Source organism: Thiothrix lacustris DSM 21227, from assembly GCF_000621325.1.
GTDB classification, from domain to species: domain Bacteria; phylum Pseudomonadota; class Gammaproteobacteria; order Thiotrichales; family Thiotrichaceae; genus Thiothrix; species Thiothrix lacustris.
Map to the genome: position 1 here is coordinate 1 of NZ_JHYQ01000019.1, position 55311 is coordinate 55311.

The 55311-nt window shown below is 48.7% G+C and carries 66 protein-coding genes and 4 tRNA genes (1 of these 70 only partly in view); 67 read left to right on the forward strand and 3 right to left on the reverse strand.

The window, feature by feature from the left end:
- Positions 1-26 precede the first annotated feature (26 nt).
- On the reverse strand, positions 27-602 hold the full coding sequence (locus Q394_RS0109995; protein ID WP_028489171.1) for a hypothetical protein: 576 nt from the start codon (positions 600-602) through the stop codon (positions 27-29).
- Between the two features lie 276 nt (positions 603-878).
- Here Q394_RS0109995 and Q394_RS0110000 point away from each other — a divergent pair, with 276 nt between their 5' ends.
- The 11 genes from Q394_RS0110000 (at position 879) to Q394_RS0110050 (ending at position 13591) form a co-directional block, all read left to right on the forward strand.
- Positions 879-1568: a cystatin domain-containing protein gene (locus Q394_RS0110000; RefSeq protein ID WP_028489172.1), complete on the forward strand. Its 690-nt coding sequence runs from the start codon at positions 879-881 to the stop codon at positions 1566-1568.
- A gap of 37 nt (positions 1569-1605) precedes the next feature.
- Complete coding sequence (locus Q394_RS19800; protein WP_038141134.1) at positions 1606-1965, forward strand: lysozyme inhibitor LprI family protein; 360 nt, start codon at positions 1606-1608, stop codon at positions 1963-1965.
- Positions 1966-2067: 102 nt separating this feature from the next.
- Entirely contained in the window at positions 2068-2523 is a 456-nt protein-coding gene (locus tag Q394_RS0110010; RefSeq protein WP_028489173.1) for a LysM peptidoglycan-binding domain-containing protein, read from the forward strand.
- Positions 2524-2609: 86 nt separating this feature from the next.
- Positions 2610-2861 (forward strand): cystatin domain-containing protein, encoded by a 252-nt coding sequence (locus tag Q394_RS0110015; protein WP_028489174.1) that lies wholly within the window; start codon positions 2610-2612, stop codon positions 2859-2861.
- 64 nt (positions 2862-2925) lie between these two features.
- A complete protein-coding gene (locus Q394_RS19805) occupies positions 2926-3285 on the forward strand; it encodes a lysozyme inhibitor LprI family protein (RefSeq protein WP_038141137.1) in 360 nt (119 codons plus the stop codon).
- Between the two features lie 302 nt (positions 3286-3587).
- Positions 3588-4025 (forward strand): DUF302 domain-containing protein, encoded by a 438-nt coding sequence (locus Q394_RS0110025; protein WP_038141139.1) that lies wholly within the window; start codon positions 3588-3590, stop codon positions 4023-4025.
- A 271-nt stretch (positions 4026-4296) separates the two neighbouring features.
- A complete protein-coding gene (locus Q394_RS0110030; RefSeq protein WP_028489176.1) occupies positions 4297-6228 on the forward strand; it encodes a hypothetical protein in 1932 nt (643 codons plus the stop codon).
- A 97-nt stretch (positions 6229-6325) separates the two neighbouring features.
- Positions 6326-7456, forward strand: coding sequence for a ComEC/Rec2 family competence protein (locus tag Q394_RS19810; protein ID WP_038141140.1), 1131 nt, complete (start codon positions 6326-6328; stop codon positions 7454-7456).
- A gap of 39 nt (positions 7457-7495) precedes the next feature.
- Positions 7496-8032 (forward strand): DUF2799 domain-containing protein, encoded by a 537-nt coding sequence (locus tag Q394_RS21440; protein WP_028489177.1) that lies wholly within the window; start codon positions 7496-7498, stop codon positions 8030-8032.
- Positions 8033-8210: 178 nt separating this feature from the next.
- Positions 8211-9983 carry an autotransporter assembly complex protein TamA gene (locus tag Q394_RS0110045; protein WP_028489178.1) on the forward strand — a complete coding sequence of 591 codons (1773 nt, stop codon included), beginning with the start codon at positions 8211-8213 and terminating at the stop codon, positions 9981-9983.
- Positions 9980-13591 carry a translocation/assembly module TamB domain-containing protein gene (locus Q394_RS0110050; protein WP_028489179.1) on the forward strand — a complete coding sequence of 1204 codons (3612 nt, stop codon included), beginning with the start codon at positions 9980-9982 and terminating at the stop codon, positions 13589-13591. Before Q394_RS0110045 ends, Q394_RS0110050 begins: the two co-directional genes overlap by 4 nt.
- Positions 13592-13595: 4 nt before the next feature.
- Here the strand turns inward: Q394_RS0110050 and Q394_RS0110055 are convergent, their stop codons facing one another.
- A complete protein-coding gene (locus Q394_RS0110055; RefSeq protein WP_028489180.1) occupies positions 13596-14921 on the reverse strand; it encodes a UDP-glucose dehydrogenase family protein in 1326 nt (441 codons plus the stop codon).
- A 184-nt stretch (positions 14922-15105) separates the two neighbouring features.
- On the opposite strand from Q394_RS0110055, the gene Q394_RS0110060 reads away from it, so the two are divergent.
- The 54 genes from Q394_RS0110060 to zapD all read left to right on the forward strand — a co-directional run bounded on the left by Q394_RS0110060 (position 15106) and on the right by zapD (position 54053).
- Positions 15106-15190, forward strand: a tRNA-Tyr gene (locus tag Q394_RS0110060).
- Between the two features lie 63 nt (positions 15191-15253).
- A tRNA-Gly gene (locus tag Q394_RS0110065) sits at positions 15254-15327 on the forward strand.
- Positions 15328-15357: 30 nt separating this feature from the next.
- Positions 15358-15433 (forward strand) — tRNA-Thr (locus Q394_RS0110070).
- Between the two features lie 33 nt (positions 15434-15466).
- Positions 15467-16657 (forward strand): elongation factor Tu, encoded by a 1191-nt coding sequence (gene tuf, locus Q394_RS0110075; RefSeq protein ID WP_028489181.1) that lies wholly within the window; start codon positions 15467-15469, stop codon positions 16655-16657.
- Positions 16658-16716: 59 nt separating this feature from the next.
- Positions 16717-16792, forward strand: a tRNA-Trp gene (locus tag Q394_RS0110080).
- 109 nt (positions 16793-16901) lie between these two features.
- Complete coding sequence (secE, locus tag Q394_RS0110085) at positions 16902-17297, forward strand: preprotein translocase subunit SecE (protein ID WP_028489182.1); 396 nt, start codon at positions 16902-16904, stop codon at positions 17295-17297.
- Complete coding sequence (nusG, locus tag Q394_RS0110090; RefSeq protein ID WP_028489183.1) at positions 17297-17830, forward strand: transcription termination/antitermination protein NusG; 534 nt, start codon at positions 17297-17299, stop codon at positions 17828-17830. Before secE ends, nusG begins: the two co-directional genes overlap by 1 nt.
- Before the next feature lie 53 nt (positions 17831-17883).
- Positions 17884-18315 carry a 50S ribosomal protein L11 gene (gene rplK, locus Q394_RS0110095; protein ID WP_028489184.1) on the forward strand — a complete coding sequence of 144 codons (432 nt, stop codon included), beginning with the start codon at positions 17884-17886 and terminating at the stop codon, positions 18313-18315.
- A gap of 1 nt (position 18316) precedes the next feature.
- On the forward strand, positions 18317-19012 hold the full coding sequence (gene rplA, locus Q394_RS0110100) for a 50S ribosomal protein L1 (RefSeq protein ID WP_028489185.1): 696 nt from the start codon (positions 18317-18319) through the stop codon (positions 19010-19012).
- A 266-nt stretch (positions 19013-19278) separates the two neighbouring features.
- A complete protein-coding gene (gene rplJ / locus Q394_RS0110105) occupies positions 19279-19797 on the forward strand; it encodes a 50S ribosomal protein L10 (protein WP_028489186.1) in 519 nt (172 codons plus the stop codon).
- 28 nt (positions 19798-19825) lie between these two features.
- Positions 19826-20200, forward strand: coding sequence for a 50S ribosomal protein L7/L12 (rplL, locus tag Q394_RS0110110; protein WP_028489187.1), 375 nt, complete (start codon positions 19826-19828; stop codon positions 20198-20200).
- 156 nt (positions 20201-20356) lie between these two features.
- Complete coding sequence (gene rpoB / locus Q394_RS0110115) at positions 20357-24442, forward strand: DNA-directed RNA polymerase subunit beta (protein WP_028489188.1); 4086 nt, start codon at positions 20357-20359, stop codon at positions 24440-24442.
- Between the two features lie 17 nt (positions 24443-24459).
- Positions 24460-28647, forward strand: coding sequence for a DNA-directed RNA polymerase subunit beta' (rpoC, locus tag Q394_RS0110120; RefSeq protein WP_028489189.1), 4188 nt, complete (start codon positions 24460-24462; stop codon positions 28645-28647).
- Between the two features lie 175 nt (positions 28648-28822).
- Positions 28823-29197 carry a 30S ribosomal protein S12 gene (rpsL, locus tag Q394_RS0110125; protein WP_028489190.1) on the forward strand — a complete coding sequence of 125 codons (375 nt, stop codon included), beginning with the start codon at positions 28823-28825 and terminating at the stop codon, positions 29195-29197.
- Between the two features lie 20 nt (positions 29198-29217).
- Positions 29218-29688 (forward strand): 30S ribosomal protein S7, encoded by a 471-nt coding sequence (gene rpsG / locus Q394_RS0110130; protein ID WP_028489191.1) that lies wholly within the window; start codon positions 29218-29220, stop codon positions 29686-29688.
- A gap of 18 nt (positions 29689-29706) precedes the next feature.
- On the forward strand, positions 29707-31812 hold the full coding sequence (gene fusA, locus Q394_RS0110135) for an elongation factor G (RefSeq protein WP_028489192.1): 2106 nt from the start codon (positions 29707-29709) through the stop codon (positions 31810-31812).
- A 2-nt stretch (positions 31813-31814) separates the two neighbouring features.
- Positions 31815-33005 (forward strand): elongation factor Tu, encoded by a 1191-nt coding sequence (tuf, locus tag Q394_RS0110140; RefSeq protein ID WP_028489193.1) that lies wholly within the window; start codon positions 31815-31817, stop codon positions 33003-33005.
- A gap of 5 nt (positions 33006-33010) precedes the next feature.
- On the forward strand, positions 33011-33322 hold the full coding sequence (rpsJ, locus tag Q394_RS0110145; protein WP_028489194.1) for a 30S ribosomal protein S10: 312 nt from the start codon (positions 33011-33013) through the stop codon (positions 33320-33322).
- A gap of 140 nt (positions 33323-33462) precedes the next feature.
- Entirely contained in the window at positions 33463-34095 is a 633-nt protein-coding gene (gene rplC / locus Q394_RS0110150) for a 50S ribosomal protein L3 (RefSeq protein WP_028489195.1), read from the forward strand.
- An 11-nt stretch (positions 34096-34106) separates the two neighbouring features.
- Positions 34107-34709 carry a 50S ribosomal protein L4 gene (rplD, locus tag Q394_RS0110155; protein WP_028489196.1) on the forward strand — a complete coding sequence of 201 codons (603 nt, stop codon included), beginning with the start codon at positions 34107-34109 and terminating at the stop codon, positions 34707-34709.
- Entirely contained in the window at positions 34706-34999 is a 294-nt protein-coding gene (gene rplW, locus Q394_RS0110160; RefSeq protein ID WP_028489197.1) for a 50S ribosomal protein L23, read from the forward strand. Before rplD ends, rplW begins: the two co-directional genes overlap by 4 nt.
- Positions 35000-35013: 14 nt before the next feature.
- Complete coding sequence (rplB, locus tag Q394_RS0110165) at positions 35014-35841, forward strand: 50S ribosomal protein L2 (RefSeq protein WP_028489198.1); 828 nt, start codon at positions 35014-35016, stop codon at positions 35839-35841.
- A 12-nt stretch (positions 35842-35853) separates the two neighbouring features.
- Entirely contained in the window at positions 35854-36126 is a 273-nt protein-coding gene (gene rpsS, locus Q394_RS0110170) for a 30S ribosomal protein S19 (protein ID WP_028489199.1), read from the forward strand.
- Positions 36127-36135: 9 nt separating this feature from the next.
- Complete coding sequence (rplV, locus tag Q394_RS0110175; protein ID WP_028489200.1) at positions 36136-36468, forward strand: 50S ribosomal protein L22; 333 nt, start codon at positions 36136-36138, stop codon at positions 36466-36468.
- An 8-nt stretch (positions 36469-36476) separates the two neighbouring features.
- On the forward strand, positions 36477-37175 hold the full coding sequence (gene rpsC / locus Q394_RS0110180; RefSeq protein WP_028489201.1) for a 30S ribosomal protein S3: 699 nt from the start codon (positions 36477-36479) through the stop codon (positions 37173-37175).
- 12 nt (positions 37176-37187) lie between these two features.
- Complete coding sequence (gene rplP, locus Q394_RS0110185; protein WP_028489202.1) at positions 37188-37601, forward strand: 50S ribosomal protein L16; 414 nt, start codon at positions 37188-37190, stop codon at positions 37599-37601.
- Entirely contained in the window at positions 37601-37798 is a 198-nt protein-coding gene (gene rpmC, locus Q394_RS0110190) for a 50S ribosomal protein L29 (protein WP_028489203.1), read from the forward strand. The genes rplP and rpmC overlap by 1 nt, the downstream gene beginning before the upstream one ends.
- Positions 37799-37806: 8 nt before the next feature.
- A complete protein-coding gene (rpsQ, locus tag Q394_RS0110195) occupies positions 37807-38076 on the forward strand; it encodes a 30S ribosomal protein S17 (protein ID WP_028489204.1) in 270 nt (89 codons plus the stop codon).
- 16 nt (positions 38077-38092) lie between these two features.
- Positions 38093-38461, forward strand: coding sequence for a 50S ribosomal protein L14 (gene rplN, locus Q394_RS0110200; protein WP_028489205.1), 369 nt, complete (start codon positions 38093-38095; stop codon positions 38459-38461).
- 28 nt (positions 38462-38489) lie between these two features.
- Positions 38490-38810 (forward strand): 50S ribosomal protein L24, encoded by a 321-nt coding sequence (rplX, locus tag Q394_RS0110205; protein ID WP_028489206.1) that lies wholly within the window; start codon positions 38490-38492, stop codon positions 38808-38810.
- 8 nt (positions 38811-38818) lie between these two features.
- Positions 38819-39361, forward strand: coding sequence for a 50S ribosomal protein L5 (rplE, locus tag Q394_RS0110210; RefSeq protein WP_028489207.1), 543 nt, complete (start codon positions 38819-38821; stop codon positions 39359-39361).
- Positions 39362-39375: 14 nt separating this feature from the next.
- Positions 39376-39681: a 30S ribosomal protein S14 gene (gene rpsN, locus Q394_RS0110215; protein ID WP_028489208.1), complete on the forward strand. Its 306-nt coding sequence runs from the start codon at positions 39376-39378 to the stop codon at positions 39679-39681.
- 12 nt (positions 39682-39693) lie between these two features.
- On the forward strand, positions 39694-40089 hold the full coding sequence (gene rpsH, locus Q394_RS0110220; protein ID WP_028489209.1) for a 30S ribosomal protein S8: 396 nt from the start codon (positions 39694-39696) through the stop codon (positions 40087-40089).
- A gap of 14 nt (positions 40090-40103) precedes the next feature.
- Entirely contained in the window at positions 40104-40643 is a 540-nt protein-coding gene (rplF, locus tag Q394_RS0110225; RefSeq protein ID WP_028489210.1) for a 50S ribosomal protein L6, read from the forward strand.
- A gap of 12 nt (positions 40644-40655) precedes the next feature.
- Positions 40656-41009 (forward strand): 50S ribosomal protein L18, encoded by a 354-nt coding sequence (gene rplR, locus Q394_RS0110230; protein ID WP_028489211.1) that lies wholly within the window; start codon positions 40656-40658, stop codon positions 41007-41009.
- Between the two features lie 9 nt (positions 41010-41018).
- The gene (gene rpsE / locus Q394_RS0110235; RefSeq protein WP_028489212.1) at positions 41019-41528 is read left to right on the forward strand and encodes a 30S ribosomal protein S5; all 510 of its coding nucleotides are present in this window, start codon (positions 41019-41021) and stop codon (positions 41526-41528) included.
- A gap of 4 nt (positions 41529-41532) precedes the next feature.
- Positions 41533-41721: a 50S ribosomal protein L30 gene (gene rpmD, locus Q394_RS0110240; protein WP_028489213.1), complete on the forward strand. Its 189-nt coding sequence runs from the start codon at positions 41533-41535 to the stop codon at positions 41719-41721.
- Between the two features lie 2 nt (positions 41722-41723).
- Positions 41724-42161 (forward strand): 50S ribosomal protein L15, encoded by a 438-nt coding sequence (rplO, locus tag Q394_RS0110245; RefSeq protein WP_028489214.1) that lies wholly within the window; start codon positions 41724-41726, stop codon positions 42159-42161.
- A gap of 12 nt (positions 42162-42173) precedes the next feature.
- Complete coding sequence (gene secY, locus Q394_RS0110250; RefSeq protein WP_028489215.1) at positions 42174-43523, forward strand: preprotein translocase subunit SecY; 1350 nt, start codon at positions 42174-42176, stop codon at positions 43521-43523.
- A 27-nt stretch (positions 43524-43550) separates the two neighbouring features.
- The gene (gene rpmJ, locus Q394_RS21925) at positions 43551-43667 is read left to right on the forward strand and encodes a 50S ribosomal protein L36 (RefSeq protein WP_084260420.1); all 117 of its coding nucleotides are present in this window, start codon (positions 43551-43553) and stop codon (positions 43665-43667) included.
- 75 nt (positions 43668-43742) lie between these two features.
- A complete protein-coding gene (gene rpsM, locus Q394_RS0110255) occupies positions 43743-44099 on the forward strand; it encodes a 30S ribosomal protein S13 (protein WP_028489216.1) in 357 nt (118 codons plus the stop codon).
- Positions 44100-44125: 26 nt separating this feature from the next.
- Positions 44126-44530, forward strand: a complete 405-nt coding sequence (gene rpsK, locus Q394_RS0110260; RefSeq protein ID WP_028489217.1) for a 30S ribosomal protein S11 — start codon at positions 44126-44128, stop codon at positions 44528-44530.
- A 9-nt stretch (positions 44531-44539) separates the two neighbouring features.
- Entirely contained in the window at positions 44540-45160 is a 621-nt protein-coding gene (gene rpsD, locus Q394_RS0110265) for a 30S ribosomal protein S4 (protein ID WP_028489218.1), read from the forward strand.
- A gap of 27 nt (positions 45161-45187) precedes the next feature.
- The gene (locus Q394_RS0110270; protein WP_028489219.1) at positions 45188-46192 is read left to right on the forward strand and encodes a DNA-directed RNA polymerase subunit alpha; all 1005 of its coding nucleotides are present in this window, start codon (positions 45188-45190) and stop codon (positions 46190-46192) included.
- Between the two features lie 25 nt (positions 46193-46217).
- Entirely contained in the window at positions 46218-46601 is a 384-nt protein-coding gene (gene rplQ / locus Q394_RS0110275) for a 50S ribosomal protein L17 (protein WP_028489220.1), read from the forward strand.
- Positions 46602-46673: 72 nt separating this feature from the next.
- Positions 46674-47051 carry a hypothetical protein gene (locus tag Q394_RS0110280; protein WP_028489221.1) on the forward strand — a complete coding sequence of 126 codons (378 nt, stop codon included), beginning with the start codon at positions 46674-46676 and terminating at the stop codon, positions 47049-47051.
- Positions 47052-47061: 10 nt separating this feature from the next.
- Entirely contained in the window at positions 47062-48033 is a 972-nt protein-coding gene (gene bioB / locus Q394_RS0110285; protein WP_028489222.1) for a biotin synthase BioB, read from the forward strand.
- 13 nt (positions 48034-48046) lie between these two features.
- The gene (gene mnmG / locus Q394_RS0110290; protein ID WP_028489223.1) at positions 48047-49918 is read left to right on the forward strand and encodes a tRNA uridine-5-carboxymethylaminomethyl(34) synthesis enzyme MnmG; all 1872 of its coding nucleotides are present in this window, start codon (positions 48047-48049) and stop codon (positions 49916-49918) included.
- Positions 49919-49921: 3 nt separating this feature from the next.
- The gene (gene rsmG / locus Q394_RS0110295) at positions 49922-50494 is read left to right on the forward strand and encodes a 16S rRNA (guanine(527)-N(7))-methyltransferase RsmG (RefSeq protein ID WP_028489224.1); all 573 of its coding nucleotides are present in this window, start codon (positions 49922-49924) and stop codon (positions 50492-50494) included.
- Positions 50495-50498: 4 nt separating this feature from the next.
- Complete coding sequence (locus Q394_RS0110300) at positions 50499-51293, forward strand: ParA family protein (RefSeq protein ID WP_028489225.1); 795 nt, start codon at positions 50499-50501, stop codon at positions 51291-51293.
- A gap of 32 nt (positions 51294-51325) precedes the next feature.
- Positions 51326-52144, forward strand: a complete 819-nt coding sequence (locus Q394_RS0110305; protein WP_211248801.1) for a ParB/RepB/Spo0J family partition protein — start codon at positions 51326-51328, stop codon at positions 52142-52144.
- Positions 52145-52231: 87 nt separating this feature from the next.
- Entirely contained in the window at positions 52232-52498 is a 267-nt protein-coding gene (gene rpsT / locus Q394_RS0110310; RefSeq protein ID WP_028489227.1) for a 30S ribosomal protein S20, read from the forward strand.
- Between the two features lie 73 nt (positions 52499-52571).
- Positions 52572-53171 carry a dephospho-CoA kinase gene (coaE, locus tag Q394_RS0110315; RefSeq protein ID WP_028489228.1) on the forward strand — a complete coding sequence of 200 codons (600 nt, stop codon included), beginning with the start codon at positions 52572-52574 and terminating at the stop codon, positions 53169-53171.
- Between the two features lie 60 nt (positions 53172-53231).
- Positions 53232-54053 carry a cell division protein ZapD gene (zapD, locus tag Q394_RS0110320; RefSeq protein WP_028489229.1) on the forward strand — a complete coding sequence of 274 codons (822 nt, stop codon included), beginning with the start codon at positions 53232-53234 and terminating at the stop codon, positions 54051-54053.
- A gap of 80 nt (positions 54054-54133) precedes the next feature.
- Here the strand turns inward: zapD and Q394_RS21445 are convergent, their stop codons facing one another.
- On the reverse strand, positions 54134-54742 hold the full coding sequence (locus Q394_RS21445; RefSeq protein WP_051543249.1) for a DUF2914 domain-containing protein: 609 nt from the start codon (positions 54740-54742) through the stop codon (positions 54134-54136).
- A 165-nt stretch (positions 54743-54907) separates the two neighbouring features.
- Between Q394_RS21445 and Q394_RS0110330 the strand changes: the two genes are divergently transcribed.
- Positions 54908-55159 carry an exodeoxyribonuclease VII small subunit gene (locus Q394_RS0110330; RefSeq protein ID WP_028489230.1) on the forward strand — a complete coding sequence of 84 codons (252 nt, stop codon included), beginning with the start codon at positions 54908-54910 and terminating at the stop codon, positions 55157-55159.
- Positions 55159-55311: the beginning of a (2E,6E)-farnesyl diphosphate synthase gene (gene ispA / locus Q394_RS0110335; protein ID WP_028489231.1), read on the forward strand. Its footprint extends 741 nt past the window's final position; 153 of the gene's 894 nt are visible here — the first part of the coding sequence; it begins with the start codon at positions 55159-55161; its stop codon lies beyond the right edge, outside the window. Before Q394_RS0110330 ends, ispA begins: the two co-directional genes overlap by 1 nt.

Sequence of the window (55311 nt, forward strand, 5' to 3'; positions counted from 1 at the left end):
ATCGGTTTGTAGCGTGCCATGCCTGCCTACTCATTCTGGTGCTTGTGATGCTTGATTATCCCACAAAATGGCGGTTCGGAGGGTTTTTCTACAGCCTCAACGGTTGGTGTGAGTGACCAAGAATCATTGGTTGTGTTCATGTTATCAGGTTGATAGGCGGTGTAGACGTAAGTTGCTGCACCAAAATGCTTCCCTCGTTTGGCCACAGCGGTGGCTCCCATACTATAAGTCGTACCATCGGCATTAATACGCACATCAGGCAGGCTTAATCCCGGTAAGGCAGGCAATGTAGCGGTGCCTTCTCCTGTGATTTTGCCGATGACGCCAAACAGGTTGATGTGTGGATTGACCCAATGATTCAGTTTGATGTTGGTGGCTTTTATATCACTACTGGCGTTTATCCGTGCTTTCATCGTGGCTAATGGCGCAAGCGCAGGCTGATCGAAGCTGAGGCTGGTTAGATCATAGTCCTGCTGCTGTGTTTCGATGCTAAGGGATACGCCCGACTGCTTTGTGAGAGTGTCGGCAGTTTGTGAATGGGCGTGAAGTGAACAAAGTAATAGACAAGCACTTGATACTGCACAACAAGTGTTTTTGGTCATAAATTAGCCTCTCAACTAAGCTATCGTGTGGGGAAGTACAGTCAAGCATATCATGCAGATCTGAAGGGCTAAGGCTTTTGTTTCCCTCTGGTGAGATATTAATACGTAAAATTCTTGGTATGCATAAAATTTACCCCATATAAATATGCATCTAAAGCCGTATTTTTACAACTTTAGTTGTATTTCATGTGTCTTTGGTTGGATTGATGAACGGTATATTAATGGTTAATCTTTGCATATAGAAATTAATCATCTGTAATAGTTTGGAGATCGCAAATGACTCGGTACGGGCTTACGTTGTTATTTGGTGTGCTTGCCTTGTCGGCTTGTACGGACGAAAGTATTAAATCATCACCTGAGATTCCATCAACAGCAATGGTTGGTGGATATTCTAAAATTGCCAACCCCGATACTGATCAGGGGTTGTTGCAAGTAACCACATTCCTAAATTCTGAGATTGGCTTTAAAGATGGTAATCCTTCTATAAGGGTGGATAAGGTTCTTGAGGCATCTAGGCAAGTTGTCGCTGGTCAGAATTATCAAGTGAAAGTGCAGATGACCGATGGCTCGCAGTATGAGGCCGTCGTATATGTTGCCTTGAATGATGTCATGCAGTTGACTAGCTTGAAACAACTGCGCGGCGCTTCCCCGGTTGATGGCAAGCAGGCAGATTCTTTTCCTTCTGCCCCAGTCGCAGGTGGCTATAACAAAATCACCGATCCTGATCAGAGTCGTTATTCAGATCAAGGTTTACTTAATGCAACCAAATTTTTGAGTGATGAAATTGGTGAAAAAGAAGGTGATCACTCTATAGGTATTGATACGGTTCTTGAAGCCTATAAACAAGTTGTTGCTGGCAATAATTACCGAGTGAAAGTGCAGATGACCAATGGTTCACAGTATGAGGCAGTGGTCTATATTAATTTGCAAAATGAAGTAAGTCTGACCAGTTTGAAAAAACTGTAAGATGGGTTTTTAATAGTATTTTTCTAAGGGGTTTTTTATGAAAAAAATGTTTTTTTCGACAGCGCTGCTAGCGTTTTCCAGTATTGCTACTGCGGGTACTGGTTTGAATTGTTCAGATGACAATGTGTTGTCTGATATTAATAAGCTACAGGCTTGCTATACACAGGCTGATAGTGAGTTGAATGGTACGTTTAAAAAATTGCAAGCCTTGCATAAAGATGGCAAGGTAAAAATGGCGGCTTTGAAACAAATGCAGCTTGGCTGGATTAAAATGCGGGATGCTCAATGTGATTTTCAAAGCATGAACTCTGCTGGTGGCGGCGGTGTTGCTCAAACCGCTATGCGCTGTAAAGTTGACATGACAATGCAGCGTAATAAGGAATTGCAGGACTTGTAATCGGATTTATTGTTTCTTTCATTTTGATCATGTGCTTTATCAGTAAATGATCATTTTGTTTAAAACTATTGGTCGCTTGTTATTGGCGATAAGGAGCTTTTTATGAAAAATTTAGTATTGAAGGCAATGGCGGTAGCTTTGTTAATGGGTGTGGCGGGTTTAGCGCATTCCGCTTCTTGTGCCAAAGGTGTTTGCGTAGTCGCACAGGGTGATACGTTAGGGTCAATTGGCCAGCAGGTAAAAGTTTCCTGGCAACAATTGATGAAAATAAATGGTATCACCGATGTCACAAAAGTCATGGTCGGCCAGAAGATAAAGTATGTGGCAGATAAAGCTGTCAGTAGCAAACAGACTTCTGCTACTTCTAGAGATGGTGTTTCTTGGTCTGGGGTTCCACGTCAGGAGGTATATTATGTGACGGCAGGTGATACGCTGCATTCCATATCACGAGCAACCGGTGTTAGCATGGATAAGCTGATTAGCTTGAATAACCTAAAAAAACCTTATGATATCAGGAAAGGGCAGGTTCTGAATACTTCAGATGCTATGTATAACTGAAATACCCAGTGGTAGTTAAGTCTTCGGTATTGGTGTGATTGATATTGTTTAAATAACTACCGCACCCTGAACAGGTACAGGCTGTAATGTTTCTGCGGGTCAGTAACAAAATCACCGATCCTGATCAAAGTCGTTATTCAGATCAAGGTTTTTTTAATGCAGCCGAATTTCTGAGTGATGAAATTGGTGAAAAAGAAGGTGATCACTCTATAGGTGTTGATAAGGTTCTTGAAGCCTATAAACAAGTTATTGCAGGCAATAATTACCGAGTGAAAATGCAGATGACCAATGGTTCACAGTATGAGGCAGTGGTCTTATTAATTTGCAAAATGAATTGAGCTTAACGAGTTTGAAAAAGCTGTGAGGCTGGTTTTTTAATAGTATGTTACTCAGGAGTTTTTTATGAAAAAGATGTTTTTTGCTTCAGCTTTATTGGCATTTTCCAGTATCGCTACTGCTGGTACAGGTTTGAATTGTTCGGACGAAAATGTATTAAGTGAGCTTAATCAGCTAGAAGCTTGCTATACACAGGTTGATAGTGAACTGAATGGTACATTTAAACAGTTACAAGCTCTGCATAAAGATGGCAAACAAAAAATGGCGGCTTTGAAACAAATGCAACTTGGTTGGATTAAAATGCGTGATGCTCAATGTGACTTCCAAAGCATGAACTCGGCTGGTGGTGGTGGTGCTGCGCAAACAGCTATGCGTTGCATTGTTGAAATGACTATTCAGCGTGATAAAGAATTGCAAGCACTCTAATTTTACTGTTTTTGACGCCTGTTTCATAAGGAAACAGGTTGTTCGATATGAGTTGACTCTCTAGTTAATGATAAAATAATTTATTTTCCCTCACTGACCTTCTTTGTGGCTACCTGTTAATGGGTAGCCGCACTTTATTAAAGTTGATATTGTGTGTGGAAATATTATTTTCAGAATTGTTTGGGTTTATTTTTGGGTGTTTAATGGTGGGGTTTTCATTTAAATAGCGGGCGAAATCGAAATATTAATAGTGAAGTATAGGCCATTTTTTATTTAAATGTTTTTATTGGGGTGGGTTGTTTATGTTGGCTAAGATTTTTAGTATTTGTGTAATGGCGCTGACCGTATTGGCTACGCCAGTATCATCCATGGCAGATAATGACATGCTTATTATTCGGCAAATTGAAAAAACACCGGAGGTTTTTGCCAAGGAAGTGGAGGATTATGCCAAAAAACGGGAATGGAACTTTTTGGGTTCTCACAAAGTAAAAAAGGGCGAGATTACACTGGTAAAGTTTTGTGTTGCTGAAGTGGGTAAGCAATTATGGAAACAAGGTCTGCAAATGAGCGCTTTGGCGCCATGCGGTAACATTGGCGTTTACCAAAAAGATGGCAAAACAGAAATATCTGTCCTGAACCCACGTTATATGAATGTTTTGGCTCCCAGTGCAGAAATGGAAAAGCTGAGTGCGACTGCTGAAAAAGACGTTATGGAAATGCTGGATGCACTTGCTAAGTGATTTGCTGCAAGCATAGCGGGATTTACACCAACTGTAGGTTTTGGAGCGAGTTATCGTTTATCGAATCAGTGGGCTGCGAATGCGGGATTTGATTATTACCATGAGTTAGGTCAGCGTGAAGATCTATTTGATAATACTGATAATAGCATTGAAACAGTCAAAAGCAGTACGGGCGTATTGTCTTTAGGGCTGGGGTATAGTTTCTAATTCTAATAATTGAGGGTGGCTGTCGGCGTATTGGTTAAGGGCTTTTATAAACAGGAAAATAGATATGTATACGGTAAATCATTTAAAACGGACAGTATTGGTGACACAGGTAGCGGCAGCGCTATTATTAACAGCTTGCGGCGGTGGCAGTAACAATACTAGTGCTACAGCGAGTGGGCGTTTGGTTGCTCCTATTGTACAGGGTGTTAGTTTTAGTACGGCCACGACTTCAGGTGTGACAACAGTAGAAGGGGGCTTCAGTTGTCAAAGTGGAGAAACGGTCACCTTGAAAGTCGGTAGTGTCATATTGGGGACATTACCATGTACCGCTACTGATAAAGATTTGCTGGATACTGTTAGCGGTATAAGTGCCGATACACTGATTCCACTTATGCAACAAGCGGCAACCAATCCGACACCGAATGCTTATGATAAATTGCTTAACCGTTTGGCTTTTCTAATCAGGATGGATAGCGACCAGAACATCAGTAATGGTGTCAGTTTGCCATCAGGCTTGGCGAATTTGTCGCATATGCAGTCCGGGGCGCTGAATTTTAATTTGGATTACGCCGTTTTTGTGCCACGCCTAGAACAACTTGTCGGGCAGGCTATGCGAGCGGGTTTGTATACGCAGCGCCCACAGCCATTGCTGGGCTGCAATTGTGCAGTGGAAATGCAGCAAGCTTATTTGGTGAAACTGTTGGAAAAAACCACTGGTAAGGCATTCCCCGGTTATGCGGCACAGGATATCTTCTCCAGCAAGGTTGATAGCAGTGGTTTCAGTACTAGTTTGTATCACGATGCCGCAGGCAAGCTGATTAGCTCGTCCGAAACCCCACACAGTGATACGAAGCCACAGGTGAATTATACGTTTCAATACGATAGCGCCGAAAGATTGGTGGGCAAACTTGGGGTGGAGGCAACCACTGGCCTGAAAGACATCGAACAAGCATGGGGTTATAATGCCGCCAATTATATCCTTTCCTATCAATATAATGGGTATGTTGATGGTGCTTTGAGCACACGCTTTAGTTCAACTGATAATGTGGATGCTCAAGGGCAGATCATTAAGCGAACGGAGACGGATGAAACCCTGAGCGGGGTAAATATTGGGTCGAGTAATAGGGTGGTCGATTTCAGCTACAATACCTACGGTGAAGTAGAAAAGATCTTGGAAGCGGTGACCGCAGCAGGCGTTACCACACTCAAGACGACGACCATCAGCCATGACAGTTCCGGCAACCGGACGCAGAAGGAAGTTGTTGAAAGTAATGCGACTGGTACGACTTTGGCGACGTTACGTTACGGTTATACTTACGATGCCATGGGCAATCTGACCAAGCGCACCTACAGTAAATTGAATGCGGCGGGTGTAGAAACTGAGTCCAATACCGGGGAGTTCCGTTTCAATAACGAAGCGAATGCCGTTCTGGGTGGAGCGACACGCACCTATAGAATAAATGGGAGTCTCGTTGGCAGTGTGCAGGATATTCTGACCTACGGCAGTCTTGACCTCAGTGATATTACGCTGGCCACTAGTAATAATCTTGCTCGCTTGTTGCGTATTTATAAACGGGGCACGACGAATGCTCAATCGGAAGATTTCCGCTATACATGGAACACGGCTGGTTATCTTGACGCAGTGAAAGTCGATACAACCAAGCTTGCAGGGGATGGTGCAACGGTTGTCTCTCGTAATAGTGACAGTTATCGCTACGGTTATGATGGCAACCGCTTAGTATCAAAAACTTATGATGCGGCGACTGATGGTACCTTCGACGAAAATAACATATACACATGGGTAGCATTGTCACGTTTGGGTGAGTATACCCTTGAGGATATGTTGTTCTTTTTAAGTGAACAGCAATCATATGCCGCTGTTAATACGAGTGACGATACCTTGCCAACACTCTTTGCCGCTCCCCGCCGGTTGGAGTCCAGTAGTAGTGAATCCAGTGCTTCATCATCATTACGTAGCCATCCTGCGTCGTGGTAATACCTTGGGTATGCCGTGACGTGACATAAAGTAGTAAGAACCTCAACTTTACCGCCTGTGAAAGCAGGCGGGATTTTTTGCAAAAAGGTCATTAATAATGAATGAATCCCTGACAATTACAATGTTGCCTGCCAACGAAGGTGACTGCTTGCTGGTCACTTACGGTGCAGACACCACCAAAAAACATATTTTGATTGATGGTGGGCTTGCTTCTACCTATCAAAAAGCGATTAAACCGTATCTTGCCACTCACGGTATTCAGGAACTGGAACTCTTGGTGGTGACGCACGTTGACCGTGACCATATTGAGGGGGTGTTAGCCCTGCTCAAGGATGATTCCCTCACGATAAAGGTCAACAACATTTGGTTTAACGGCTGGTATCATTTGACCGGCACGACACCCGCCCCACCTGCACCCGTAGAGCCGGTGACAGCACTTGATCCTGATGAACCCGCACCCGTGTTCGGGGCAGTTATGGGGGAGGAACTCAGCCCGTTGATTCAGCAAAAAGGCTGGGCGTGGAATCAGCAATTTGGTGGTGGGGCAGTTGAGCTATCGGCTGTGCCGAACAACGTCATAAACTTTGGTGAGGTACAACTGACGTTACTGTCACCCAGCCGGAAAAAGCTGGAGGAAATGATCCCGGTTTGGGAAAAGGAATGCGCTGAGGCGGGCATGATTCCCGGCGTCCCGATTATTCCAGTATCTATGGCCAGAGTGAGTTTGAGTGAGGCCGAAAAAATGCAGATCAACGTTGATGCGTTGGCAGCAGAAAAAACCAAAGGCGATCATTCCAAAGCCAATGGTTGCAGTATTGCGTTTATGCTTGAATATCAGGGTAAGAGATTCTTATTATCTGGCGATGCCCATGCTGATTTGTTGGAAGCCGAACTGAAGCGTCTGGGGGCATCAAAAGCTAAGCCGCTCCGTGTCGATTTATTCAAAATTCCGCATCACGGTAGCCAAAACAATTTATCCAAAACGTTGCTTGAACTGTTGGATTGTAAACATTACTTGATTTCAACCAGCGGGAATCGTTTTCAGCATCCAGATGATGCTGCCATCGCAAAAATTGTTAAGTTTGGAACGGCTGAATCAACGTTGCACTTTAACTACAAAACAAGATTCAATCGACATTGGGAAAAAGCCGAATGGCAGGAAACGTACCACTACCGTATTGAGTTCCCCGCAGAGGGTGAAGATGGGTATAAATCGTTAAGCTTTTAATTTTTATGTAAACAGTGGTTATTTAAGAGGGAGATACAGATGATGAAATCTGCATGGTTAGTGATGGGGGTCAGCGTTTTGTTGGCATCATGTGCGACATTGGAACCGGAAGACTGCAAAACAGCCGATTGGGTAAAGTTCGGTTACTCGGATGCCATGGAAGGTAAGAGCGTTATGCTCAGCGATTATAGTAAAGATTGTGCTAAAGCGGGGGTGACGCCTGATCAGACAGCCTATATGGGCGGTTATAACAATGGTGCTAAGGCATTTTGTACTTACGACAAAGGCGTGGAAGTCGGCGAAAAAGGTAAGTCTGTCTCCGACCTATGCAACAAGCCGGGGCTGGCAGAAGATTTCAATCGCGGGGTAGAGAAAGGCAAGAAATTGTACGCCAAGCAAAAAGAAATTACCGGTAAGGAGGATGAGCGCAACACCATTGATAAGAAGCTAAACGATATCAAAGCAGGTAAGTTGCAAGGCTCTGCTCAAGAAGTAGACATGATGTACCGTGAAAAGAGCTTGATCGAAAAAGAGATTGAAGTGCTCAAGCGTGAGAAAGCGGGTATTTCTATCTGATATTAGGTATCAGCCGTTCCCTGAGTGTAGTGTTACTTAAATGATAAGGCGTCAAATCAGCAGGTTATAGATTTATGATTTGTTGGTTTGGCGCTATTTTTTTTTCATGTGTGTTAGTGTTCAGAATAGGTAGGTTACAATCATTGTCAGTAACGCTTAAAAGGATGCGATCTTGCCTATGAAACAATTCGTTTGGGGTTTGTGCTTGTTGGGGGTAAGTTCGCCTGGGTTTGCCGCTTTTTTCCAGCAAACCGAAGAAGATGCTGCCGCCAAAGCCGAATCGCCGGTTAAGGTCAGCATTCAAGGGGCGGATACCGCGCTGGCGGATAATTTGAAGGCGTTTATGCCCTCCTTGCGTAACCTCAAATGCGATAGTTCCAGTGATCGGGTCGGGCGTTTCATCGAGTCTGCGGAGGAAAAACTGCACGAAGGTGCGGAAGCGATGGGCTATTACAGTGCCCGCTTTCAGGTCACGTCAGCGCAACAGGGTAATTGTCTGGCTTTACACGTTGCTGTTCAGCCCGGCGAGCCTGTTAAGGTGACGCAAGTCGAGGTGGAGGTGACGGGTGTGGGCAAGGATTTGCCAGAGTTTCGTGCCATTACCACCGTTCCGCCTTATCAAAAGGGCGATATATTCGTACACCAGCAGTATGAAGATTTCAAAGCCAACCTTAATAGGACAGCCAATAATCTGGGCTTTTTCGATGCAGAATATATTGTGCGTGAAATACAGGTCGACCCCGATACCCGTCAGGCACAAGTGCGTTTACATTTTGATACGGGCAAACGTTATCAGGTTGGTAAGGTCAAGGTAGAGCAGGATGTGTTGGCCGAAAAATACTTGAACCGTTACCTGCGGGTGCGCGAAGGCGACACGTACAACGCCGAAACACTGTTGAAACAGCAGCGTATTCTGGATGGGAGCGGTTATTATAGTGATGTGCAGGTGAATGGCGCTTACCAGAAGGCTGAGAATGGCGCTGTTCCAGTCAGCATTACTGCTCAGCGGCGTAAGCGTTACACCTATACCGGACAGACAGGTTACGGTACAGATACGGGCTTTCGTGTTGAAGCGGGGATGGAGGCTCATTGGGTGAATGATAAAGGCCACAAGCTCAGTACCAATGGTGTGCTTGCACAAAACGAACAGTCAGTGGAGGGTACTTACAAAGTTCCACTCTGGCATCCTGAACACGAATACACCAGCTTGTCAGGCGGTTGGCAGCATACCGATAACGATGACATCGAGAGTACAGCGCTCAAGCTGGGTGTGGATTACAACCGTCGTAGCGCGGATGACTGGCAACAAACGGTTTTCATTAATTACCTCGATGAGACAACGCAAGTGGCCAGTGAGGATGAAATCCGCTCCCAACTGGCACTGGTAGGGGGGCGTCTCAAAAAGACCAAAACGGACGATTTATTATTCCCCACTCAAGGCTGGCAGTTGGCGGCAGAAGTGCAGGGCGCAGCAAAAGGCGTGCTGAGTGATCAAAGCCTATTACAAGGTAAGGTGAACGCGAAATACCTGCATACCTTGGAGCGCGGTGGCAAGCTGATCCTACAAGGTGCGGCAGGCACGACCGTGACCAGTGATCTGGATGAAATGCCCAAATCCCTACGTTTTTTTGCCGGGGGGCAAAGCTCCGTGCGTGGTTACAATTTTGAGTCATTGGGCGAAACCAATACGGCTGGTGATGTTATCGGTGGCAAGCACCTGCTGACTAGCAGTGTGGAATATGAACATCCCGTGCAAGATAAATGGAGCGCAGCGGCTTTTGTGGATGCGGGGGATGTGTTTGATGATGCTGCGGATTTGAGCATGAAGGTCGGGGCGGGTGTCGGAGCGCGTTACAAATCACCCTTGGGGCCTATTCGTGCCGATATTGCGTCGCCGACGGATGATCCGGGTGATGTGCATTTCTACTTCAGCTTGGGGCCTGATTTGTGAAAACGTGGCTGAAATATTTGTTGGTACATCCGCTGGCGGTGCTGCTGTTTGGTGTGGTGCTGGCGTTAGCATTTGGGGCTTTCTTGACAGTTTCGCAAGCAGGAACCCGTTTGTTGTTGGGGTCTGCCCAACGTTTTGTGCCGGAATTGGCGCTGGAAGGCGTGGGGGGCGCACTCATAGACGGAGTGTCGCTGAGCAGTTTGCGTTGGGAAGACGCGACTACTCGTGTAGAGGCGAGCAATGTGGTGCTGAAAAACTCCCTCGATATGGGCACGCCGCCTACGCTGCATGTGGAAAGCTTGCACGCCGATAAACTGGTGGTTACGCTTCAGGATACGCCTGAGGATGCAGGGAAGAATGAGCCATTTGAACTGCCCAGCATTTTGTTGCCCTTGAATGTGGATGCCCAGCAAGTCGATATTGGTGAGCTGGAAATTCATACGGGCGCTGATGTATTACGCTTTCGCGATGTGGCCTTGACCGGGCATACCCGCGACGGGCGTTTGCAAGTGGATAGCCTGAAAACGCAGATTTACGACGCACAGGGTAAAGCTGACCTTGCGTTGGATGGCAGCATGGGGCTGGATAAGCCGCATGTCTTGGATACCCGTCTGAACGTGGTTTCCGACAGCAAAATCTGGGGCGTGGGCAAGGCCGCAATCCAGTTGGGTGGCGAGCTACAGCACTACGATCTGGGGCTGGATGCGGATTGGAAATATGACACTTACCCGCGTTATCAGGGAAAATTACAGGGCAAGGGGACGTTTAACGACCTCGCAATCAGTCAGTTGCAACTTGATGGCGAAGCGGGTGGCCTGACGGCCAAGGGTGGCATCGGTTGGCTGGATGGCTTTAATTGGGATGCGGCACTGACTGGCAAGCAAATTAATCCGGCGGCGTTCCTCAAGGAATGGCCCGCCAAGCTGGATGTGGCGTTGACGTCCAAGGGCGCGTTGAGCGGAGGCAAAACCGACATTGCGCTGGATATTACGCAGTTGCAAGGCAAGTTGCGTGATTACCCGGTGGATGCCAAAGGGCAGGGCGACTGGAACGGTAAGTTGCTGGCTTTGCATTCACTGGACGCGAAAGTCGGGGATAATCGTCTGCAAGCCAAGGGCAATGCGGGCGATAAACTGGCGGTGGAATGGCAACTGGATGCGCCCGCACTTACCCAGCTTTACCCGAAAATCAAGGGCAATGCCAAAGGTAATGGTGTCTTGCGTGGCCTGTCGGATGGTTCGCAATTGCAACTGGATGTGGCTGATTTGTCTGGCAAGGTGGAAGGTTACGACTTGAATGCCAAGGGCAAGCTCGATTGGGGCAAGCAAAAGCTGGCGGCGCAAGATGTCATCATTCAATCGGGTGGCAACCGGTTGGAAGTCTCCGGGCAGGCAATGGAGCCGTTTGATTTGCGTTGGAAAGTGGATGCGAAAAACCTTGCCAAAGCTTGGAAGGGCTTGGAGGGCAGTTTGGAGGGTGAAGGCATTCTCAAGGGTAAGCTGGATAAGCCAGAGATTCAGGCCGATTTGAAAGGCAGCAAATTACGCTATCAGGATTATCGGCTAGGGGCGTTGGATTTAAAAGCGCAGCAAGTGGACGAGCGTTACGACATCAAGGGTACGTTGCGTGATTTCAAGAGCGGTGACACGCTGATCGAATCTGCCAAGGTGGACGGGCAGGGAGCCGTGACCAATCACCGCGTGACCGCGCAAATCGTACACGAGGTGGGCAAGATGGATGTGTCTGCTAGCGGTGGTTGGAAAAATGAGCAGTGGACTGGCACGATTCCGAGCCTTTCCTTGCGTGATACGCCAGCGGGTGATTGGTCGATGGCAGCACCGATCAGTCTTCAGGCTTCCGCCAAAGCGTTCAGCAGTTCGAGGATTTGCTTGACCCGGCGGGATGCTTCACGTGCGTGTGGCAAACCGGCGTGGACACCACAGGCGGGTTTCAGTATTGCGGGTGACTTGCAGCAAATTCCGCTGGTGATGTTGCGCCCGTGGTTGCCAGAAAACCTGAGTGTGGCGGGGAGTGCTAATGCCGATTACCGTTTTGAGCAACGTGGCGGCAAGCCAGTAGCGGAAGTAGCCTTACGCTTACCGGACAGTTCGGTGAGTATGCGGGGGAGCAAGGGCAAAACCGAAACCTTGCAATACACCAATACCCGCGCTGATGTGAGCCTCAACGATCGGCGAATGGATGTGACGGCGCAATTGGATTTGGTCAGGTACGGGCAATTACGCGCTGACGGGCGTATTGATCTGTCTCCGGCGGATGGCAATCACCGTATTAATGCGCGTATGAGTGCCAATATGCCGGATATTGGCTGGCTGGGGCGGTTTTCGCCGCAGATTGATCGCTTGCAAGGCAAAGTGAATGGGGATGTGACCATAACCGGCTTGTTGAAGCAACCAGCAGTCACGGGGGATATGCGCTTAACGGGTGGGCAGGTGTATTTACCGGAGGCAGATGTCACGCTGGATGCGATTGACCTGAGCATGAATTCCACAGGTACAGAACGGGCGACTATCAATGGTTCGTTGCGGGCAGGGGCGGGCATGATGAGTGCTAGGGGTGTGTTGTCGTTGGCCAATTTGCCGAACTGGAAAGCGGATGTAACCCTACAAGGCAATAACCTGAAGTTGATGGATACGCATGAGGTGCAGGCGTTGGTGTCCCCGGACTTGAGCATTCAAGCCAGCCCTGGCGATGTGTCGATTTCAGGCACGGTGTTGATTCCTGAGGCGACGGTGAGTTTGCGGGAAATTCCCCAGACCGCTAGCGCCCGTTCGGATGATGTGATTATTGTGGGACGTTCCGCTGGTACGGTGGGGCAGTCCGGGCAAGTTGAAGTCTTGGTGAAGGATGCGCCCTTAAACATCAAGCCGAATGTGACGATTGAGCTGGGCGACAAGGTGAAGTTCAATGGTTTTGGGTTGGATGCACGCTTGGCGGGTAAGCTGCGGGTGTTGCGTACCCGTCAGGACATTATCGCGGAAGGCGTGTTGAGTGTGGTGGATGGTGTCTACAAGGCTTACGGACAGAATCTGAAAATCGAGCGCGGGCGTTTGATTTTCAATGGGCCGTTGAATAATCCGGGGCTGGATGTGCGGGCAGTGCGTGAAGTCGAAGATGGTGACATCAAGGTGGGGATTTCACTGGCAGGGACGGTGCAACAGCCTGAGTCGACATTATTTTCCACCCCGACACAGACGCAAAGCGATACCTTGAGTTACCTGCTGACTGGGCGTGCCATGTCGAGTGTGAGTGGGAGCCAGTCAGCCTTGTTGATGGATGCGATTACCGGACTTGGTGTTGCGGGTGGGGAAAGTCTGGCGCAACAGCTTGGTGGTAGTTTGGGGCTGGATGAGGTGGGTTTGAAAGCCAAAAATGGTAATTTCGACCAGAGCGAATTGGCGCTCGGTAAGCGTTTGGGGGCGCGGCTCTATGTGCGTTATATCGTCGGCTTGTTTGATTCCTTGCAACGGGTAGCCATTACCTATCAGATTAACAAGCATTTGCAGGTGGAAGCGCAAGCAGGTGTACAGCAAGGTGTCGACCTGATTTACAAGATCGACACCGATGTGGGGCCATTGAGGGGGCGTTAGGGCATTAGCAACCGCGCCCAATGGCGTAGTAGATGATGCCTTTCTTTGCCATCTGTTCTGGTGAGTACAGGTTGCGCCCATCCACGATCACGGGGTCTTTGAGTTTGGACTTGATGGCCTCGAAGTCGGGGCTGCGGAATTGCTGCCATTCGGTCACGATTACCAGACAGTCGGCACCTTGTAGCGCGTCTTCGGCGGTGTTGCACAGGGTCAAATCGTCGCGCTGGCCGTAGATGCGGGTGCATTCTTCCATGGCTACCGGGTCGAAGGCTCGTACCTTGACGCCTTGTTGCCAGAGGGCTTCCATCAGGTTGCGGCTGGAGGCTTCGCGCATGTCGTCGGTGTTGGGTTTGAATGCCAGACCCCACAATGCCACGGTTTTGCCTTCCAGATTTGCGCCGTAGTGCTTTTGCAGCTTCTCGAAGGGTTTGTCTTTTTGGCGATAGTTGACTGATTCTACCGCAGATAACAGTTCGGCATGGTAGCCGATTTCACGGGCGGTACGTTCGAGTGCTTGCACATCCTTGGGGAAGCATGAGCCGCCGTAGCCACAGCCGGGGTAGATGAAATGGTAGCCAATACGTGGGTCAGAACCGATACCGATACGCACTTTTTCGATGTCCGCACCCAGCAGTTCTGCCATATTCGCCAGCTCATTCATGAAACTGATTTTGGTGGCTAGCATGGCATTGGCAGCGTACTTGGTGAGTTCGGCGGAGCGGATATCCATTTCTACCAGACGGTCATGGCTGCGGTTGAAGGGGGCGTACAGTTCGCGCATCAGTTCGGTGGTACGGGGATTATCCGTGCCGATGACAATGCGGTCGGGCTTCATGAAGTCGTCCAGCGCTGCGCCTTCCTTGAGGAATTCGGGGTTGGAAACCACGTCAAATTCGGCATTGAAGGCGCGTTGTTCCAGCATTTCCTGCATGGCAGCACGTACCCTGTCAGCGGTGCCAACGGGTACGGTGGATTTGTCGACGACGATGCGGTAACTGTCCATGTGCTGTGCGATGGAGCGGGCAACAGTCAGTACATAACGTAGGTCAGCGGAGCCATCTTCATCCGGTGGCGTGCCAACCGCAATGAATTGGAATAGGCCGTGGGCGACGCCTTCGGCTGCGGAAAGGGTGAATTTGAGGCGTCCGGCTGCGATATTGGCTTGCACCATTTTGTCGAGGCCAGGTTCATGGATGGGGATTTCGCCATTGAGTAACATATTGATTTTACGCTCATCAACATCGACGCACAGTACATCGTTGCCCACTTGTGCCAGACATGCGCCTGTTACTAGGCCGACATAGCCCGAACCGTAAATTGTAACTTTCATTGATGGTTCCTGAATAAATAGCTGGATTTTATATGCGCATCGCATTATGATCGCAGTCGCTAATTTTTGTAACAATTAAACCGACGAGCTTACCAGTTTAGCCGTCGAAAATTAATGACAAAATTCTGCTTTTCCAAGGTTGACATTGACGAGTGATTCACTCACAATGCTGTCCTTTCCAGTTGGAGGGGTTCCCGAGCGGTCAAAGGGGACAGACTGTAAATCTGTTGGCTCTGCCTTCGAAGGTTCGAATCCTTCCCCCTCCACCATATTTTTAGTACACACGCTCAGCTTGCTACTTCATGCGGCGCGATGTGGGAATACGACTTCAGGCGGGTGTAGTTCAATGGTAGAACTTCAGCCTTCCAAGCTGATTGCGTGGGTTCGATTCCCATCACCCGCTCCAATTTCTGGCTTGAGTCGTTAAAATGGTTTTGCTCTCATAGCTCAGGTGGTAGAGCGCATCCTTGGTAAGGATGAGGTCGGCAGTTCGACTCTGCCTGAGAGCACCAAATATTCAGGAATTCAACGGGAAGTTATCGATCATGGCAAAAAGTAAATTTGAGCGTAATAAGACGCACGTAAACGTAGGTACAATCGGCCACGTTGACCACGGAAAAACCACGCTAACAGCTGCGCTAACCGTAGTACAATCAAAAAAGTTTGGTGGCGAATCAAAAGCTTACGATCAGATCGATGCAGCTCCTGAAGAAAAGGCGCGTGGTATCACTATTTCCACAGCTCACGTTGAGTATGAATCTGATACTCGTCACTATGCACACGTTGACTGCCCAGGCCATGCTGACTATGTTAAAAACATGATCACAGGTGCGGCACAGATGGACGGCGCAATCCTGGTTTGTTCTGCTGCTGATGGTCCAATGCCACAGACACGTGAACATATCCTGCTGTCTCGTCAGGTTGGTGTTCCTTACGTTGTGGTTTACATGAATAAGTGTGACCTGGTTGACGACGAGGAGTTGTTGGAACTGGTTGAGATGGAATTGCGTGAGCTGCTGTCCAGCTATGACTTCCCTGGTGATGATACACCAATCATCAAGGGTTCTGCACGTATGGCGCTGGAAGGTAACGAGTCTGATATTGGCGTTCCATCTATCGCTCGTCTGATTGAAGCGATTGATACCTTCATTCCAGATCCGGTTCGTGCAGTAGACGGCACTTTCCTGATGCCTGTTGAAGACGTATTCTCTATCTCCGGTCGTGGTACAGTGGTTACTGGTCGTATCGAACGTGGTTTGGTTAAGGTTGGTGAAACCATCGAAATCGTTGGTATTCGTGCTACTCAAACGACTACTGTTACGGGCGTTGAAATGTTCCGTAAGTTGCTTGACCAAGGTATGGCAGGTGACAACGTAGGTTTATTGCTGCGTGGTACCAAGCGTGACGACGTAGAGCGTGGTCAGGTTCTGTGTAAGCCAGGCTCGATCAAGCCACACACTAAGTTTGAAGCGGAAGTCTATGTCCTATCTAAGGATGAGGGTGGTCGTCATACGCCATTCTTCAAAGGCTATCGCCCACAGTTCTACTTCCGTACGACTGACGTAACAGGTGCTTGTGAGCTGCCAGAAGGCGTTGAGATGGTTATGCCAGGCGACAACGTTAAATTGGTTGTTACCCTGATTAACCCGATTGCAATGGAAGACGGTCTGCGTTTCGCGATTCGTGAGGGTGGTCGTACCGTTGGTGCTGGCGTTGTTGCCAAGATCCTCGCGTAAATAACTTCTTGTATTTTGAAAGAGCGTAGAGTATCCTCTCCGCTCTTTCTTGCCTTTACAGGCCAATAGCTCAATTGGCAGAGCGGCGGTCTCCAAAACCGCAGGTTGGGGGTTCGATTCCCTCTTGGCCTGCCATCTTTATTAGATGGCTTTGGATAGTTAACTGTAAATGCTAAATACTAACTGCTTTTGATTTGCAGTGTGTTATCCAAAGTCATTCGGCGATCAGGTTTGGTAAAAATAAATGTCAGTACATACCGAAGAACAGGGCTCATCACTTGACACTATAAAGCTGGTTGTAGCTGTAGTGCTTTTGTTTTTAGGGATAGTGGGTTTCTACTATTTTGCAGAATGGCAAGGTCAAGCGGTTTCCACATTGCTACGTGTGCTGGGTCTGCTGGTTGTTGCCGGTGCTGCAATTGCAATCGCAGCTTCAAGTCTTTCTGGTAAGCATCTAATGAGTTTCATGAAAGACTCCCGCCTAGAAGTTCGAAAAATGGTATGGCCTACTCGTGCTGAAACACTTCAGACTACCTTGATGGTAATGGTCATTGTCCTAATTCTTTCCATCTTTCTTTGGGGTGTTGACTCTCTGCTTGGCTGGGGAATCAAAAGTATGCTTGGTGGAGGACAGATCTAATGGCAATGCGCTGGTATGTTGTGCAGGCTTATTCAGGCTTTGAGAATCAAGTAAAGCGCTCGCTTGAAGAGCGCCTTGTTCGTTTTGAATTGCAGGATTCTTTTGGCCGTGTTCTGGTCCCTACTGAAGAAGTAGTTGAGATGCGTGACGGCCAAAAGCGTAGAAGTGAACGGAAGTTTTTTCCAGGCTACGTATTGGTTGAAATGGAAATGAACGATGAAACGTGGCATATGGTAAAAGAAACACCAAAAGTGCTGGGTTTTATTGGTGGTAAGGCTGACAAGCCAGCCCCAATCACACAGAAAGAAGTTGATAATATCATGCGCCGCGTTGAGGAGGGGGCTGAAAAGCCGCGTCCAAAAGTTCTCTTTGATGCGGGCGAAGTGGTGCGTGTTACTGATGGGCCGTTTAAAGACTTTAACGGCGTAGTTGAAGAAGTCAATTACGAGAAAAGTCGTCTGTTGGTTGCTGTACAGATCTTTGGTCGCTCAACGCCCGTTGAGCTTGAATTCTATCAGGTTGAGAAGGCCTGATCTGATAGTCACGGGAAGCCGCAAGGCGTTATTACCCATTATAGGAAAATATCATGGCAAAGAAAGTCATCGCATTTATCAAGCTGCAAGTTCCAGCTGGTAAAGCAAATCCAAGTCCACCAATTGGTCCAGCTTTGGGGCAGCGCGGTCTAAATATCATGGAGTTCTGCAAGGCATTTAATGCTGCAACGCAAAACCTTGAAGTGGGCCTGCCTACACCTGTTGTGATTACTGCGTACAGCGATAAGAGCTTTACGTTTGTGATGAAAACCACACCTGCTTCCGTATTGCTAAAAAAAGCAGTTGGTATTAAGTCTGGTAGTGCTAAGCCGAATAGCAACAAAGTTGGTAAAGTCACTGTTGCCCAACTGGAAGAAATCGCCAAAGCGAAAACCCCGGATTTGACTGCTGCCAGTATGGAAGCTGCAATCCGCACTATCGCCGGTACTGCCCGTAGTATGGGTCTTGAAGTGGAGGGGATGTAAGATGGCAAAGCTGACTAAACGCCAAAAGGCAACTGCTGAAAAAATCGATCGTACTAAAGCTTATGCTGTTGCAGATGCACTCGATACATTGAAATCTCTGCCACGTGCAAAGTTTCTGGAAAGTGTTGATGTGAGCTTCAACCTCGGTGTTGATCCACGTAAATCTGATCAGGTAGTTCGTGGTTCTACTGTATTGCCAAATGGCAACGGTAAAACAGTCCGTGTTGCAGTATTTGCACAAGGTGCAAACGCTGAAGCGGCGACTGCTGCAGGTGCAGACATCGTTGGTTTTGACGACCTCGCGGCTGAAATCAAAGCAGGCAAAATGGATTTTGACGTGGTTATCGCCAGTCCAGATGCCATGCGTGTTGTTGGTCAACTGGGTCAAATTCTCGGTCCACGTGGTTTGATGCCTAACCCTAAAGTTGGCACTGTAACCCCTGATGTGGCTGGTGCTGTTCGTAATGCTAAAGCTGGTCAAGTACGTTACCGTACAGATAAAGGTGGTATCATCCATTGCTCTATCGGTAATGTTGATTTTGATACTGACAAGCTGGTTGGCAATATCAATGCACTGGTGGCAGATTTGGTTAAAATGAAGCCATCTACATCTAAAGGTGTTTACCTGAAGAAAATTTCTGTATCCACTACCATGGGTGCTGGTTTGACAGTCGATAACGCCTCGCTGTCTTACTAATGGATTGGGGCAGATTATGCCCCATTCTCCCGTTCTCAAGGAAGAGAACTGCCATGAGGCAAAAAGATATACAGGACGTATGTCGTCAGAGACCGTAGGTGCTTCACTCGAAGCTTAATGGTTCTGCATTCAATGTAGAGAACCTGCGCAGATGGCGTTCCCCGAGTCAGTAAGATGGTTTGGGACGCTGTTTCCTTCGCAAACTGGACGTTTCCAGTAAGTGATCGATAAATGGTGGAATATCCGCCAAACCAGGAGTAGATAACGTGGCATTAACACTGCAAGAGAAAAAAGAGATCGTCTCTGAAGTGGCCGCAGTTGCTGCAAGTGCTTATTCTGCGGTAGCTGCTGAGTACCGTGGATTGACCGTAGCTCAACTCACTACGTTGCGTCAAAACGCACGTAAGAATGGGGTGTACCTGCGCGTCGTGAAGAATAATCTGGCGAAAATCGCTGTTAAAGATACTGCTTTCGAGTGTATCCAAGACGGTTTAGTTGGTCCGTTGGTATTGGCGTTTTCTCAGGAAGACCCAGGTTCAGCGGCACGCCTGATTAAAGACTTCAAGAAAGACAAAGCCCATGACAAGATGGAAGTAAAATTCGTCGCTATCGACGGAAAAATGCTGCCAGCTTCTGAATTGGATCGTCTGGCGAAATTACCAACCCGTGATCAGGCACTGGCCACCTTGGCTGCTGTCCTGCGTGCACCGTTGGATAAATTCGCTCGCACTCTTGCTGCATTGCGTGACCAAAAAGCTGAAGCCGCTGGCGTTAGCTTGGATTAATTACTGATTTAGGTTTTGGAGAATCAAAATGGCTTGTACTAAAGAAGATATGTTGGAAACGTTTGCCAACATGACAGTGACTGAAATCGTTGATCTGATTTCAGCAATTGAAGAAAAGTTTGGCGTAACGGCTGCTGTTGCTGTTGCTGGCCCTGCTGCTGCTGGTGAAGCTGCTGCTGTAGTTGAAGAGCAAACTGAATTCAACGTTGTTATGACTAGCTTCGGTGCTAACAAAATCAATGTTATCAAAGTTGTTCGTGGCGCAACTGGCCTGGGCTTGAAAGAAGCGAAGGACATGGTTGAAGGTGTTCCTTCTGTTGTGAAAGAAGCAGCAAGTAAGGACGACGCAGCAAAATTGAAGAAAGAACTGGAAGACGCAGGCGCAACTGTCGAACTCAAGTAATATTGAGGACGAGTTTGTTGAGCTGCAATTAGTTCTTACATACTTTGTAGGCTGACAGCGCATTTAGTGTTGTCGGCCTTTTCTTGCTTGTTAGTGGCAAGTGAAAAATCCGGCGGTGTCGAGAGCCGGGGTTCTGATTCCAGAAGAGGAAAGACGATGGGACTGAGTTATACCGAAAAGAAACGGATCCGCAAAGATTTTGGTAAGCGACCGCACATACTGGATGTGCCTAACTTGCTTACCATTCAGTTAGACTCCTATCGACATTTCCTGCAATTGGAAAAGCCAGTTGCAGAGCGCCGCGAAGTTGGTCTGCATGCGGCTTTTTCATCCGTATTTCCTATTGTTAGCTATAACAATTATGTTGCTTTGGAATACGCAGATTATCGTCTGGCGGAGCCTGTCTTTGATGTACAGGAATGCCAGTTGCGTGGGTTGACGTTTGCTACCTCCCTACGTGTAAAATTGCGTTTGGTTATCTATGATAAAGATGCTCCTGCTGATGCTAAGGTAGTCAAGGCTATTAAAGAGCAGGATGTTTATCTCGGCGAGTTGCCGTTGATGACTGACAAAGGTACCTTCATTATCAACGGGACTGAGCGTGTTATCGTTTCTCAGTTGCACCGTTCGCCCGGCGTGTTCTTTGAGCATGACAAGGGTAAATCCAACTCGGCAGGCAAGTTGTTGCACAGTGCGCGGGTTATTCCTTACCGTGGCTCTTGGTTAGACTTCGAGTTTGACCCTAAAGATTCTATTTTTGTGCGTATCGATCGTCGTCGTAAACTTCCTTCGACTATTCTGTTACGTGCATTGGGTATGCAGAACGAAGGCATCTTGGATGTATTCTTCGATAAAACGGCTGTTCATTTGAGTGATGACAGTGTTGAAATGGCACTGGTTCCAGAGCGTTTGCGTGGTGAGCTGGCCTCATTCGATATTATGCTAGATGGTCAGGTGTTGGTAGAAACCGGACGTCGAATTACCGCCAAGCACATCCGCCAACTGGAAAAATCTGGTTTGAGCAAGCTGGTTGTGCCTAGCGAATACATGCATGGCAAGATTCTGGCGCATAATATTATTGACTCGTCCACGGGTGAATTACTGGCCTCTGCTAATGACGAAATTACTGAAGCAGTATTAGAAAAGCTACGTGATAACAGCATTACTGAGTTTAGTATTCTCTACACTAATGAGTTAGATCGCGGTCCATTCGTCTCCAATACGTTGAGAATTGATCCTAGTACTAGCCAGCTCGAAGCGCAAATCGAAATTTATCGCATGATGCGCCCTGGTGAGCCACCAACAAAAGAAGCAGCTGAAAACCTGTTTAATAACCTGTTCTTTGTTGATGACCGTTATGACCTTTCGGGTGTTGGGCGGATGAAGTTCAACCGTCGTTTAGGCCGCGAGGAAGCTACTGGTTCGGGTGTGCTGAATCAGGATGATATTCTGGAAGTTCTCAAAAAATTGATCGACATCCGTGACGGCCGTGACGATGTGGATGACATTGACCACCTCGGCAACCGCCGGGTACGTAGCGTCGGTGAGATGGCTGAAAACGCTTTCCGTGTTGGCTTGGTGCGTGTTGAGCGGGCAGTCAAAGAACGTTTGACGATGGCGGAAAGCGAAGGACTGATGCCTCAAGAGCTGGTTAACTCCAAGCCGGTTTCAGCTGCAATCAAGGAATTCTTTGGTTCCAGCCAGTTGTCCCAGTTCATGGACCAAAACAACCCGCTGTCGGAAGTGACCCACAAACGCCGTATTTCTGCATTGGGACCAGGCGGTTTGACTCGTGAACGTGCAGGCTTCGAGGTACGTGACGTACATCCAACCCACTACGGTCGTGTGTGCCCGATTGAAACGCCGGAAGGCCCGAACATCGGTCTGATCAACTCTCTGGCTGTGTATGCGCGTACCAATGACTACGGTTTCTTGGAAACACCATACCGTAAGGTTATTGATAGCAAGCCTACGATGCAGATTGATTATCTATCAGCGATTGAGGAATCCAACTACGTCATCGCGCAGGCGAGTGCGGAGCTGGATGAGCATGGCGCGTTGTCTGATGAATTCGTCTCTTGCCGTCACCGTAATGAATTTACTTTGAAGCAGGCGACTGAAGTTCAGTACATGGACGTGTCGCCCAAGCAGATCGTGTCGGTAGCTGCTTCCCTGATCCCATTCTTGGAGCACGATGACGCGAACCGCGCTTTGATGGGTTCCAACATGCAACGTCAGGCAGTACCTTGCTTGCGTGCTGACAAGCCCTTGTCTGGTACGGGGATGGAGCGTGCAGTTGCACAGGATTCCGGTTCCGCCGTATCAGCACGTCGTGGCGGGATCATTGATTCCGTGGATGCCGGGCGTATCGTGGTGCGTGTCAATGATGATGAGGCGGATGAACAGCGCGGTGGTGTTGATATTTACGGCCTGATCAAATACACCCGTTCCAATCAGAATACCTGCATCAACCAACGTCCGATTGTGAAGGTAGGTGACATCGTAGCGCGTGGCGACGTGTTGGCCGATGGCTCTTCTACCGACCTCGGTGAATTGGCGTTGGGGCAGAATATGTTCATCGCTTTCATGCCGTGGAATGGTTATAACTACGAAGACTCGATTTTGCTGTCTGAGCGCGTGGTGGATGAAGACCGTTACACCTCAATCCACATTGAGGAAATGTCTTGCTTGGCACGTGATACCAAGCTGGGGCCGGAAGAAATTACGGCGGATATTCCCAACGTCAGTGAAAGCCTGCTGGCTAAGCTGGACGAGTGCGGGATTATCCACGTTGGGGCGGAAGTAAAGCCAGGCGATATTCTGGTCGGTAAGGTTACGCCAAAAGGCGAAAGCCAATTGACCCCGGAAGAGAAGCTGTTGCGTGCGATCTTTGGTGAAAAAGCCTCAGACGTGAAAGACACTTCTTTGCGTGTGTCTACCGGCATGACGGGTACGGTTATTGACGTGCGCGTGTTTACACGTGATGGCGTCGAGCGTGATGCCCGTGCCTTGGCGATTCAGGAAGAAGACCTGAAGAAAGTCCGTAAAGACTTGCGTGATGAATTGCGTATTTACGAAGCGGATATTTTCGATCGTTTTGCGAAACTGGTCACTGGTAAAGAAGCGCTGGGTGGTCCTAATCGCCTGACCTCCGGTACGGTCGTCACCGAGTCTTATCTGGATAATCTGGAGAAAAAAGACTGGTTTGCCATCCGTATGCAGGATGAGGATGTCAATCTGCAACTGGAGTCGCTTGCCAACCAGATTGACGAAAAGAAAAAGCACTACGAAACCCGTTTGCATAAGCAACGTGACAAGCTCATGGCAGGTGATGACCTCGCGCCGGGCGTGCTGAAAATGGTCAAGGTGTACATCGCAGTTAAGCGCCGGATGCAGCCGGGTGACAAGATGGCAGGTCGTCACGGTAACAAGGGTGTGGTTTCACGCATTGTTCCGGTAGAAGACATGCCATACCTTGCCAATGGCCAGACGGTCGACATCGTGTTGAACCCATTGGGCGTTCCTTCACGGATGAATGTTGGTCAGGTACTGGAAACCCATTTAGGTTGGGCTGCGAAAGGTTTGGGTGAGAAAATTGCCCGCATGATTGACACCAAGGCGAAAGTTGATGAGCTGCGTCAGTTTATCAGCGAGATTTACGCTACTGGTGGTAATCCCAATCAGGATCACATGATTGCGGATCTCACCGATGTTGAAGTAGTAACGTTGGCTAATAACCTGCGTAAAGGCGTGCCAATGGCTACGCAGGTATTTGACGGTGCTGACGAAGCGGAAATCAAAGCCATGTTGCGCTTGGCTGACTTGCCAGAAAGCGGTCAAACCCAATTGTGTGATGGGCGTACCGGCGATATGTTTGAGCGTAAGGTAACGGTTGGTTACATGCACATGCTCAAACTCAACCACTTGGTCGATGACAAAATGCACGCCCGCTCGACTGGCCCTTACAGCCTTGTTACCCAGCAGCCGTTGGGTGGTAAAGCGCAGTTTGGTGGTCAGCGTTTCGGGGAGATGGAAGTTTGGGCGCTGGAAGCTTACGGCGCGGCTTACACCTTGCAAGAAATGCTCACGGTCAAGTCGGATGACGTCAACGGTCGTAACAAGATGTACAAAAACATCGTGGACGGCGACCACTTCATGGAAGCCAGTATGCCTGAGTCCTTCAATGTATTGATGAAGGAAATCCGCTCACTTGGTTTGAATATTGAACTGGAACGGGACTAACACAGGATTGATTGGCGATGAAAGATTTATTGAATTTCCACAAAAAAGAGCAGGAAACCCAAGAGTTTGATGCAATCAAAGTTGGCTTGGCTTCCCCTGAAGTTATCCGTTCGTGGTCTTTTGGCGAAGTCAAAAAGCCGGAAACGATCAACTACCGTACTTTCAAGCCTGAACGTGACGGCTTGTTCTGCGCCAAGATCTTTGGCCCGGTCAAAGACTATGAGTGCTTGTGTGGTAAATACAAACGCCTGAAGCACCGTGGTGTTGTCTGCGAAAAATGCGGCGTTGAAGTGACCCAGACCAAGGTGCGTCGTGACCGTATGGGGCATATTGACCTCGCTAGCCCGGTTGCGCACATCTGGTTCCTGAAGTCTCTGCCATCCCGTATTGGTTTGCTGTTGGATATGACGCTGCGTGACATTGAGCGCATCCTCTATTTCGAGACCTTCGTGGTCACTGAGCCGGGCATGACAACGCTAGAGCGTGGTCAGTTGCTGAGTGATGAAGCCTATTTGGAAGCGATTGAAGAATTCGGCGACGAATTTGAAGCGGCAATGGGCGCAGAAGCTGTATTGGAACTGCTGCGCTCTACCGATCTCAAGGAAGAAGTCGCGCGGATGCGTGAAGAAATCGCTGAGACAGGTTCCGAAACCAAGCTGAAGCGCTTGGGCAAGCGTTTGAAACTGATGGAGTCATTCATCAACTCTGGCAATAAGCCAGAATGGATGATCATGACGGTGCTGCCAGTACTGCCGCCTGATTTGCGTCCATTGGTTCCGTTGGATGGTGGTCGTTTCGCGACTTCCGACTTGAACGATTTGTATCGCCGCGTTATCAACCGTAATAACCGTTTGAAGCGTTTGCTGGAGCTGAATGCCCCGGACATCATCGTGCGCAACGAAAAGCGTATGTTGCAAGAGTCTGTGGATGCGCTGCTCGATAACGGTCGTCGTGGTCGTGCGATTACGGGTTCTAACAAGCGTCCGCTGAAATCCTTGTCTGACATGATCAAAGGTAAGCAAGGCCGTTTCCGTCAGAACTTGTTGGGTAAACGTGTCGACTATTCTGGTCGTTCGGTTATCGTGGTTGGCCCTGCGTTGCGTTTGCATCAGTGCGGTCTGCCCAAGAAAATGGCGTTGGAACTGTTCAAGCCGTTCATTTTCGGCAAGCTGCAACGCCGTGGTCTGGCGACTACTATCAAGGCAGCCAAGAAATTGGTTGAGCGCGAAACCGCAGAAGTTTGGGATATCCTTGCTGAGGTTATTCGTGAGCATCCGGTCATGCTCAACCGCGCACCTACTTTGCACCGTTTGGGGATTCAGGCATTTGAGCCTACCCTGATCGAAGGTAAGGCGATCCAGTTGCACCCGCTGGTATGTTCCGCATTCAACGCGGACTTCGACGGCGACCAGATGGCGGTACACGTACCGTTGTCACTGGAAGCACAGTTGGAAGCGCGTACCCTGATGATGGCGACTAACAACGTCCTGTCACCGGCGAACGGCGAGCCGATCATTGTGCCTTCTCAGGATATCGTTCTGGGTCTGTACTACATGACCCGCGATGCCATCAATGCGAAAGGCGAGGGCATGATCTTTGCCGATCCGCTGGAAGTGCAACGTGCCTATGATACCGGCAATGTTTCGCTGCACGCCAAAGTGAAAGTGCGCATTACCGATAGCATCAAGGATGAAGACGGCGAGTTCATCAAGCGTACCCGTGTACTGGATACCACTGTTGGCCGTGCCTTGTTGACTAGCATCATGCCGGAAGGCCTGCCGTTTGAACTTTTCAATACTGTATTGAAGAAAAAGGCGATTTCCAAGCTGATCAATGAATCCTACCGTCGCGTGGGCTTGAAAGCTGCTGTCGTATTTGCTGACCAGTTGATGTATACCGGCTACCGTTATGCAACCCGTGCGGGCGTTTCGTTCTGTGCGGATGACATGATGATCCCGGAAAAGAAAGTTGAGTTGCTGGCAGAAGCGGAAGAAGCTGTGCTGGAAATTCAAAAGCAGTTTTCCAGCGGTTTGGTAACACAAGGCGAACGTTACAACAAGGTCGTTGACATCTGGGCGAGCACCAATGAAAAAGTCGCGAAAGCGATGATGGAAAAAATTGGTAAGCAGGAAGTCATTGATGCGGAAGGTAACTTGGTTTACCAAGAATCTTTCAACTCCATTTACATGATGGCGGATTCCGGGGCGCGGGGTTCCGCTGCGCAGATTCGTCAGTTGGCGGGGATGCGTGGCTTGATGGCAAAACCGGATGGTTCCATCATCGAAACACCAATTACCTCAAACTTCCGTGAAGGCTTGAACGTCCTCCAGTACTTTATCTCGACGCATGGTGCGCGGAAAGGCTTGGCGGATACTGCACTCAAAACCGCGAACTCTGGTTACTTGACACGGCGTCTGGTCGACGTGGCACAGGATATGGTTGTTACCATTGATGATTGTGGCACGGTCAAAGGCATCAAGATGCGTCCGATCATCGAAGGTGGTGACGTGGTGGAGGCATTGGCTGAGCGCGTGCTCGGTCGTGTGGTGGCGCAAGACGTTACCCGTGGCGACGAAGTATTGCTTCCGGCCGGTACGTTCCTTGATGAGGCGTGGGTCAAGCAGATTGATGCATTGGCGATTGATGAAATCGTGGTGCGTTCCGCAATTACCTGCGAAACCCGCTACGGTGTTTGCAAGCATTGCTACGGGCGCGATCTGGCGCGTGGGCATTTGGTTGGCAAGGGTGAGGCTGTCGGGGTTATTGCGGCGCAATCCATCGGTGAGCCGGGAACCCAGTTGACCATGCGTACCTTCCATATCGGTGGTGCGGCGAGCCGGTCAGCGGCAGAAAACAGCATCGCAGTTAAATCCGGTGGTCAGGTTCACCTGCTGAACGTCAAAACTGTCCGTAACAAAGATGGCAAGCTGGTCGTGGTTTCCCGTTCCGGTGAACTGGGCGTGGTCGATACCAGCGGGCGTGACAAAGAACGTTATAAGCTGACTTACGGTGCGATCCTCTCGGTTGAGCATTACGGCGAAGTGCAAGCAGGCCAAGAAGTGGCGACGTGGGATCCACATACCCATCCGATCATTTCTGAGGTAGCGGGTCAGGTCAGTTTCAGTGACTTCATTGATAACGTGACCGTTCAGACCAAAGTGGATGAAATGACAGGTTTGTCTTCCATTGAGGTTATGGACCCGAAAAACCGTCCTGCGGCGGGTCGTGAATTGCGTCCAACAGTACGTTTGTTGGATGAGCGTGGCGACAGCGTGTTCTTTGAAGGCACCAAAATTCCGGTGCAATACCCATTGCCAGCCGGTGCGATCGTTAGCTCCACGAATGGTGCAACGGTACAGGTTGGTGAGGTTGTGGCGCGTTTGCCGCAAGCGTCTTCCAAGACCCGTGACATCACGGGTGGTTTGCCACGGGTTGCTGACTTGTTTGAGGCACGTAAGCCGAAAGACGGGGCGATTCTGGCAGAAAAAACCGGTACGATTTCCTTCGGCAAGGAAACCAAGGGTAAGCAGCGCGTGATCATCACCGGTGAAGACGGTGAGCATTACGAAGAGCTGATTCCCAAGTGGCGTAATCTGGATGTGTTTGAGGGTGAAAAACTCAACCGTGGTGAGGTTATCGCTGATGGTGAGCCTAACCCGCATGACATCCTGCGTTTGCTGGGTGCTACCGCGCTGGCAGAATACCAAGCCAAGGAGATTCAGGATGTTTACCGTCTGCAAGGCGTAAAGATCAATGACAAACACATCGAAGTCATTGTGCGTCAGATGATGCGCAAGGTTGAGGTGATTGATCCGGGTGATAGCAAATTCCTGCGTGGTGAGCAAGCCGACTACTGGCGTGTGGTAAACACAAACAAAGAGCTGGAAGCAGAAGGCAAGCTCAGAATCGTCTATGAGCGCCTGCTGATGGGGATTACCAAGGCATCCTTGGTGACGGACTCCTTTGTGTCTGCGGCGTCCTTCCAGGAGACTACACGCGTCCTGACAGAGGCTGCGGTGCGTGGTGCTCGTGACGAGTTGCGTGGTTTGAAAGAAAACGTCATTGTTGGACGCCTGATTCCGGCAGGTACGGGTCTGGCCTACCACGATGACCGTCGTAGCCAGCGTAATGAATTTACGTATGAGCGTCCTGCGCCAACCGAAACGATCAGTTTTGGTGAGCCGATGGACATGGATTCTGATTGATTGCTCAATCAGGTTTCCGATTTAACTGACTGATCGGGAAAACTTCCTTGACAGGAGTCTTCCCGATCCCTAAAATCTGGCGTCCTTAAACAGACCGATTTTCGGTCTATTGTTTTTATGGGGACAAGGCAAGCCAGGCAGGTTCCTTAGTGATTCCAGGAGATAATTTCAGGATATGGCAACAGTAAACCAGTTGGTGCGTAAGCCGCGCCAAAGCAAAGTAGAAAAGAGTAAGGTGCCAGCGTTGGAGGCTTGTCCACAACGTCGCGGTGTTTGTACCCGTGTTTATACAACCACGCCAAAGAAGCCGAACTCCGCTATGCGTAAGGTTGCTCGTGTGCGTCTGACCAATGGCTTTGAAGTCACCAGTTATATCGGTGGTGAAGGCCATAACCTCCAGGAACACTCGGTTGTACTGATTCGCGGCGGTCGTGTAAAAGACCTTCCGGGTGTCCGTTACCATACGGTTCGCGGTAGTCTGGATACGCAGGGTGTTAAAAACCGTAAGCAGGCCCGTTCTAAATACGGCACTAAGCGTCCCAAGAAATAATTGATTGCGAGTATTGAGTCATGCCTAGAAGAAGAGAAGTCCCCAAACGCCTTGTGCTGCCGGATCCAAAGTTCGGAAGTCAGTTGTTGACTAAATTCATGAATGCCATTATGCAAGATGGTAAAAAGTCTGCTGCCGAGAAAATCATTTACGGCGCGTTGTCTGAAATCTCCGGCAAGAAAGGCGGTGACGGTATTGAAGTGTTGGAATATGCACTGGATAACGTTCGTCCTGCAGTAGAAGTTAAGTCTCGTCGTGTCGGTGGCGCAACTTATCAGGTGCCTGTTGAGGTTCGTCCTTCTCGTCAAAATGCGCTGGCTATGCGTTGGTTGATTGATGCAGCTCGTAAACGTGGTGAGAAATCCATGGCACGTAAGCTGGCTGGCGAATTGATGGATGCTTCTGAAAAGCGTGGTACTGCTGTGAAAAAACGTGAAGACGTGCATCGCATGGCAGAAGCTAACAAAGCATTCGCTCACTTCCGCTGGTAATGATAAGAGTGATTATCAGTGGCACGTAGCACTCCTATTGAGCAGTACCGTAATATCGGCATCATGGCACATATTGATGCGGGTAAAACAACTGCGACTGAGCGCATCCTGTTTTATACGGGTGTGTCTCACAAGATCGGGGAAGTGCATGATGGCGCTGCCACCATGGATTGGATGGAGCAAGAGCGTGAGCGTGGTATTACTATTACCTCCGCTGCTACTACATGTTTCTGGTCGGGGATGGACAATCAATTCCCGCTACATCGCATCAATATTATCGACACGCCTGGACACGTAGACTTCACGATTGAAGTGGAGCGTTCTTTGCGAGTGTTGGATGGTGCCATGTTTGTGCTGTGTGCCGTTGGTGGTGTGCAGCCACAGTCCGAAACAGTTTGGCGACAAGCCAATAAGTATCATGTGCCACGCATGGCCTTCGTCAATAAAATGGATCGTTCTGGTGCAAACTTTTTGCGCGTTTACGAGCAGTTGAAGGCTAAGCTAAATGCCAATCCTGTGCCACTGCAATTGCCGATTGGCGCGGAAGAGCATTTTGCTGGCGTTGTCGACCTGATTCGCATGAAAGCGATTATGTGGAATGAGGCTGACAAGGGTGTAACCTATGAGGCCGTCGATATTCCGGCTGATATGGTGGCGTCTTGTCAGGAATGGCGCGAGAAAATGGTGGAAGCTGCGGCTGAAGCCGATGATGTGTTGATGAATAAATACCTTGAAGAAGGTGATTTGTCGACCGAAGAGATTGTTGCTGGCTTGCGTAAGCGCACCATTAACCTTGAAATTGTTCCGATGACCTGTGGTTCTGCCTTTAAGAATAAAGGTGTTCAGGCTGCGTTGGATAAAATTGTGGAGTTGATGCCTTCTCCTCTAGATGTGCCTGCTATTAAAGGACATCTGGATGATAAAGATGAAACCCAAGCAGAGCGTCATGCGAGTGATGATGAGCCGTTTGCAGCATTAGCTTTCAAGATTGCAACTGATCCTTTTGTAGGAACGTTGACGTTCTTTCGGGTGTATTCTGGCGTATTGACTTCTCAAAGTGCGGTATATAACCCCGTGAAAGGGAAGCGTGAACGTATTGGACGTTTGGTGCAGATGCATTCTAATGCACGCGAAGATATTGATGAAGTTCGGGCGGGTGATATTGCAGCCGCTGTCGGGCTAAAAGATGTGACGACTGGCGAGACACTGTGTGACATGAAGCATGTCATTACGCTGGAAAAAATGGATTTTCCTGAGCCAGTGATCGCAGTTGCTGTTGAGCCGAAATCTCAGGCTGACCAAGAGCGTATGGGTGTCGCGCTGAGTAAGCTCGCGCAGGAAGACCCTTCTTTTCGGGTGCGAACTGACGAAGAGACTGGGCAGACCATTATCGCGGGCATGGGTGAATTGCACCTTGAAATTATTGTTGATCGGATGCTGCGCGAGTTCAAAGTCAACTGTAATGTAGGTGCGCCGCAAGTGGCTTACCGTGAAACTATCCGTCAATCGGTCGAAGTTGAGGGTAAGTTTATCCGTCAGTCTGGTGGTCGCGGGCAATACGGACACGTTTGGCTGCGGCTTGAGCCACTGGGTGAAGCCGAAGGCTACAAATTCGAGAATGCTCTTGTGGGTGGTGTTGTGCCGAAAGAATTCGTGCCAGCCGTTGACAAAGGTGTGCAGGAACAAATGGGTAACGGCGTATTGGTCGGTTTCCCGCTGGTTGATATGAAAGTAACTTTATTTGATGGTTCTTATCATGATGTCGACTCCAGCGAAATGGCATTTAAGATTGCTGGCTCTATGGCGCTCAGGCAGGGCGTTATGGAGGCCAAGCCGGCTTTGTTGGAGCCGGTAATGAAAGTTGAAGTAACTACCCCTGAAGAGCATATGGGTGATGTTATTGGTGATCTAAACAGGCGTCGTGGCGTCATTCAGGGAATGGATGAGGAAAGCGGTAGCCTGGTAGTGCGAGCGGAAGTGCCTTTGGGTGAAATGTTTGGTTACGCAACCGATTTGCGTTCTGCAACCCAAGGACGTGCTGCTTATAGCATGGAATTTATACGATATTCGGAAGCGCCAGCACTTGTAACGCAGGCGGTTATAAAAAAAGTGAAGGGTGAGTAACGATGGCAAAAAGTAAATTTGAGCGTAATAAAACGCACGTAAACGTAGGTACAATCGGCCACGTTGACCACGGTAAAACTACATTGACGGCAGCGCTGACGGTCGTGCAGTCGAAGAAATTTGGCGGTGAGTCAAAAGCTTATGACCAGATTGATGCGGCTCCTGAAGAAAAAGCGCGTGGTATCACCATTTCCACTGCTCACGTTGAGTATGAATCTGATACCCGCCACTACGCACACGTTGACTGCCCAGGTCATGCTGACTATGTTAAAAACATGATCACAGGTGCGGCACAGATGGATGGTGCAATTTTGGTTTGCTCCGCTGCTGACGGCCCAATGCCACAGACGCGCGAACACATCCTGTTGTCACGTCAGGTTGGTGTCCCTTATGTCGTAGTGTACATGAATAAGTGTGACTTGGTTGATGATGAAGAGTTGTTAGAGCTGGTTGAAATGGAGCTGCGTGAACTGCTGTCCAGCTATGACTTCCCTGGCGATGATACGCCAATCATCAAGGGTTCTGCCCGTATGGCACTGGAAGGTGATGAGTCTGATATCGGTGTGCCATCCATTGGTCGTCTAATCGAAGCGATTGATACCTTCATTCCAGATCCGGTTCGTGCAGTTGATGGCACCTTCCTGATGCCTGTGGAAGATGTATTCTCCATCTCCGGTCGTGGTACTGTTGTAACTGGTCGTATCGAGCGTGGCGTGGTTAAGGTGGGTGAAACCATCGAAATCGTCGGTATTCGTGCGACTCAAACGACTACGGTTACAGGTGTTGAAATGTTCCGTAAGCTGCTCGACCAAGGTATGGCGGGTGATAACGTAGGTTTGTTGCTGCGTGGCACTAAGCGTGATGATGTGGAGCGTGGCCAGGTACTATGTAAGCCAGGCTCCATCAAGCCACATACGACCTTCGAGGCAGAAGTTTATGTTCTGTCCAAGGATGAGGGTGGTCGTCATACGCCATTCTTCAAGGGCTATCGCCCACAGTTTTATTTCCGTACGACTGACGTAACTGGTGCTTGTGAGCTGCCAGAGGGCGTTGAGATGGTTATGCCGGGCGACAACGTTAAGTTGGTTGTTACCCTGATTAACCCAATTGCGATGGAAGACGGTCTGCGTTTTGCGATCCGTGAGGGTGGCCGTACTGTCGGCGCCGGTGTTGTTGCTAAAATTATTGAGTAATAGTTATGTCTGATCAAAGAATCCGTATTCGCCTGAAAGCATTCGATCATCGTCTGATTGACCGTTCTGCGACTGAAATTGTCGAGACAGCCAAGCGGACGGGTGCGCGCGTTAAAGGGCCTATCCCTTTGCCTACACGCATAGAGCGTTACACTATTCTGGTTTCCCCGCACGTTGATAAAGACGCGCGTGACCAGTATGAGATCCGTACTTACAAGCGTTTGATGGATATTATTGATCCGACAGACAAAACTGTAGACGCCCTGATGAAGCTGGATCTGGCTGCTGGCGTTGATGTACAAATCAAGCTTAACTGATTTGTAAAAAAGTTCATGGACGGCAGAAGATTTTCTGCTATAATGCGCGGCTTTCCACGGCTCGACTTAAGTCGAGCCGAGTTTTTCTAGAAGTATAGAATGAAAGTTGCTCGGTGTGAGTAATTCGAAGAGGTGTGCAAATGGCTATCGGTCTGCTGGGTCGCAAAGTAGGTATGACCCGGATATACGGTGAAGATGGAGGCTCGACCCCTGTCACTGTGCTTGAGATTGCGGCGAACCGTGTATCACAAGTCAAGACGGTAGAAACGGATGGCTACAATGCCATTCAGTTGTCTACAGGTGAGAAAAAATCTTCCCGCGTTTCCAAGTCGGAAGCTGGTCATTTTGCCAAGGCTGGCGTGCCTGCTGGTACTTGTGTTCGTGAGTCGCGCATTGAAGATGCGTCGGGTTATGATCTGGGTGCTGAACTTGCAGTAAGCATGTTTGAAGCAGGTCAAATGGTCGATGTGAGTGGGATGAGCAAAGGTAAAGGCTTTGCTGGTGTTCTGAAGCGTCACCATTTTGCTGGTCAAGACCGCACGCATGGTAACTCTTTGTCGCACCGGGTTCCGGGTTCCATTGGTCAGAACCAAACGCCAGGCCGGGTATTTCCAGGCAAAAAAATGGCTGGTCATATGGGTGCTGTACAGCGTACTGCCCAGAATCTGGAAGTGGTACGTGTAGACGCTGAGCGCAATCTGTTGCTGGTTAAGGGTGCTGTTCCAGGCGCTACTAACGGCGATGTGGTTGTCAAGCTGTCGGTCAAGGCATAAAGGTGGCAGCAATGGAATTACAGATTGCAAATGGTGGTTCAGTCGCGGTAAGCGATGACGTTTTTGCACGCGAATTTAATGAAGGTCTGGTGCATCAGGCGGTTGTTGCTTATATGGCAGCAGGTCGTGCTGGTACTAAAGCGCAAAAGACTCGTGCTGATGTTAGCGGTGGTGGTGCAAAGCCTTTTAAGCAGAAAGGTACCGGTCGTGCTCGTGCGGGTAGTATCCGTAGCCCACTGTGGCGTACAGGTGGTAAGTCTTTTGCGGCACGTCCTCGTGACTTCACGCAGAAACTGAACAAGAAAATGTACCGAGCAGCAATGCGGGCGATTTTTTCTGAGCTGGTGCGTCAAGAGCGTTTCGTGGTGGTTGACTCTTTCAATATTGAAGAGCCTAAAACTAAATTGATGCTGGCAAAGTTGAAAGAGTATGGCTCAAACGACGTATTGCTAGTGTCTGATGTGGATGATGTGAATGTGCTGCTGGCAGCTCGCAACATCCCTTACTGTGAAGTCGCCACGGTAGCTGGTTTGAATCCAGTTAGCCTGGTTGGTCATCAGAAGGTTATTGTAACCACTGGTGCAGTAAGTAAGATTCAGGAGTGGCTGGCATGAGTATGGAACGTCTCTATCATGTTTTGGTTGCGCCGCGTGTGACAGAAAAAACTGTCCGTGCTTCTGAAAAAGCGAACCAGTACGTGTTTAAGGTTGCCAAAACAGCAACCAAACAAGAAATCAAAGATGCTGTCGAGACTTTATTTGAAGTCAAAGTTGATAAGGTTCGTACCATCAACATGAAAGGCAAGCAGAAGAACTTTGGGCGTCGTGGCGGTCAGCGCAACGACTGGAAAAAGGCTTATATTAGCCTGTCCGAAGGTTTCTCTCTGGATGCGGCAGCGGAATAAGGCAAGGGTGAATCATGGCAGTCGTTAAGGCAAAACCAACCTCCCCAGGGCGTCGCTTCCAGGTCAAGGTTGTTAACAAAGAATTACACAAGGGCGAACCTTGTAAGAGCTTGTTGGAAAACAAGCGTAAGAGCGGTGGTCGTAATAACACTGGTCGCATTACTGTTCGTCATGTGGGTGGTGGTCATCGCCAACACTATCGTATCATCGACTTCAAACGTCGTAAGGATGATATTCCAGCGCGTGTTGAACGTTTAGAATATGACCCGAATCGTAGTGCTAATATTGCATTACTCCTGTATGCTGATGGTGAGCGTCGTTATATTATCGCTCCTAAAGGCTTGAGTGCAGGTGCTAGTGTTACTTCCGGTGTTCATGCTCCTATTGCTGCCGGCAATTGTTTGCCGATGCGTAATATTCCTGTTGGTAGTGTAATCCACTGTATTGAAATGAAAGTAGGCAAGGGCGCTCAGTTAGTGCGTAGTGCTGGTGCTTCTGCTCAGTTGGTGGCTCGTGAAGGGGCTTATGCTACTATCCGTCTGCGTTCAGGCGAAATGCGTAAAGTACCTGTTGATTGTCGCGCAACAATTGGCGAGGTTGGCAACTCTGAGCATGGCTTGATCAAGTTGGGTAAAGCAGGTGCTAAGCGCTGGCGTGGTATCCGTCCTACTGTCCGCGGTGTAGTCATGAACCCGGTAGACCATCCACACGGTGGTGGTGAAGGTCGTACTTCTGGTGGTCGTCACCCTGTTACTCCTTGGGGTGTTCCAACCAAGGGTTACAAGACTCGTAGCAACAAACGCACTGACAATATGATTGTCCGTCGCCGGAACAAAAAGTAAGAGGATTAAACAGTGCCACGTTCACTCAAAAAAGGTCCTTTCGTTGACCACCACCTGATGAAGAAGATCGAAACTGCTAAAGCAGCCAATGATCGTCGTCCAATCAAAACATGGTCACGCCGCTCCATGATTCTACCGGAATTTATCGGTTTGACCGTGGCTGTGCATAATGGCAAGCAGCATGTTCCGGTGCTGGTTAATGAAAATATGGTAGGCCATAAGCTGGGTGAGTTTGCACTGACCCGTTCTTACCGTGGTCACGTTGCCGACAAGAAGTCGAAGTAAGAGGTAGAAATGGAAGTTGCAGCACATTTGCGTTTTGCGCGTATTTCTCCTCAGAAATGCCGATTGGTCGCTGATCAGATTCGTGGGCTACCGGTGGACAAGGCACTGAATATTCTGGCATTCAGCCCGAAAAAAGGTGCTGGGATGCTGAAAAAAGTTCTGGAATCCGCGATTGCTAACGCTGAGCATAATGATGGTGCCGATGTTGATGAATTATGCATTAAACGCGTATTTGTTGATCAGGGTCCAACCATGAAGCGTATCATGCCGCGTGCTAAAGGTCGGGCTAACCGAATCCTGAAGCGCACCAGTCACATTACCGTCGCTGTAGGCGAGAAGTAAGGTTTAGTATGGGTCAGAAAGTACATCCAACCGGTATCCGTCTTGGTATCGCTACTGATTGGCGTTCCAAGTGGTACGCTGAAGGCAAGGACTATGCCGATTTCCTGTTTAAGGATCTCGAAGTCCGCACATTCTTGAAAAAGAAGCTTAAAGAAGCCTCTGTTAGTCGCATTCAGATTGAGCGCCCTGCAAAGTCCGCTTTTATCACTATTCACACTGCCCGTCCGGGTGTCGTGATAGGTAAGAAAGGCGAGGATATTGAGAAGCTGCGTGCAGAAACAGCTCAAAAGCTGGGTTTGCATGTGAATAACGTGAAGCTGAATATCGAAGAAATTCGTAAGCCTGAATTGGATTCTCAGTTAGTTGCTGAAAGTATTGCTAGTCAGCTTGAACGCCGCATCATGTTTCGCCGTGCTGCCAAGCGCGCAGTTGCAAATGCAATGCGTTTGGGTGCATTAGGTATCAAAGTCTGCGTGGCAGGGCGTTTAAACGGTGCGGAAATTGCACGAACGGAGTTTTTCCGTGAGGGTCGTGTGCCTCTCCATACGCTGCGTGCTGATATTGACTATGCAACTGCGGAAGCTCTCACCACCTATGGTATCATCGGTGTGAAAGTTTGGATCTACAAGGGCGAAGTCTTCGACCTGGAACAGAAACAGCAATCTAGCCAAAGCCAGAACCAAGGCCAAGGCAGAAAGAAGAAGTGATAGAGGTTTGAGATGTTACAACCCAAGAGAACCAAATTCCGCAAACAAATGAAAGGCCGCAATCGCGGTCTGGCATTGGCGGGCAGCAAAGTCAGCTTCGGCGACTTCGGGCTGAAAACAGTAGAGCGTGGTCGTTTGACTGCACGTCAAATTGAATCAGCACGTCGTGCAATTAACCGTTATGTACGTCGTGGCGGTAAAATCTGGATTCGCGTGTTCCCGGACAAGCCAATCAGCAAAAAGCCGTTGGAAGTTCGTCAAGGTAAAGGTAAAGGGAACGTTGAATACTGGGTGGCACTGGTTCAGCCCGGCAAGGTTCTCTATGAAATTGAAGGTGTGGCAGAAGAGATTGCACGTGAGGCGTTCCGCCTTGCATCAGCAAAACTGCCGGTTAAGACTACATTTGTTTCTCGTCAGGTGATGTGATGAACGCAGCAGAACTTAAGCAAAAATCAGCTACCGAGCTTAAATCCGAGCTGATGGAAAACCTGAAAGAGCAGTTCAAGCTGCGTATGCAAAAAGCCGCTGGCCAGTTATCACGTCCTTCCGAAGTGAAGCGTGTGCGTCGTCAGATTGCCCGTATCAAGACAGTGCTTGCACAAAAGCAAGTGGCAGGTGAATAACGATGAGCATGAGCGAAGAAACAAAAGTCGAACGCAGCCTAATGGGGCGTGTAGTCAGTAATAAAATGGATAAGTCAATTGTGGTGCTGATGGAACGTCAGGTCAAGCACCCCATGTACGGCAAATTCATCAAGCGTTCTAAAAAATACCATGTTCACGACGAAAACAATGAATGTCGTGAAGGTGATACCGTAACGTTCAAGGAATGCCGTCCTTTGTCAAAGACAAAGCACTGGACCTTGATCAAAGTTGTTGAACGCGCCCCAGGCCAAGCATAAGGGACGGAGAACATAAATGATCCAGATGCAATCCATTCTGCTAGTTGCAGATAATAGTGGTGCCAAACGTGTTATGTGCATCAAAGTTCTGGGCGGTTCTCATCGTCGTTATGCAGGCATTGGTGATATCATCAAGGTCAGCATCAAAGATGCGATCCCGCGCGGCAAAGTTAAAAAAGGTGACGTTTACAATGCTGTAATCGTCCGTACTGCTCACGGTGTACGTCGTAACGATGGTTCTAAAATCCGTTTCGACAACAATGCCGCAGTCCTGCTGAATAATAAGTTGGATCCGATCGGTACACGTATTTTTGGGCCTGTCACTCGCGAATTGCGTGGTGAGAAGTTCATGAAGATTATTTCTCTAGCACCTGAAGTGCTGTAAGACTGCAACGACAGAAGTAGGTGACAAAATGCGTAAAATTCGCAGTAATGACGAAGTGGTTGTCATCACCGGCAAGGATAAAGGCCGTCGCGGCAAAGTCATGCAGGTGTTGGTAGAAGAAGGTAAAGTTTTGGTTCAAGGTGTTAATCGTGTTAAGAAACACGTGAAACCTAACCCTAATGCTGGTGTTCAAGGTGGTATTATTGAAAAAGAAATGCCATTAGATAACTCCAATGTAATGCTGGTCAACCCTGCTACAGGCAAGGGTGACCGTGTTGGATTCAAGCTCCTGGACGATGGTAAGAAAATCCGTGTCTTTAAGTCCAATGGTGAGCGCGTAGACGCTTAAGGTGTAAAATGTCGAGACTGCAACAGTATTACCGCGATACTGTCATCAAAGAATTGATGGACAAATTCGGGTACAGCAATGTGATGGAAGTGCCGAAGCTGGTGAAAGTCAGCCTAAACATGGGTTTGGGTGAGGCTGTCGGTGACAAAAAGATTATTGAACATGCTACAGGCGATATGGCCAAGATCGCAGGTCAAAAACCTGTGGTAACATTGAGTCGTAAATCCGTTGCAGGTTTCAAAATTCGTGACGGTTGGCCAATTGGCTGCATGGTGACGCTGCGTGGCGAAAAAATGTATGAGTTTATTGACCGTCTGGTAAATATTTCCATCCCTCGTATCCGTGACTTCCGTGGTCTCAATGCGCGTGCATTTGATGGTCGTGGTAACTACAACATGGGCATCAAAGAACAGATCATCTTTCCTGAAATTGAATATGACAAGATTGATGCGCTGCGTGGTATGAATATTACGATTGCCACTACCGCCAAAAATAACGATGAAGGGAAAGCGTTGCTCGAAGCATTCAAATTCCCTTTCAGACAGCAGTAAGAGGATAAGATCACATGGCAAAGAAATCCATGATCGCCCGTGAAACACGTCGTACTGCTGCTGTTGCCAAATTCGCAGCTAAGCGTGATGAATTGAAAGCTATTATTAGCAGTCCTGACAGTTCTTTTGAAGCTGTAATGGAAGCTAATGAAAAGCTGCAAAAGTTACCACGTGACAGCAGTCCAGTTCGCCAAATGACTCGTTGCCGTCTGACAGGTCGCCCGCACGCTGTTTACCGCAAGTTCGGCTTATGCCGTAACAAATTGCGTGAAGCAGCTATGCGTGGTGATGTTCCTGGTTTGACCAAAGCAAGTTGGTAAGGGAGAAACAAAATGAGTATGAGTGATCCTATCGCCGATATGCTGACCCGCATTCGTAACGGTCAAATGGCAACAAAGGCGAGCGTTAAATTTCCGTCTTCTAAACAGAAAACGGCAATTCTTGAAGTATTACAAAGCGAAGGTTATGTTGCTGAGTTTGCAACTGATATCGTTGATGGCAAGCCTGTTACAACAGTTAAGCTGAAGTATTTTCAAGGCACGCCAGTTATCACCAAGGTAAAGCGTATTAGCCGTCCTGGTTTGCGTATTTTCCGTGGTGCAGATGAACTGCCAACAGTCATGGGTGGCTACGGTATTTCCATCGTTTCCACATCTAAAGGCGTTATGAGTGGTCGCGTAGCCAAGGCTTCTGGCCAAGGTGGCGAAGTCATTTGCACGGTTGAATAAAGGCGGACTTTGAAATGTCTAGAATTGCAAAAAAAGCGCTTACTGTGCCAGCAGGTGTAGAAGTTAGCATTAGTGGGCAAAGCCTGAAAGTCAAAGGTAGCAAAGGCTCTTTTGATTTCGCAGTGCATGATGCCGTAGAAGTTTCACAAGAAGACAATGTGCTGAAGTTCAAGTCAAAGCGTGACGGCGATACTGCTGGTTGGGCGTTGGCAGGTACTACACGTGCATTGGCAAACAACATGGTCATTGGCGTGAGTCAAGGCTTTGAGAAAAAATTGCAATTGGTTGGGGTTGGTTATCGTGCCCAAGCTCAAGGCAATAAATTGAATCTCAGCTTGGGTTTTTCCCATCCTGTTGTACACGATATGCCTGAAGGCGTTACGGTCGAAACCCCTAGTCAGACAGAAATTCTGATCCGTGGTAGCGATAAGCAGAAAGTTGGTCAAGTTGCAGCAGAAGTTCGTGCATACCGTCCACCAGAGCCTTACAAAGGCAAGGGTGTGAAGTATTCAGACGAAGTTATTCTGCGTAAAGAGACCAAGAAGAAGAAGTAAGGTGAACTAAAGATGGACAAGAAAACATCCCGCATCCGTCGTGGTAAGCGTAGCCGCATGAAAATGCGTGAATTGCGTGTTAACCGTCTGAGTATTCACCGTACTTCTCTGCATATCTATGCACAAGTGGTGACTTCTGATGGTTCTCAAGTACTGGCTTCAGCTTCCACGCTGGATAAAGACCTGAAAGCAGGTCTTGATTACACCGGCAACGTAGCTGCTGCTATCGCTGTAGGTAAGTTAGTTGCCGAGCGTGCATTGGCAAAAGGTATTGACGCGGTTGCTTTTGATCGCTCTGGTTTTAAATATCATGGTCGCATCAAGGCGCTGGCAGATAGCGCTCGTGAAGCCGGTCTGAAATTCTAAGGATTTATCATGGCGAAGGCAGAACATACATCAGCACCCTCTGACGGTTTGCAAGAAAAATTGGTTAAAGTTAACCGCGTTGCGAAAACAGTTAAGGGTGGTCGTATCATGAGTTTCACTGCGTTGACCGTAGTGGGTGATGGTAATGGTCGAGTTGGTTTTGGTTACGGTAAAGCACGTGAAGTGCCTGCTGCTATCCAGAAAGCAATGGATCAGGCTCGTCGTAACATGGTAACAGTTTCTTTGGTGGATGGTACGTTACAATACCCTATCAAATATGAACAAGGCGCAGCACGTATCTATATGCAGCCCGCTTCTGAAGGTACAGGCGTTATCGCTGGTGGTGCGATGCGTGCGGTTTTGGAGGTTGCGGGAGTGCGTAATGTACTTTCCAAATGCCAAGGAACACGCAATGCTGGTAATGTGGTACGTACCACTATCGCAGCGCTGGGTTCAATGCAATCACCCGAGATGATTGCCGCGAAACGTGGCAAAGCTATTACGGACATTAAGGGGTAATACAATGACTTCCGCGAAACAACTTAAAGTGACGTTATACCGCAGTCTGAATGGTCGCTTGAAAGCGCATCAACAGTGTGCGCGTGGTCTTGGTATTCGTAAGATTCACGGCTCTATTACTGTGATTGATACCCCTGAAAACCGTGGCATGATCAACAAGATTTCCTACATGCTCAAGGTTGAGGAAGCTTAAAGATGAAATTGAATACGCTACAACCTGAACTGGGTAGTCGCCCTGAGCGCACTCGTGTAGGCCGTGGTATCGGTTCTGGTTTGGGTAAAACCGCTGGTCGTGGTCATAAAGGTCAGAAGTCTCGTAAAGGTGGTTTCCATCACCGTAAAGGCTTTGAAGGTGGTCAGATGCCAATGCATCGTCGTCTACCTAAGTTTGGCTTTAGTTCACGTATTGGTCAACGCACAGCTGAAGTTCGTTTAAATGAACTGGCTCTGGTAGAAGGTGACGTGATTGATTTGGCTGGGCTGATAGCGGCTAATGTGGTTGATGCTCGTACTTTACAAGCCAAAATCATTCTTTCTGGTGAAGTGGCGAAAGCAGTCACTGTAAAGGGTGTTGGTGTTACCAAAGGTGCACGTGCCGCAATCGAAGCCGCAGGCGGCAAAATCGAAGAATAACGGATAAAAAATATGCGCAAGAACCCTACAGGTTCCTTAGGGGGCTTTGGAAACATGGTCGAAATTCGCCAGCGGCTGGTCTTTGTCCTGCTGGCGTTGATCGTTTACCGTATTGGTACCTATATTCCTGTTCCTGGTGTAAACCCAGCGGCCATGGCGCAATTTTTTGATCAGAATAACGGTACTATTCTTGGTGTTTTTAATATGTTTTCAGGCGGTGCATTGCAGCGTTTGAGCGTATTTGCATTGGGAATTATGCCGTATATCTCGGCCTCCATCATTATGCAGTTGATGGCAACGGTTGTTCCTGTATTGGAGCAGATCAAGAAAGAAGGTGAGTCAGGGCGTCGTAAGATTACACAGTACACACGTTACGGTACTGTTGTGCTGGCTCTGTTCCAAAGTTTTGGTGTGGCAATTGCTTTGGGTGGTACCGATGTTGGCAATGGTCAGACAATTGCGCTGAATCCGGGGCTAGGCTTCACTATTACTACAGTTGTTACCCTTGTGACAGGTACACTCTTTTTGATGTGGTTGGGCGAACAGATTACCGAGCGTGGTATTGGTAATGGTATTTCCCTGATTATTTTCGCGGGTATTGTGGCGGGTTTGCCGGCTGCTATCGGCGGAACATTAGAACTGGTAAATACTGGTGAATTGCACTCTTTGTTTGTTATTGGTTTGTTGCTGTTGGTATTAGCTGTTACCGCATTGGTCATTTTTGTTGAACGTGGCCAGCGTCGGATTACGGTTAATTATGCTAACCGCCAGCAAGGCCGCAAGATGATGATGGGGCAATCCAGTCATTTGCCATTGAAGTTGAATATGGCAGGGGTTATCCCGCCGATTTTTGCTTCTAGTATTATTTTGTTCCCGGCAACGCTGGGACAGTGGTTGGGAAATACCTCTGGCATGGGGTGGCTCAAAGGTTTCTTCGACATGTTGAAGCCCGGTGAGCCTGTTTATGTGTTACTCTATGCCACTGCAATTGTATTCTTTTGTTTCTTCTATACTGCGTTGGTTTTTAACTCGCGTGAGACAGCAGATAACTTGAAGAAAGCAGGTGCTTTTGTTCCTGGTATTAGACCTGGTGAGCAAACATCTAAATACATTGATGGTGTCATGACCCGTTTGACAGCGGTTGGTGCCATCTACATTACATTGGTCTGTCTCCTGCCTGAATTTTTGATTCTGGTCTGGAAAGTGCCCTTCTACTTTGGGGGTACTTCGCTGCTGATCATCGTGGTTGTTGTCATGGACTTCCTGTCACAATTGCAGGCACATATGATGTCACACCAATACGAAGGTCTGATGAAAAAGGCCAACTTCAAAGCGCAGACACGCCCCGGCACTGTGCGCTGATCTGATTACTTTCGAGAGGTTTTTATCATGAAGGTTCGAGCTTCAGTTAAAAAATTGTGCCGTAACTGTCGGGTTGTCCGCAGAAACGGTGTGGTTCGTGTTATCTGTTCTTCTGACCCGCGCCACAAGCAGCGTCAAGGTTGAGAGCCGATTTAGGTTGATAATTAAAAGGGGTTCTGGCACAATCGCCCGTTTTCCCGGTAGTCTGGAGAGATTTTAATGGCTCGTATTGCGGGTATCAATCTTCCTGTCAATAAGCACGTAGTGATCGGTCTTACCGCCATTTATGGCGTTGGTCGTCCACGTGCTGCTGACATTTGTAAGGATGCGGATGTTGTGCCAAGCACTAAAATCCGTGATCTGAGTGAAGAACAAGTTGAACGCCTTCGTCTTGAAGTAGGCAAACTCATGGTTGAGGGCGATTTGCGTCGTGAAGTCTCCATGGCCATCAAACGTTTGATGGATATGGGGTGCTATCGTGGCATTCGCCATAGACGCGGCCTGCCTATGCGCGGTCAGCGTACCAAGACCAATGCACGCACCCGTAAGGGTCCGCGTCGTCCTATTCGCAAATAATATATAGATTGCAGGTAGAGTAAGTAATGGCAAGACAGCCTAGAAAAGGTGCAACTGTTAACCTTCGTAAGAAGGTCAAGAAAACTGTCACTGACGGTGTTGCACACGTCCATGCATCATTCAATAACACAATTGTGACTATCACTGACCGCCAAGGCAATGCGCTGGCTTGGGCTACCTCTGGTGGTTCTGGTTTCCGTGGTTCACGTAAAAGTACCCCGTTCGCTGCACAGGTTGCTGCTGAGCGTGCTGGTAATGCAGCGAAAGATTATGGCCTAAAAAACCTTGACGTTGAAGTTAAAGGTCCTGGTCCTGGTCGTGAGTCCGCTGTGCGTGCCCTGAACAGCGTTGGCTTCAGGATTAATAGCATTGTGGATGTAACGCCGATTCCCCACAACGGTTGCCGTCCACCTAAGAAACGTCGTGTGTAGGAGATAGTCATGGCACGTTATATTGGCCCTACCTGCAAACTAAGCAGACGCGAAGGTACTGACCTTTTTCTGAAAAGTCGCAGTGTATCCCTCGAAAAGAAATGTAAACTGGATAAAGTTCCCGGTCAGCATGGCGAAAACAAAGCTCGCTTATCTGATTACGGTGTTCAGTTGCGTGAAAAGCAGAAAGTTCGCCGTATCTATGGTGTGCTGGAACGTCAATTCAGTAATTATTTTAAGGAAGCGGCACGTCGTAAAGGTTCTACAGGCGAAAATCTGTTGAAACTTCTGGAATGTCGTCTGGATAACGTCGTTTATCGTATGGGTTATGGTTCTACCCGTGCTGAATCCCGCCAGCTGGTTAGCCACAAAGCTATTACAGTTAACGGGCAGTCGGTAAATATCCCGTCTTATCAGGTTAAATCTGGTGACGTCGTAGCCGTTCGTGAGAAGTCCAAAAAGCAAACACGTATACAGGACTCTGTCGCTGTTGCTGACCAACTTGGCCTCCCGTCATGGGTGGAAGTTGATGTAAAGGGACTGTCAGGTACTTTTAAATCAGTACCGGATCGTAGCGATCTGCCAGCCGAAATTAATGAATCATTGATCGTGGAATTGTACTCCAAGTAATCATTGATCAGGTTCGAGAGGAAAAGTATGACCTCGAAAACAACAGAATTACTGAAACCGCGTAATGTTCATGTGCAAGAGACAGGTTTAAACACCTATCGCATCACACTTGAACCGTTAGAGCGTGGTTTTGGACACACACTGGGTAATGCTCTGCGCCGCATTTTACTGTCTTCTATTCCAGGCAGTGCAGTGACAGAAGTGCAGATCACTGGTGTGGTACATGAATACACCAGTATCGAAGGTGTGCAAGAAGACGTAGTTGAGATTCTTTTGAATCTCAAAAATCTGGCGATTCGTCTCAATGCTCGTGATGAAGCTACCCTGACCCTTAAGAAAAAAGGTAAAGGCGTTGTAACAGCGGCGGACATTGAACGTGATCATGATATTGAGATCATTAACCCGGATCATGTTATTGCGCACATCACCAAGGACGACACTGAGCTGGAAATGAGCCTGACGATCACTCGTGGTCGTGGCTATCAACCAGCTTCTGTACGCCGTGGCCCTGATTCACCGGAATTGCCATTAGGCACTCTGGTGTTAGATGCCAGTTATAGCCCAATCACGCGTGTTGCTTACAACGTAGACAGCGCCCGTGTTGAGCAGCGTACTGATATGGACAAGCTGGTGCTGGAAATCCAGACTAATGGTTCCGTTAATGCGGAAGAATCCATTGGTATGGCAGCACAGATTCTGCAACAGCAATTGGCCGTGTTCTTTGATCTTCGTATTGAAGAGCCTGTCCGCCGTGAAGAATCTCAACCAGAAATTGACCCGATTCTGTTGCGTCCGGTTGACGATCTGGAACTGACTGTACGTTCAGCGAACTGCCTGAAAGCAGAGAACCTGTTCTACATCGGTGATCTTGTGCAACGTACTGAGACTGAATTGCTGAAGACACCAAATCTGGGCAAGAAGTCCTTAACTGAAATTAAAGATGTGCTGGCACAGCATGGTCTGACACTGGGTGCTAAGTTGGATAACTGGCCGCCAGCAGGTCTTGATCACCGTGACAGCAAAGTGGCTTAACCACGGGTTTTGAAGGATATAGAAGATGCGTCACCGTAATACTGGTCGTCAATTAAGCCGCGATAGCAGCGCCCGTAAAGCCCTGCTGCAAGCTTTGACAAACTCACTGCTTCGTCACGAGACGATCAAAACAACTCTGCCAAAGGCCAAGGAATTGCGCCGTGTAGCAGAGCCATTGATCACTCGTGCCAAAGAAGACTCTGTACACAACCGCCGTATCGCTTTCTCGCGCTTGCGTGATAAAGAAATAGTTGGCAAATTGTTCAACGACCTTGGGCCACGTTTTAAAGAACGCCAAGGTGGTTATTTGCGTATCATCAAGTGTGGTTTCCGTGCTGGTGATAATGCGCCGATGGCTTATGTTGCACTGGTTGATGAGGCAGATGCTGCACAAGCTGCAGCAGAGTAAGCAAACGCTTCATGCTTCCTGAAAGGCCGACTTCGTTCGGCCTTTTTGCGTTTCTTTTATTCAGGGGATGGTATGGAAAACAACCCACAAGTCGTAACTGCTGACAGTGCGCGTAAAACTGCAAAGTTCTTTTATTACGGTAATCTACTCTCTGTACTTATTCCTTTTCCAATCTTTATTCTATGGTTTGGCGCAGGAATACTCGTGTATGCCATGCTTCGCCACCACCCAAACCCACGGGTAGGCTATTATACCCAGATAGCCACTTACCATTATTACGGTTTGGCCGGTGGTCTAGTTCCTATATTGACGTTTGCTCCTGGTGACTTTTTTGCGAACTGGTGGTGGGCGTTATGGATTGTTTGCGTCGTGATACTGGTTCCGCTGTCTATTCGCGAGTTGCTGCGAATTAACCGTGAAACATGGCACGATACTGTTAAGTCTCACTGAGGAGTGGACAATGTCTGAATTACGTCATGATTGGCACATCGAAGAAATCAATGCCTTGCTGGCAATGCCGTTCAGTGATTTGATGTTCAAAGCGCACGAGGTGCATCTGGAGCATTTTCCAAGTAATCAAGTGCAAGTTAGTACCCTATTGAGTATTAAAACAGGCGCTTGCCCAGAAGATTGTGGATATTGTTCTCAAAGTGCTACCAATGACACTTCGCTTGAGCGAGAGCGCCTGTTGCCCTTACAGGAGGTCATCGATTCAGCCAAAACTGCGCAAGCAAATGGTGCTACCCGCTTCTGTATGGGGGCTGCATGGCGTAACCCAACTGACAAGAACCTTGAGCGTGTGATTGACATGGTTCAGGCTGTCAAAGGCATGGGGCTGGAAACCTGTGTTACTTTGGGAATGCTTACGGATAGGCAGGCAGGCCGCCTTAAGGATGCAGGGCTAGATTATTACAACCATAATCTTGATACCTCACCTGAGTTTTACGGTAGCGTGATATCCACCCGTACTTTTCAGGATCGTTTGGATACGCTAGAGCACGTGCGTAATGCAGGTATCAACGTTTGTTCGGGTGGCATTCTAGGTATGGGTGAAACGCGTTTAGACCGTGCCCGTTTATTGCAGCAATTGGCGAATCTGAAATTCCATCCTGAATCTGTGCCTATCAATGATCTGGTCAAGATTAAGGGAACGCCATTAGCGGGCGTAGACAAGCTTGACCCGTTTGAGTTTATCCGTACTGTTGCAGCAGCGCGAATCATGATGCCTAAATCTTACGTGCGCCTCTCGGCAGGTCGTAATGATATGACCGACGAAATGCAGGCATGGTGTTTCTTTGCAGGCGCCAATTCTATTTTTTATGGCGAAAAACTGCTAACAACTGAAAATCCCGCTGAAAGTCACGACCAGCAACTGTTCACCCGATTGGGAATTGTGGCTGAAGCCGGAAAAGCTGGCAGCACCCACCTGTAAGGAGTAGGGCATCATGCATTACCCACAACCCTATGATGTCATCGTTATCGGCGGCGGACACGCCGGAACCGAGGCGGCTCTAGCGGCGGCACGGATGGGGCAGCGTACCCTGTTGTTGACCCACAATATCGAAACCATTGGCGCGATGAGCTGCAATCCCGCTATCGGCGGTATTGGTAAAGGCCATTTGGTCAAGGAAGTCGATGCGCTGGGCGGCGCAATGGCGCACGCCGCCGACCGGGGTGGTATCCAGTTCCGCACCCTCAATTCCAGCAAAGGTGCGGCGGTGCGTGCAACCCGTGCGCAGGCTGACCGGGTACGTTACAAGGCGGCGATTCGTACCATCGTTGAGAACCAGCCTAATCTGCACATGTTCCAGCAAGCGGTCGATGATTTGCTGGTGGAAGGCGATACCGTCGTCGGGGTGCGAACCCAAATGGGCTTGAGCTTTACAGCGCGTGCGGTAGTGCTGACATCGGGGACGTTTCTTGCGGGTAAAATTCACATTGGCTTGAGCAACCATGCGGGAGGTCGGGCAGGTGATCCGCCTTCGATGGCGCTGGCGGAACGCTTGCGTGAACTGCCGTTTCGTGTGGATCGTCTGAAAACAGGCACACCGCCGCGTATTGATGCCCGTAGCATCGACTTCAGCAAGCTCGAAGAGCAGCCAGGTGATACGCCGACCCCAGTATTTTCCTTTTTGGGCAACGTGGATGAGCACCCGCCGCAAGTTTCTTGCCACATCACCTATACCAATCCCCAGACGCACGACATCATTCGCAGCGGGCTGGATCGTTCGCCGATGTACACCGGCGTGATTGAAGGCATAGGCCCGCGTTACTGCCCGTCGATTGAAGACAAGGTAGTGCGTTTTGCCGATAAGGATCGTCACCAGATTTTCATCGAGCCGGAAGGGCTGGATACCCACGAAGTCTACCCCAACGGTATTTCCACCAGTTTGCCGTTTGATGTGCAGTATGCGTTGGTGCGCTCAATGGCAGGTTTGGAAAATGCACATATTACTCGCCCCGGCTACGCGATCGAATACGACTTTTTCGACCCGCGTGACCTGAAGCCGACGCTGGAAACCAAAGCGATGCACGGCCTGTTTTTTGCCGGGCAAATCAATGGCACAACAGGCTACGAAGAAGCCGCTGCTCAAGGCTTGCTGGCGGGTTTGAATGCCGGGTTGTACGCGCAGGAAAAAGACGGTTGGTCGCCGCGTCGTGATCAGGCTTACCTCGGTGTATTGGTGGACGATTTGATTACCTTGGGCACGAAAGAACCGTACCGCATGTTCACCAGCCGCGCCGAGCACCGTTTATTGTTGCGTGAAGACAATGCTGATCTGCGTTTGACTGAACAGGGTAGGGCGCTGGGCTTGGTGGATGACACCCGCTGGGCGGCCTTCTGCGAAAAACGCGAAGCTATCGAGCTGGAACAGCAACGTTTGCGCTCCACAGTATTACAACCGAATGCTGTTAGTGCGGAAGACAGCCAGCGTGTGTTTGGTGATGTTTTATCGCGGGATTACAAGCTGCATGACTTGTTGCGCCGTCCGAATGTCACTTACGCAGATTTAACAGGCTTGCCTGCCGTAGGGAGTCCGGTGACGGATGAAAAAGTGGCAGAGCAGGTCGAAATCCAGTGCAAATACGCCGGTTACATCGAGCGTCAGCAAGGCGAAATCGACAAACAGCGCCGCCATGAGGAAACCCGCTTGCCGGATTGGCTGGATTACGCACAGGTACGCGGTTTATCCAACGAAGTCCGCCAGAAATTGCAGAGCCAACGCCCGGTTACTATTGGTCAGGCTGCCCGCACGCCGGGAATTACACCAGCCGCCATTTCATTGTTATTGGTTCACTTGAAAAAGGCGGGTTAAGGCATGGATGCGCATGAAACACAGTTACTTAACCGTTACCTGCAACTGCTGCAACGCTGGAACAAGGTCTACAACCTGACCGCTGTGCGTGATCCGGCTGAAATGCAATCTTTGCACATTGCTGACAGCATTAGTGTTGCGCCCTATTTACGCGGGGAAACCTGTCTCGATGTGGGTAGTGGTGCTGGCTTGCCGGGAATCCCGCTGGCTATCCTCCAGCCTGAACGCCATTTCACCCTGCTGGACACCAATGGTAAAAAGACCCGATTTATACAGCAAGCGGTGCTGGAGTTGGGTTTGAAGAACGTTACGGTGATTCAGACACGGGTGGAAAGCTGGCAGCCTGCTGGGCATTTTGACGCAATTATTAGCCGTGCTTTTGCCTCGCTCCGGGATTTTGTGACCTTTACCGGAAAACATGCCGGTGAAAATGGTATCCTCTATGCGATGAAGGGGCGCTACCCCGCCAGCGAGTTGGCAGAGCTTCCCATGGGCTGGCAAATGACTGCTCAGCATCCTCTACATGTGCCGGGTCTGGATGCAGAGAGGCATCTCTTGGAATTACAGCGAGACTAAACCCATGACGCGAGTTATCGCCATCGCCAACCAGAAAGGTGGCGTGGGTAAAACCACGACCGCTGTTAATTTAGCTGCATCTCTCGCCGCGATGAAGCGTCGTATTTTATTGGTGGATATCGACCCTCAAGGCAACGCTACCACCGGTGTTGGTTTAGAGAAGCATGGGCAAGCGGTGACATTAACAGATGTTCTGTTGGGAGAGGCTCAGGCTGTTGATATTCTGGAAGAATTGCCCAATAGTATGCTGCACGTGCTACCCGGTTCACCGGATGTCACGATTGCAGAAGTGAAGCTGATGAACTCTGCGCGACGTGAATACCACTTACGTGACGCCTTAGCACCCTTACTCGATAGCTATGATTATATTCTGATTGACTGTCCACCTTCACTAAACATGTTGACGGTGAACGCGCTGGTGGCTGCGGATGGTGTGATAATTCCCATGCAATGTGAGTACTATGCATTGGAAGGCTTGAGTGCTTTAGTCGGGACAATTGAACGCATTACACAAACCGCCAACCCCCAATTGAAAGTCATGGGATTGGTGCGAACAATGTACGATCCACGCAGCAATTTAGCTCGCGATGTTTCCGAGCAGATCCATGCTTTCTTTAGGAATAAAGTTTATAGCACGGCTATTCCGCGTAATATTCGTTTGGCAGAAGCGCCTAGCCATGGCTTGTCAGCACTTGAATACGATAAAGGTTCCCGTGGTGCATTAGCATACCTAGCCTTAGCGGCTGAAATGCTACGTAAGGATGGAGCGATCATTGCAGCGGATGGAGAGCAGGCGTAGTGAAGAAGCAAGCGTTAGGTCGTGGTCTTGAGATGTTGCTGAGTTCAGCGCGAGGTGATGCTGAACAAATCGATGATATTAGTTTGAAAAAACTGCCGATAGAGCGCATTCGTCCGGGGCAGTACCAGCCTCGCACGCGTATGGATCCTGATGCGTTGCAGGAACTAGCCGATTCTATTCAAGCTCAAGGCTTGGTGCAGCCTGTCGTGGTGCGTAAGCTCGGCGGTGGGGAATACGAGCTGATTGCGGGTGAGCGTCGCTGGCGGGCTTCACAGATGGCTGGTTTGCACGAAATTCCTGCGATTGTGCGTGAGATTCCCGATCAAGCCGCCGCCGCAATGTCGTTGATCGAAAATATCCAACGTGAAGATCTCAATGCTTTGGAAGAGGCGAGTGCTCTGCGTCGCTTGATTGATGAGTTTGGCTTAACCCACCAGCAAACCGCTGAAGCGGTCGGGCGCTCTCGTGCTGCGGTCACCAATTTGTTGCGGTTACTGGATTTACAGCCTGAAACCAAGGCATTCGTGGATGCAGGGCAACTTGAAATGGGTCATGCGCGTGCATTACTGGCTTTGCAAGGCCAACAGCAGGTGGATATCGCCCAGCAGGTTGCTCAGCGGCAGATGTCTGTGCGTGAAACAGAGCGTCTAGTTAAAAACACATTAGCGGTAGGGCAGAAGCCTATTGCCGAGGTTCGGCTATCCCCTGATGTGGTGAAATTGGAAAAAACCCTTACCGATACCCTTGGTGCGAAAGTAGCCATTCGTTACAATCGTGCAGGAAAAGGTAAACTTATCATTGAATACAATAGCTTAGATGAGCTTGATGGTATTCTTGATCATATTCAGTAAATATTATGCCCAAGGTGTTGCCGCGAAGGAAGAATCGCTGCATAATACGCCCCTTGTTTTTCGGATTGGTTTTTCGGGAGAATACCCTTGCCTAACATAGCTTCAGCTAAAAAACGTGTTCGCCAGAGCGAAGTAAGCCGTATGCGGAATCGCCATATGCGTACACGTTTGCGCACACAAATTAAAAATGTTCTGCACGCCATTGCTGCGGGCGATCGCGAAGCTGCCCTGTCTGCTTACCAAGCGGCTGTGCCTGTGATTGACTCCATTGCTGACAAAGGCATTATTCACAAGAATAAAGCAGCTCGTCATAAAAGCCGTCTGAACGCTCACATCAAAGCATTACAAGCTTAATCTAAAAGATTGGTTTGAAAAGTTTTCCAAGGCCGGTTTGTAATAACCGGCTTTTTGTGTTTGTGTGGTGTTTATGCTAAAAGTTGGTCTGACAGGCGGCATCGGTTGTGGAAAGTCTACGGCAGTGCGTCGTTTTCGAGAACTAGGTGTTCCCGTTATTGAGGCTGACTTGATCGCGCGTGAAGTGGTTGCAATTGGGCAACCTGCTTTAGATGAAATTGCTACCTTATTTGGACATCAGGCACTGCAAAGTGATGGTGCGCTTAATCGTAGCTGGTTGCGTCAAACCGTTTTTGGCGATTCTTTACGCCTGCAACAACTTGAGTCCATCCTGCACCCTCGCATTCGTACTGAAATCCTCAATAGAATGGCTGCTTGCACACACAGTGCTTACGTTATTGTTGATGTCCCTTTGTTGTTTGAAAAGGACTATACTCAACTTTTCGATCGTATTTTAGTGATTGACTGTTTGCCAGATCAGCAACGTACTCGGGTACAGGTTCGTGATGGTAGTGATGACACGGTGATTAGCTCGATCATGCAGTCACAAATAGAGCGAGAAGCACGTTTACAGCGAGCTAATGATATTATTAGTAATACCTCGTCAATTACTGATTTCTATGAAAAAATTAATGAAATAAATAATAGATATGTGAAATTTTCAGAGGCTTAGTTGCTTGTTCTATTAGCTTTTTGGTATAAAGGCTATTCAATAGGGCTTGCAAAGTATTTTATGATGATTTATGCACAACCGCTGAATGAAGATATTCGCCGAATTTCTGAGCCACATATGATTGGTTATGAACAACCGTTAAACGAGAAAATTCGTCTGTTTATGCGGCTAGAGCTGCTGACAGGAAGGTTTCTATACCATATTTCGAAGGATCCTCAACCTGAGGACACGGTAGCAGCCTTACATCTACTGCTCGATCTGTATAATTTGTCTGCCCGTCTTGATGTTAAAAGTGAAATTTTAAAAGAAATTGATCGGATGGGGCAGTCTGCTCGGTTGTTAATGCGCAAAGAAGATGCTGATGCTACGCGTTTAGATGCAGTATTGGAAAAGCTGAACCATCATAGTGATGTGCTTTATCAGCAACGCGGGCAGTTAGGCCAGCACCTAAAAAATCATATGTTCTTCAATAGTTTGAGACAAAGATCCACTTTGCCAGGTGGACTTAATGGTTTTGATATTCCATTGTTTCACTATTGGCAGGAACAATCCATTGATGTACGTATTGATGATTTAAATGAGTGGATCGAGCCATACGTGACGGCTAATGCTGCTGCTCGTGAGCTTTTAAATATCGTCCGTGATTTCGGTGAGCGTTATGAAGAAGTTGCTAAGGAAGGTTTCTATCAGTCGATGATGGAGGCGCGTAAGCCTTACCAGATGATGCGGGTGGAGTTGCCGGATAATGTGGATTATTACCCTGAAATCAGTGCTGGCAAACAGCGCTTTACCTTGCGTTTCGTTAATGCAGACATGCTGGCTGAACGTGGCAAGCAGAACCATAAAGATGTGAAGTTTACATTGGTTTTGTGTTCTTTCTAAGCATTTCAACGGATTGATTCGATAGTTGTTTCGATGAAAAACGGGCTTTTAGGCCCGTTTCTCAATTCTGACATAGACTTCTAGCGTTGAAGTGTATCCCAGATAGCTTGCTTGCTTTTTTCAGGTACGGTCGCAGGTGGTGTGACAGGTGGTGGTGCGGCAACAACAGGGGTGGTTGCAGGTGCAGGTGCAGGGATAAGTGCTGTATCAGCCGGTACAGCCGCCGGTATAATTGGCTCAACAATTAACGTGTCTTGATGTAGGACACTGCCATCACTATCTTGTACAATAACCGTCCATTTTCCGGGTAAGTTAGGTGAAATTGTCTTACTGGAATGTACCCTCCATCGCTGTCCCCCCACTGGAAACTGTAAGCCCAGCTGTAATTCACCGTCTTTTTCCCAGCGATGGGTGATGACGTGTCCTTGTAAACCAACAAGTTCAGTGAAGTAATAGACGGTTTGCCCGGCGCTTATTGTTGCTAGCTGGCTATCTGGTTCACGGTCAGTAATGCCGGTGGTGAATGCTGCCCGTGCTACTTGCGGTGTTGGCGCAACGACGGGGGTGTTTGCAATGGCTGGTGGTATGGAGGCTGTTGGCGTCGATAAGCTGTCTTCTGCCCATACGCTGTGCGAGGCTAGACTCATGATCACTAGCGATACAACCGTTTTCAAGTTTATGTTCAACATGTTTTGGGGTTCTCTCTGCAATGACATAATTAGAATATTATGATATTCACTGTTGGTAGTTTACTGTATTTACACAGTATTCTCCAAAGAATGCCTTGTGTAAGCTTGCCCCTGATGGCAACTTAGGTTTTACTATCTTATTTGCACGATTAAGCAGGCTCAACTATGGTTAAAAAGCAAACAGAATCTAGTGCGGTGACGGAACCAAACTTCGAGGCTGCAATGGCAGAACTAGAAGGATTGGTACAGCGCATGGAAGGTGGCGAGTTATCGTTGGAAGATTCCCTCAAAGAATTTGAGCGCGGGGTAAAGCTAACTCGTTTGTGTCAGGCAGCCCTCAAGGTCGCAGAGCAGCGAGTGAAAGTACTGAGCGCTGATGGTCAGGAGAGTGATTTTGCAGCGCAAGGGGATGTTTAATGCTTAATGTGCGTAGCCGTTTGCAAGCCTGGCAAGAACGTATCGAGTCAGTGCTGGATGAGATGCTTCCCCCTGCTTCCACTCACCCCGCCAAGCTGCATGAGGCCTTGCGCTATTCGGTGTTGGATGGCGGTAAGCGAATGCGTCCATTG

What these genes read in the sequence shown, in the direction of transcription:
- nusG (WP_028489183.1), top strand. Translation starts at nt 17,297, where the DNA reads ATGGCAATGCGCTGGTATGTTGTGCAGGCTTATTCAGGCTTTGAGAAT.
- rplL (WP_028489187.1), top strand. Translation starts at nt 19,826, where the DNA reads ATGGCTTGTACTAAAGAAGATATGTTGGAAACGTTTGCCAACATGACA.
- Q394_RS19805 (WP_038141137.1), top strand. Translation starts at nt 2,926, where the DNA reads ATGAAAAAGATGTTTTTTGCTTCAGCTTTATTGGCATTTTCCAGTATC.
- rpsH (WP_028489209.1), top strand. Translation starts at nt 39,694, where the DNA reads ATGAGTATGAGTGATCCTATCGCCGATATGCTGACCCGCATTCGTAAC.
- mnmG (WP_028489223.1), top strand. Translation starts at nt 48,047, where the DNA reads ATGCATTACCCACAACCCTATGATGTCATCGTTATCGGCGGCGGACAC.
- rplR (WP_028489211.1), top strand. Translation starts at nt 40,656, where the DNA reads ATGGACAAGAAAACATCCCGCATCCGTCGTGGTAAGCGTAGCCGCATG.
- Q394_RS0110030 (WP_028489176.1), top strand. Translation starts at nt 4,297, where the DNA reads ATGTATACGGTAAATCATTTAAAACGGACAGTATTGGTGACACAGGTA.
- secY (WP_028489215.1), top strand. Translation starts at nt 42,174, where the DNA reads ATGCGCAAGAACCCTACAGGTTCCTTAGGGGGCTTTGGAAACATGGTC.
- rpsK (WP_028489217.1), top strand. Translation starts at nt 44,126, where the DNA reads ATGGCAAGACAGCCTAGAAAAGGTGCAACTGTTAACCTTCGTAAGAAG.
- Q394_RS0110010 (WP_028489173.1), top strand. Translation starts at nt 2,068, where the DNA reads ATGAAAAATTTAGTATTGAAGGCAATGGCGGTAGCTTTGTTAATGGGT.
- Q394_RS19810 (WP_038141140.1), top strand. Translation starts at nt 6,326, where the DNA reads ATGAATGAATCCCTGACAATTACAATGTTGCCTGCCAACGAAGGTGAC.
- Q394_RS0109995 (WP_028489171.1), bottom strand. Translation starts at nt 602, where the DNA reads ATGACCAAAAACACTTGTTGTGCAGTATCAAGTGCTTGTCTATTACTT.
- rplW (WP_028489197.1), top strand. Translation starts at nt 34,706, where the DNA reads ATGAGTATGGAACGTCTCTATCATGTTTTGGTTGCGCCGCGTGTGACA.
- tuf (WP_028489181.1), top strand. Translation starts at nt 15,467, where the DNA reads ATGGCAAAAAGTAAATTTGAGCGTAATAAGACGCACGTAAACGTAGGT.
- rplO (WP_028489214.1), top strand. Translation starts at nt 41,724, where the DNA reads ATGAAATTGAATACGCTACAACCTGAACTGGGTAGTCGCCCTGAGCGC.
- rplQ (WP_028489220.1), top strand. Translation starts at nt 46,218, where the DNA reads ATGCGTCACCGTAATACTGGTCGTCAATTAAGCCGCGATAGCAGCGCC.
- rpoC (WP_028489189.1), top strand. Translation starts at nt 24,460, where the DNA reads ATGAAAGATTTATTGAATTTCCACAAAAAAGAGCAGGAAACCCAAGAG.
- Q394_RS0110045 (WP_028489178.1), top strand. Translation starts at nt 8,211, where the DNA reads ATGAAACAATTCGTTTGGGGTTTGTGCTTGTTGGGGGTAAGTTCGCCT.
- tuf (WP_028489193.1), top strand. Translation starts at nt 31,815, where the DNA reads ATGGCAAAAAGTAAATTTGAGCGTAATAAAACGCACGTAAACGTAGGT.
- rpmJ (WP_084260420.1), top strand. Translation starts at nt 43,551, where the DNA reads ATGAAGGTTCGAGCTTCAGTTAAAAAATTGTGCCGTAACTGTCGGGTT.
- rplK (WP_028489184.1), top strand. Translation starts at nt 17,884, where the DNA reads ATGGCAAAGAAAGTCATCGCATTTATCAAGCTGCAAGTTCCAGCTGGT.
- rplF (WP_028489210.1), top strand. Translation starts at nt 40,104, where the DNA reads ATGTCTAGAATTGCAAAAAAAGCGCTTACTGTGCCAGCAGGTGTAGAA.
- rplX (WP_028489206.1), top strand. Translation starts at nt 38,490, where the DNA reads ATGCGTAAAATTCGCAGTAATGACGAAGTGGTTGTCATCACCGGCAAG.
- secE (WP_028489182.1), top strand. Translation starts at nt 16,902, where the DNA reads ATGTCAGTACATACCGAAGAACAGGGCTCATCACTTGACACTATAAAG.
- rplN (WP_028489205.1), top strand. Translation starts at nt 38,093, where the DNA reads ATGATCCAGATGCAATCCATTCTGCTAGTTGCAGATAATAGTGGTGCC.
- rpmD (WP_028489213.1), top strand. Translation starts at nt 41,533, where the DNA reads ATGACTTCCGCGAAACAACTTAAAGTGACGTTATACCGCAGTCTGAAT.
- coaE (WP_028489228.1), top strand. Translation starts at nt 52,572, where the DNA reads ATGCTAAAAGTTGGTCTGACAGGCGGCATCGGTTGTGGAAAGTCTACG.
- zapD (WP_028489229.1), top strand. Translation starts at nt 53,232, where the DNA reads ATGATGATTTATGCACAACCGCTGAATGAAGATATTCGCCGAATTTCT.
- rsmG (WP_028489224.1), top strand. Translation starts at nt 49,922, where the DNA reads ATGGATGCGCATGAAACACAGTTACTTAACCGTTACCTGCAACTGCTG.
- rpsN (WP_028489208.1), top strand. Translation starts at nt 39,376, where the DNA reads ATGGCAAAGAAATCCATGATCGCCCGTGAAACACGTCGTACTGCTGCT.
- Q394_RS0110015 (WP_028489174.1), top strand. Translation starts at nt 2,610, where the DNA reads ATGTTTCTGCGGGTCAGTAACAAAATCACCGATCCTGATCAAAGTCGT.
- Q394_RS0110305 (WP_211248801.1), top strand. Translation starts at nt 51,326, where the DNA reads ATGTTGCTGAGTTCAGCGCGAGGTGATGCTGAACAAATCGATGATATT.
- rplE (WP_028489207.1), top strand. Translation starts at nt 38,819, where the DNA reads ATGTCGAGACTGCAACAGTATTACCGCGATACTGTCATCAAAGAATTG.
- rplV (WP_028489200.1), top strand. Translation starts at nt 36,136, where the DNA reads ATGGAAGTTGCAGCACATTTGCGTTTTGCGCGTATTTCTCCTCAGAAA.
- rpsJ (WP_028489194.1), top strand. Translation starts at nt 33,011, where the DNA reads ATGTCTGATCAAAGAATCCGTATTCGCCTGAAAGCATTCGATCATCGT.
- Q394_RS0110300 (WP_028489225.1), top strand. Translation starts at nt 50,499, where the DNA reads ATGACGCGAGTTATCGCCATCGCCAACCAGAAAGGTGGCGTGGGTAAA.
- bioB (WP_028489222.1), top strand. Translation starts at nt 47,062, where the DNA reads ATGTCTGAATTACGTCATGATTGGCACATCGAAGAAATCAATGCCTTG.
- rpsQ (WP_028489204.1), top strand. Translation starts at nt 37,807, where the DNA reads ATGAGCGAAGAAACAAAAGTCGAACGCAGCCTAATGGGGCGTGTAGTC.
- Q394_RS0110270 (WP_028489219.1), top strand. Translation starts at nt 45,188, where the DNA reads ATGACCTCGAAAACAACAGAATTACTGAAACCGCGTAATGTTCATGTG.
- rplP (WP_028489202.1), top strand. Translation starts at nt 37,188, where the DNA reads ATGTTACAACCCAAGAGAACCAAATTCCGCAAACAAATGAAAGGCCGC.
- rpoB (WP_028489188.1), top strand. Translation starts at nt 20,357, where the DNA reads ATGGGACTGAGTTATACCGAAAAGAAACGGATCCGCAAAGATTTTGGT.
- rplC (WP_028489195.1), top strand. Translation starts at nt 33,463, where the DNA reads ATGGCTATCGGTCTGCTGGGTCGCAAAGTAGGTATGACCCGGATATAC.
- rpsC (WP_028489201.1), top strand. Translation starts at nt 36,477, where the DNA reads ATGGGTCAGAAAGTACATCCAACCGGTATCCGTCTTGGTATCGCTACT.
- rplA (WP_028489185.1), top strand. Translation starts at nt 18,317, where the DNA reads ATGGCAAAGCTGACTAAACGCCAAAAGGCAACTGCTGAAAAAATCGAT.
- Q394_RS0110330 (WP_028489230.1), top strand. Translation starts at nt 54,908, where the DNA reads ATGGTTAAAAAGCAAACAGAATCTAGTGCGGTGACGGAACCAAACTTC.
- Q394_RS0110280 (WP_028489221.1), top strand. Translation starts at nt 46,674, where the DNA reads ATGGAAAACAACCCACAAGTCGTAACTGCTGACAGTGCGCGTAAAACT.
- rpsG (WP_028489191.1), top strand. Translation starts at nt 29,218, where the DNA reads ATGCCTAGAAGAAGAGAAGTCCCCAAACGCCTTGTGCTGCCGGATCCA.
- rplD (WP_028489196.1), top strand. Translation starts at nt 34,107, where the DNA reads ATGGAATTACAGATTGCAAATGGTGGTTCAGTCGCGGTAAGCGATGAC.
- Q394_RS21445 (WP_051543249.1), bottom strand. Translation starts at nt 54,742, where the DNA reads ATGTTGAACATAAACTTGAAAACGGTTGTATCGCTAGTGATCATGAGT.
- rpsL (WP_028489190.1), top strand. Translation starts at nt 28,823, where the DNA reads ATGGCAACAGTAAACCAGTTGGTGCGTAAGCCGCGCCAAAGCAAAGTA.
- Q394_RS0110055 (WP_028489180.1), bottom strand. Translation starts at nt 14,921, where the DNA reads ATGAAAGTTACAATTTACGGTTCGGGCTATGTCGGCCTAGTAACAGGC.
- rplB (WP_028489198.1), top strand. Translation starts at nt 35,014, where the DNA reads ATGGCAGTCGTTAAGGCAAAACCAACCTCCCCAGGGCGTCGCTTCCAG.
- Q394_RS21440 (WP_028489177.1), top strand. Translation starts at nt 7,496, where the DNA reads ATGATGAAATCTGCATGGTTAGTGATGGGGGTCAGCGTTTTGTTGGCA.
- Q394_RS0110025 (WP_038141139.1), top strand. Translation starts at nt 3,588, where the DNA reads ATGTTGGCTAAGATTTTTAGTATTTGTGTAATGGCGCTGACCGTATTG.
- Q394_RS19800 (WP_038141134.1), top strand. Translation starts at nt 1,606, where the DNA reads ATGAAAAAAATGTTTTTTTCGACAGCGCTGCTAGCGTTTTCCAGTATT.
- rpsD (WP_028489218.1), top strand. Translation starts at nt 44,540, where the DNA reads ATGGCACGTTATATTGGCCCTACCTGCAAACTAAGCAGACGCGAAGGT.
- rpmC (WP_028489203.1), top strand. Translation starts at nt 37,601, where the DNA reads ATGAACGCAGCAGAACTTAAGCAAAAATCAGCTACCGAGCTTAAATCC.
- Q394_RS0110000 (WP_028489172.1), top strand. Translation starts at nt 879, where the DNA reads ATGACTCGGTACGGGCTTACGTTGTTATTTGGTGTGCTTGCCTTGTCG.
- rpsM (WP_028489216.1), top strand. Translation starts at nt 43,743, where the DNA reads ATGGCTCGTATTGCGGGTATCAATCTTCCTGTCAATAAGCACGTAGTG.
- rpsE (WP_028489212.1), top strand. Translation starts at nt 41,019, where the DNA reads ATGGCGAAGGCAGAACATACATCAGCACCCTCTGACGGTTTGCAAGAA.